The organism is Lacticaseibacillus nasuensis JCM 17158, assembly GCF_001434705.1.
Classification (GTDB): Bacteria; Bacillota; Bacilli; order Lactobacillales; family Lactobacillaceae; genus Lacticaseibacillus; species Lacticaseibacillus nasuensis.
In genome coordinates, this window is the sequence record NZ_AZDJ01000001.1 from 1 (window position 1) to 56,856 (window position 56,856).

The 56,856-nt window shown below is 57.5% G+C and carries 55 protein-coding genes and 1 other annotated feature (1 of these 56 only partly in view); of the genes, 42 read left to right on the forward strand and 13 right to left on the reverse strand.

Annotated features, from left to right (window positions below):
• The 3 genes from FD02_RS11230 to FD02_RS00015 all read left to right on the forward strand — a co-directional run.
• Positions 1-2,316 (forward strand): hypothetical protein (locus FD02_RS11230; RefSeq protein ID WP_162255558.1); only part of this gene is annotated, 2,316 nt, incomplete at its 5' end.
• A 197-nt stretch (positions 2,317-2,513) separates the two neighbouring features.
• Complete coding sequence (locus FD02_RS00010) at positions 2,514-3,314, forward strand: MerR family transcriptional regulator (protein ID WP_056949781.1); 801 nt, start codon at positions 2,514-2,516, stop codon at positions 3,312-3,314.
• Positions 3,315-3,351: 37 nt separating this feature from the next.
• Entirely contained in the window at positions 3,352-4,320 is a 969-nt protein-coding gene (locus tag FD02_RS00015; protein WP_056949782.1) for a zinc-binding dehydrogenase, read from the forward strand.
• A 63-nt stretch (positions 4,321-4,383) separates the two neighbouring features.
• Here the strand turns inward: FD02_RS00015 and FD02_RS00020 are convergent, their stop codons facing one another.
• The 3 genes from FD02_RS00020 to FD02_RS00030 form a co-directional block, all read right to left on the reverse strand.
• On the reverse strand, positions 4,384-5,778 hold the full coding sequence (locus FD02_RS00020) for an MFS transporter (protein WP_056949783.1): 1,395 nt from the start codon (positions 5,776-5,778) through the stop codon (positions 4,384-4,386).
• 145 nt (positions 5,779-5,923) lie between these two features.
• Positions 5,924-6,874 carry a zinc-binding dehydrogenase gene (locus FD02_RS00025; protein WP_056949784.1) on the reverse strand — a complete coding sequence of 317 codons (951 nt, stop codon included), beginning with the start codon at positions 6,872-6,874 and terminating at the stop codon, positions 5,924-5,926.
• A 520-nt stretch (positions 6,875-7,394) separates the two neighbouring features.
• Positions 7,395-8,072 (reverse strand): TetR/AcrR family transcriptional regulator, encoded by a 678-nt coding sequence (locus FD02_RS00030; protein ID WP_054723032.1) that lies wholly within the window; start codon positions 8,070-8,072, stop codon positions 7,395-7,397.
• 147 nt (positions 8,073-8,219) lie between these two features.
• Between FD02_RS00030 and FD02_RS00035 the strand changes: the two genes are divergently transcribed.
• From FD02_RS00035 to sufB, 21 genes are all read left to right on the forward strand, one after another.
• The gene (locus FD02_RS00035; RefSeq protein WP_054723051.1) at positions 8,220-8,852 is read left to right on the forward strand and encodes a sugar O-acetyltransferase; all 633 of its coding nucleotides are present in this window, start codon (positions 8,220-8,222) and stop codon (positions 8,850-8,852) included.
• A 129-nt stretch (positions 8,853-8,981) separates the two neighbouring features.
• Positions 8,982-9,521, forward strand: a complete 540-nt coding sequence (locus FD02_RS00040; protein ID WP_056949785.1) for a helix-turn-helix domain-containing protein — start codon at positions 8,982-8,984, stop codon at positions 9,519-9,521.
• 18 nt (positions 9,522-9,539) lie between these two features.
• Positions 9,540-10,628: an ABC transporter ATP-binding protein gene (locus FD02_RS00045; RefSeq protein ID WP_056949786.1), complete on the forward strand. Its 1,089-nt coding sequence runs from the start codon at positions 9,540-9,542 to the stop codon at positions 10,626-10,628.
• Positions 10,628-11,449, forward strand: a complete 822-nt coding sequence (locus FD02_RS00050) for an ABC transporter permease (RefSeq protein WP_056949787.1) — start codon at positions 10,628-10,630, stop codon at positions 11,447-11,449. The genes FD02_RS00045 and FD02_RS00050 overlap by 1 nt, the downstream gene beginning before the upstream one ends.
• Positions 11,446-12,276: an ABC transporter permease gene (locus FD02_RS00055; RefSeq protein ID WP_056949788.1), complete on the forward strand. Its 831-nt coding sequence runs from the start codon at positions 11,446-11,448 to the stop codon at positions 12,274-12,276. Before FD02_RS00050 ends, FD02_RS00055 begins: the two co-directional genes overlap by 4 nt.
• Entirely contained in the window at positions 12,260-13,333 is a 1,074-nt protein-coding gene (locus tag FD02_RS00060) for an ABC transporter substrate-binding protein (RefSeq protein WP_056949789.1), read from the forward strand. Before FD02_RS00055 ends, FD02_RS00060 begins: the two co-directional genes overlap by 17 nt.
• 342 nt (positions 13,334-13,675) lie before the next feature.
• On the forward strand, positions 13,676-15,244 hold the full coding sequence (locus tag FD02_RS00065; RefSeq protein ID WP_054723034.1) for a helix-turn-helix domain-containing protein: 1,569 nt from the start codon (positions 13,676-13,678) through the stop codon (positions 15,242-15,244).
• A gap of 1 nt (position 15,245) precedes the next feature.
• Positions 15,246-15,482, forward strand: a complete 237-nt coding sequence (locus FD02_RS00070; RefSeq protein WP_054723035.1) for a DUF1146 family protein — start codon at positions 15,246-15,248, stop codon at positions 15,480-15,482.
• Between the two features lie 155 nt (positions 15,483-15,637).
• Positions 15,638-16,627 carry a rod shape-determining protein gene (mreB, locus tag FD02_RS00075; protein ID WP_054723037.1) on the forward strand — a complete coding sequence of 330 codons (990 nt, stop codon included), beginning with the start codon at positions 15,638-15,640 and terminating at the stop codon, positions 16,625-16,627.
• 13 nt (positions 16,628-16,640) lie between these two features.
• Complete coding sequence (locus FD02_RS00080) at positions 16,641-16,811, forward strand: DNA-directed RNA polymerase subunit beta (protein ID WP_054723039.1); 171 nt, start codon at positions 16,641-16,643, stop codon at positions 16,809-16,811.
• Positions 16,812-16,821: 10 nt separating this feature from the next.
• Entirely contained in the window at positions 16,822-17,064 is a 243-nt protein-coding gene (gene yidD / locus FD02_RS00085; protein WP_054723041.1) for a membrane protein insertion efficiency factor YidD, read from the forward strand.
• 10 nt (positions 17,065-17,074) lie between these two features.
• Positions 17,075-17,293 (forward strand): DUF2969 domain-containing protein, encoded by a 219-nt coding sequence (locus tag FD02_RS00090; RefSeq protein ID WP_054723043.1) that lies wholly within the window; start codon positions 17,075-17,077, stop codon positions 17,291-17,293.
• A 77-nt stretch (positions 17,294-17,370) separates the two neighbouring features.
• Positions 17,371-18,516: an FtsW/RodA/SpoVE family cell cycle protein gene (locus tag FD02_RS00095; protein ID WP_082603258.1), complete on the forward strand. Its 1,146-nt coding sequence runs from the start codon at positions 17,371-17,373 to the stop codon at positions 18,514-18,516.
• Positions 18,517-18,887: 371 nt separating this feature from the next.
• Positions 18,888-19,715 (forward strand): MetQ/NlpA family ABC transporter substrate-binding protein, encoded by an 828-nt coding sequence (locus FD02_RS00100; protein ID WP_054723045.1) that lies wholly within the window; start codon positions 18,888-18,890, stop codon positions 19,713-19,715.
• 21 nt (positions 19,716-19,736) lie between these two features.
• Positions 19,737-20,798: a methionine ABC transporter ATP-binding protein gene (locus FD02_RS00105; protein ID WP_156408200.1), complete on the forward strand. Its 1,062-nt coding sequence runs from the start codon at positions 19,737-19,739 to the stop codon at positions 20,796-20,798.
• Positions 20,795-21,481: a methionine ABC transporter permease gene (locus tag FD02_RS00110; RefSeq protein ID WP_054723047.1), complete on the forward strand. Its 687-nt coding sequence runs from the start codon at positions 20,795-20,797 to the stop codon at positions 21,479-21,481. The genes FD02_RS00105 and FD02_RS00110 overlap by 4 nt, the downstream gene beginning before the upstream one ends.
• Positions 21,482-21,623: 142 nt before the next feature.
• Positions 21,624-22,391: a Fe-S cluster assembly ATPase SufC gene (sufC, locus tag FD02_RS00115; RefSeq protein ID WP_056949792.1), complete on the forward strand. Its 768-nt coding sequence runs from the start codon at positions 21,624-21,626 to the stop codon at positions 22,389-22,391.
• Positions 22,372-23,388, forward strand: a complete 1,017-nt coding sequence (locus FD02_RS00120) for a SufD family Fe-S cluster assembly protein (RefSeq protein WP_191980317.1) — start codon at positions 22,372-22,374, stop codon at positions 23,386-23,388. Before sufC ends, FD02_RS00120 begins: the two co-directional genes overlap by 20 nt.
• Positions 23,381-24,577 (forward strand): aminotransferase class V-fold PLP-dependent enzyme, encoded by a 1,197-nt coding sequence (locus tag FD02_RS00125; protein WP_056949794.1) that lies wholly within the window; start codon positions 23,381-23,383, stop codon positions 24,575-24,577. The genes FD02_RS00120 and FD02_RS00125 overlap by 8 nt, the downstream gene beginning before the upstream one ends.
• The gene (gene sufU, locus FD02_RS00130) at positions 24,564-25,004 is read left to right on the forward strand and encodes a Fe-S cluster assembly sulfur transfer protein SufU (RefSeq protein WP_056949795.1); all 441 of its coding nucleotides are present in this window, start codon (positions 24,564-24,566) and stop codon (positions 25,002-25,004) included. The genes FD02_RS00125 and sufU overlap by 14 nt, the downstream gene beginning before the upstream one ends.
• The gene (sufB, locus tag FD02_RS00135; RefSeq protein WP_056949796.1) at positions 24,997-26,433 is read left to right on the forward strand and encodes a Fe-S cluster assembly protein SufB; all 1,437 of its coding nucleotides are present in this window, start codon (positions 24,997-24,999) and stop codon (positions 26,431-26,433) included. Before sufU ends, sufB begins: the two co-directional genes overlap by 8 nt.
• A 177-nt stretch (positions 26,434-26,610) precedes the next feature.
• On the opposite strand, the gene FD02_RS00140 is transcribed toward sufB, so the two are convergent.
• From FD02_RS00140 to FD02_RS00150, 3 genes are all read right to left on the reverse strand, one after another.
• Positions 26,611-27,480, reverse strand: coding sequence for a hypothetical protein (locus FD02_RS00140; protein ID WP_054722579.1), 870 nt, complete (start codon positions 27,478-27,480; stop codon positions 26,611-26,613).
• A 96-nt stretch (positions 27,481-27,576) separates the two neighbouring features.
• Positions 27,577-27,960, reverse strand: a complete 384-nt coding sequence (locus FD02_RS00145) for an SHOCT domain-containing protein (RefSeq protein ID WP_420805077.1) — start codon at positions 27,958-27,960, stop codon at positions 27,577-27,579.
• A 426-nt stretch (positions 27,961-28,386) separates the two neighbouring features.
• Positions 28,387-29,481: a type I restriction endonuclease gene (locus FD02_RS00150; protein WP_056949798.1), complete on the reverse strand. Its 1,095-nt coding sequence runs from the start codon at positions 29,479-29,481 to the stop codon at positions 28,387-28,389.
• 358 nt (positions 29,482-29,839) lie between these two features.
• On the opposite strand from FD02_RS00150, the gene FD02_RS00155 reads away from it, so the two are divergent.
• The 3 genes from FD02_RS00155 to FD02_RS00165 all read left to right on the forward strand — a co-directional run bounded on the left by FD02_RS00155 (position 29,840) and on the right by FD02_RS00165 (position 32,316).
• The gene (locus FD02_RS00155) at positions 29,840-30,220 is read left to right on the forward strand and encodes a DUF1694 domain-containing protein (RefSeq protein WP_054722577.1); all 381 of its coding nucleotides are present in this window, start codon (positions 29,840-29,842) and stop codon (positions 30,218-30,220) included.
• A gap of 21 nt (positions 30,221-30,241) precedes the next feature.
• Entirely contained in the window at positions 30,242-31,213 is a 972-nt protein-coding gene (locus FD02_RS00160) for a DUF2785 domain-containing protein (RefSeq protein WP_056949799.1), read from the forward strand.
• 233 nt (positions 31,214-31,446) lie between these two features.
• Complete coding sequence (locus tag FD02_RS00165) at positions 31,447-32,316, forward strand: helix-turn-helix domain-containing protein (RefSeq protein ID WP_054722573.1); 870 nt, start codon at positions 31,447-31,449, stop codon at positions 32,314-32,316.
• 38 nt (positions 32,317-32,354) lie between these two features.
• On the opposite strand, the gene FD02_RS00170 is transcribed toward FD02_RS00165, so the two are convergent.
• Both FD02_RS00170 and rlmD read right to left on the reverse strand, forming a co-directional pair.
• Positions 32,355-32,834: a nucleoside 2-deoxyribosyltransferase gene (locus FD02_RS00170; RefSeq protein WP_054722571.1), complete on the reverse strand. Its 480-nt coding sequence runs from the start codon at positions 32,832-32,834 to the stop codon at positions 32,355-32,357.
• 9 nt (positions 32,835-32,843) lie between these two features.
• On the reverse strand, positions 32,844-34,211 hold the full coding sequence (gene rlmD / locus FD02_RS00175) for a 23S rRNA (uracil(1939)-C(5))-methyltransferase RlmD (RefSeq protein ID WP_056949800.1): 1,368 nt from the start codon (positions 34,209-34,211) through the stop codon (positions 32,844-32,846).
• Positions 34,212-34,305: 94 nt separating this feature from the next.
• On the opposite strand from rlmD, the gene FD02_RS00180 reads away from it, so the two are divergent.
• A complete protein-coding gene (locus FD02_RS00180; RefSeq protein ID WP_054722568.1) occupies positions 34,306-34,677 on the forward strand; it encodes a hypothetical protein in 372 nt (123 codons plus the stop codon).
• Between the two features lie 18 nt (positions 34,678-34,695).
• On the opposite strand, the gene FD02_RS00185 is transcribed toward FD02_RS00180, so the two are convergent.
• Positions 34,696-36,186 (reverse strand): helix-turn-helix domain-containing protein, encoded by a 1,491-nt coding sequence (locus FD02_RS00185; protein WP_056949801.1) that lies wholly within the window; start codon positions 36,184-36,186, stop codon positions 34,696-34,698.
• 75 nt (positions 36,187-36,261) lie between these two features.
• Here FD02_RS00185 and recX point away from each other — a divergent pair, with 75 nt between their 5' ends.
• The 5 genes from recX (at position 36,262) to FD02_RS00210 (ending at position 40,172) form a co-directional block, all read left to right on the forward strand.
• A complete protein-coding gene (gene recX / locus FD02_RS00190) occupies positions 36,262-37,056 on the forward strand; it encodes a recombination regulator RecX (RefSeq protein ID WP_082603248.1) in 795 nt (264 codons plus the stop codon).
• A 70-nt stretch (positions 37,057-37,126) separates the two neighbouring features.
• The gene (gene ntdP / locus FD02_RS00195) at positions 37,127-37,663 is read left to right on the forward strand and encodes a nucleoside tri-diphosphate phosphatase (protein WP_054722558.1); all 537 of its coding nucleotides are present in this window, start codon (positions 37,127-37,129) and stop codon (positions 37,661-37,663) included.
• 48 nt (positions 37,664-37,711) lie between these two features.
• The gene (locus FD02_RS00200) at positions 37,712-38,218 is read left to right on the forward strand and encodes a hypothetical protein (RefSeq protein ID WP_054722556.1); all 507 of its coding nucleotides are present in this window, start codon (positions 37,712-37,714) and stop codon (positions 38,216-38,218) included.
• On the forward strand, positions 38,211-38,828 hold the full coding sequence (locus FD02_RS00205; protein WP_056949802.1) for a sugar O-acetyltransferase: 618 nt from the start codon (positions 38,211-38,213) through the stop codon (positions 38,826-38,828). Before FD02_RS00200 ends, FD02_RS00205 begins: the two co-directional genes overlap by 8 nt.
• Positions 38,829-38,987: 159 nt before the next feature.
• A complete protein-coding gene (locus FD02_RS00210) occupies positions 38,988-40,172 on the forward strand; it encodes a hypothetical protein (protein WP_056949803.1) in 1,185 nt (394 codons plus the stop codon).
• Between the two features lie 53 nt (positions 40,173-40,225).
• Here FD02_RS00210 and FD02_RS00215 read toward each other — a convergent pair whose 3' ends face one another.
• Positions 40,226-40,729 (reverse strand): hypothetical protein, encoded by a 504-nt coding sequence (locus FD02_RS00215; protein WP_054722551.1) that lies wholly within the window; start codon positions 40,727-40,729, stop codon positions 40,226-40,228.
• 159 nt (positions 40,730-40,888) lie between these two features.
• Here FD02_RS00215 and sdaAB point away from each other — a divergent pair, with 159 nt between their 5' ends.
• The 3 genes from sdaAB (at position 40,889) to FD02_RS00230 (ending at position 44,132) form a co-directional block, all read left to right on the forward strand.
• Entirely contained in the window at positions 40,889-41,557 is a 669-nt protein-coding gene (sdaAB, locus tag FD02_RS00220; RefSeq protein ID WP_056949804.1) for an L-serine ammonia-lyase, iron-sulfur-dependent subunit beta, read from the forward strand.
• Between the two features lie 4 nt (positions 41,558-41,561).
• Positions 41,562-42,437 carry an L-serine ammonia-lyase, iron-sulfur-dependent, subunit alpha gene (gene sdaAA / locus FD02_RS00225; RefSeq protein ID WP_056949805.1) on the forward strand — a complete coding sequence of 292 codons (876 nt, stop codon included), beginning with the start codon at positions 41,562-41,564 and terminating at the stop codon, positions 42,435-42,437.
• A 189-nt stretch (positions 42,438-42,626) separates the two neighbouring features.
• A complete protein-coding gene (locus FD02_RS00230; protein WP_056949806.1) occupies positions 42,627-44,132 on the forward strand; it encodes an oligopeptide:H+ symporter in 1,506 nt (501 codons plus the stop codon).
• Between the two features lie 894 nt (positions 44,133-45,026).
• Here the strand turns inward: FD02_RS00230 and FD02_RS00235 are convergent.
• A complete protein-coding gene (locus FD02_RS00235) occupies positions 45,027-46,007 on the reverse strand; it encodes a dihydroorotate oxidase (RefSeq protein ID WP_054722545.1) in 981 nt (326 codons plus the stop codon).
• Positions 46,008-46,203: 196 nt separating this feature from the next.
• Here FD02_RS00235 and FD02_RS00240 point away from each other — a divergent pair, with 196 nt between their 5' ends.
• The 6 genes from FD02_RS00240 (at position 46,204) to FD02_RS00265 (ending at position 55,708) form a co-directional block, all read left to right on the forward strand.
• Positions 46,204-47,361, forward strand: coding sequence for a cysteine desulfurase family protein (locus FD02_RS00240; protein ID WP_054722581.1), 1,158 nt, complete (start codon positions 46,204-46,206; stop codon positions 47,359-47,361).
• A gap of 12 nt (positions 47,362-47,373) precedes the next feature.
• A complete protein-coding gene (gene thiI / locus FD02_RS00245) occupies positions 47,374-48,591 on the forward strand; it encodes a tRNA uracil 4-sulfurtransferase ThiI (protein ID WP_056949807.1) in 1,218 nt (405 codons plus the stop codon).
• A gap of 94 nt (positions 48,592-48,685) precedes the next feature.
• A complete protein-coding gene (locus FD02_RS00250) occupies positions 48,686-49,339 on the forward strand; it encodes a redox-sensing transcriptional repressor Rex (protein WP_054722543.1) in 654 nt (217 codons plus the stop codon).
• Between the two features lie 35 nt (positions 49,340-49,374).
• Positions 49,375-49,577 (forward strand) — a binding site (T-box leader).
• 73 nt (positions 49,578-49,650) lie between these two features.
• Positions 49,651-52,293: a valine--tRNA ligase gene (locus FD02_RS00255; protein WP_156408190.1), complete on the forward strand. Its 2,643-nt coding sequence runs from the start codon at positions 49,651-49,653 to the stop codon at positions 52,291-52,293.
• Positions 52,294-52,510: 217 nt separating this feature from the next.
• On the forward strand, positions 52,511-53,893 hold the full coding sequence (locus FD02_RS00260) for a L,D-transpeptidase family protein (RefSeq protein ID WP_056949809.1): 1,383 nt from the start codon (positions 52,511-52,513) through the stop codon (positions 53,891-53,893).
• A 111-nt stretch (positions 53,894-54,004) separates the two neighbouring features.
• On the forward strand, positions 54,005-55,708 hold the full coding sequence (locus FD02_RS00265; RefSeq protein ID WP_056949810.1) for a M3 family oligoendopeptidase: 1,704 nt from the start codon (positions 54,005-54,007) through the stop codon (positions 55,706-55,708).
• A gap of 50 nt (positions 55,709-55,758) precedes the next feature.
• Here FD02_RS00265 and FD02_RS00270 read toward each other — a convergent pair whose 3' ends face one another.
• On the reverse strand, positions 55,759-56,664 hold the full coding sequence (locus tag FD02_RS00270) for an alcohol dehydrogenase catalytic domain-containing protein (RefSeq protein ID WP_056949811.1): 906 nt from the start codon (positions 56,662-56,664) through the stop codon (positions 55,759-55,761).
• A gap of 4 nt (positions 56,665-56,668) precedes the next feature.
• Positions 56,669-56,856 carry the end of an alpha/beta hydrolase gene (locus FD02_RS00275; protein ID WP_056949812.1) on the reverse strand. 412 nt of this gene lie beyond the right edge of the window, so 188 of the gene's 600 nt are visible here — the last part of the coding sequence; the start codon falls outside the window, past its right edge; its stop codon occupies positions 56,669-56,671.

Genomic DNA, 56,856 nt, shown 5'->3' on the forward strand with positions numbered 1-56,856 from the left:
GATCTCCAAACAGCACTCGATAATGCTGAACAAGACAAAGGGACCACTGCGGCAATCACCGCGGCGACGAACGCGTTGACTCAAGCGGTCACAGCTGCCAACACGGTGGATGATGCAATCAAGAACGCCGCCACCACTGCCAGCCCATACAGCAAAGAACCAGATGTCGCAACGGCCTTAACCGTCATCGCGGCGTTAAAGCCAACCACCGCGACCGCGGACAAACAAGCGGCCATTGATGCGTTGACGCAGGCAATCAACACTGCGGCACCGCTACGTAAGACTGCTGACGATGACGCTACGACGACGTTGGCGAAAGTCACGCCTGAGCTGGCGCAAAACCCAGCCGTGCTTCAGGCCCAAAACGACCTGACCACAGCCCAAGCATCGGCGGTTGCGAACAACGGCACGACCGCGGCTATCACCGCGGCCACCCATGCCCTAGAAACAGCAATCGCTGCTGCCAACCAGGCTAAAGCTGCAGCCTCGACCGCATTGAACCAAGCGGCCGACCCGGTTAGCAACGAAGCACCGGTCAGCGCAGCGAAGACCAGTTTGGCCACAGCTTTAGCCGATCCGACGACGCCAAATGACCAGTTAAGCACTTTGGCAACGGCTTACACCAATGCCATTTCCACCGCTAAAGCGGCGCGGACCAGCGCCACCGATAACGGCGCGGCCACTGTCGCCAAGGCAACAACCGCTGGCGTCGCCGCCAACACCGATGTTGCCGCGGCTATCGCCAACTACACGACGGTGGTTGGCAAGGCGGACAACGCCGCAGCGACGACTGCCGAAGTTAATGCGGCTGCGCAAGCCGTGCAAGCCGCAATCGATGCCGCGACGCAAGCTAACACCGCGGCGAAGACGGCCCTGGCACAAGATGCTCAGCCCGTTGCCAACGAGGCGCCGGTAACGACCGCCAAGGCTGCACTGCAAGACCTGCTGGCCGATCCAGCCAGTGCCACGACTGCGATTAACGACGCCGTCACCAAGTACAACAACGCCATCAGCGCCGCCAAGACGGCCCGCGATACTGCCAAGACCACGGGAGATTCGACGGTCAGCCAGGCCACAACTGATGGGGTCAACCAGAATACCGACGTCGCCAAGACTATTGCTGCGTACAATGATGTGGTCAAGGCGGCCGATGCTGGCACGGCCACGACGGCGGCAGTCGCCACCGCGGCTCAAGCCGTGCAACAGGCCATCGCTGATGCGAACCAGGCGAATACCGCTGCGAAAACGGCGTTGGCCCAACCGGCCAGCCCGGTAGGTAATGAGCCCGCGCTCGCGGCAGTGAAGGCCAAGCTCCAAACCATTTTGGCCGAGCCGACGAGTTCAACCGATGAGATTACCACTGCCACGCAGGCCTACAACGCCGCCATCACCAAGGCAAAGGCTGACCGTGACGCCGCCGAAACGGCAGGCGATAATACGGTCGCCGGCGCGACAACTGCCGGGGTGGCCCAAGACGGTGACGTTGCCACCGCAATCAAGGCTTACCACGACACAGTCGCCGGCGCCGACGCCGAAACGAAGACGTCTGCCGAAGTGGCGGCCGCGGCCAAGGCGGTGCAAACCGCCATCGACGCAGCGACGGCGGCTCGGGCCGTGACCGTGCCAACCGCGCCGTATGCGCTGGATGATGCGGTGGCCAAGGCTCAAGCCGCGCGTGACGCGCTGCTTGCCGAGCCAACGAGCAGCACCACCGCGATTCAGCAGGCAACTGCCGCGTTGCAAGCCGCAGTGACCGCCGCGGCGAAAGCGCGCGCAACGGCGACCGCCACTGGCGCCGCTGCTGCCAAGCAGGCGACGACCAAGGGCGTGGCGCAAGAACCAACCGTAGCAAAAGCGTTGGCTCACTTCAAGGCTGTGCAAACTGCAGCCGCCAACAACGAAGCCAGCACCGCGGCGCTCCAAGCCGCAGCCGACGCGTTGCAAAATGCGGTGACCAACGCTGCCACGGCGCGCCAAGCTGCCATCAAGTCCGGCGATCAGCTGGCTGATGCGGCAAAGCGGGCCGGTAACGCCGCTGTGGCCGCGGCCATGGCGAAATACGAGCAGGTGAAGCGCGCTGCGGCCGCTGGCCAGGCGACCACCGCGCAGCTGCAAAGTGCCATCGCCGCGCTTAAGGCGGCGATGGCCAAGGCGGCAACGCCGGCGCCAACCAGCCAGCCAACGGCTCCGCAGAGTCAGGCCAACCTGCCAGCCGCCGGCGATGCCACGAGTCCTGCCGGGATGATCGGCGTCGCGGTCCTCAGCCTGTTTAGGCTGCTGGGTTACGCCAAGAAGCGGCGTGACGATACTGACTAGCCGCACCGAATGAACCAGTCAGTAAAAATCGATCCGGGTCACCCACGCGTTAGCGCCGGGCGGCCCGGATTTATTTTTGCCTCGAGTAGGCTTGACTGTCACGTCACGTGATAGTTTATACTCAGCATGTTGGTGAGGTGATTCGGCAGCCGAGCTTAGCTGTCACGTCACGGCACAATCATGGAAGGGGTAGGGACATGCTGAAAATCAGTGAAATGGCGAAGTTAGCCAACACGACGCGGCGCACGTTGATTTTCTACGATGAACAAGGCGTTTTTCAACCCGTGAAGAAAAGCGCCTCGGGTTATCGCTATTATGATTATAACCAGGTCTACGCGTTGCTGACCATCCTGGGGCTGCGCGACGTCGGGTTGTCGCTGGCGCAGATTAAGGCGATTCAAGCCGGCAGTCAGCAATCCCAGCCGGAGTTGCAACAAGCGCTAAGCAAAATCACCGGGCAACTCACGCAGCTTCAGCACATTCAGGCGATCTTGGCGCAACGCTTGGCGGCGCAAACCGCCGCGGCCCCGCCGCAGCCGTACCAACCGGTGGTCACGGCGTTACCGGCCGCCACGTATTGGTGTTCGCGCAAGGCGGTGGATTGCACAGAAGCAGAAATCGCCACGCTGTTCGCCGAGTTTTACCGGGAGCTCGGCGCCGCGGCGCTGTTAGACACCGAGACGTCCGGATTCATCACGGATTTGCCGGTGACCAATCCCGGCGGCTACATGGCCGCGTCGTTTCGCATTCTCAAGGCCACGACTCACCACGCAGACGAGCCGTATATTCCGCAGCTGGAACGGCCGGCGGGGCGGTACGTTCGTGTGTGGGTGGAAAATACGCAAGCCGGTATCGACCGCGGCCTGCGCGCGTTGCAGGCGTATTGCCAAGCGCAAGCGCTGCAGCCGCAACCGGTGCTGTGGCAGCTCAACGCCGGGGACGCCTTGGTCACGCATGGCGCCACGAAATTCGGCTGGTTGGCGTACGCGTTGGCGTAAGGCCAGCCTAGGGTTATCAATGAGGAGAAATTCACAGATGCAAGCAATTCAAATTAGTGAACCAGTGCCGGCCAGTGCCTTGAAGTCGGTGACGCTACCGACGCCGCAGCCGGTGGCCGGCCACGATGTCGTCCAGGTCAAAGCGTTTGGCGTCAACGAATCGGAGGTCACTAGCCGCAAGGGCGAATCGGATGGCGATTTTCACTATCCGCGGGTGCTTGGCATCGAAGGCGTCGGCGTGATCAGCGCCACGGCGCCGGACTCGCCGTACCAAGTTGGCCAGCAAGTGGCGATGATGATGGGCGGCCTCGGTCGCGCCATCGACGGCACCTATGCCGAGTATTGCCTGGTGCCGCACACCGCGATGATTCCGCTCAAGACTAACCTCGATTGGTCGCTGGTCGGCGCCTTGCCGGAAATGCTGCAAACCGCGTATGGCTCGCTGCACGTCGGCTTGAATCTGCAAGCCGGCGAAAGCGTGCTGGTGCGCGGCGGCTCGTCGACAGTTGGGTTGATGAGCATCGCGTTAGGCAAAATGCTTGGCGCCACAGTGTTTGCCACGACGCGCAAGCCGGCAAAAGTCGCTAAGCTCAAAGCGCTCGGCGCCGCGCGGGTCTTGATCGATGACGGTAAGCTCGCCGCCCAGCTGCCGGCGGGCGTCGACAAGGCGCTTGAGCTGGTGGGCACCACGACGCTGTTTGACACGTTTGCCACGGTGCGGGCAGGCGGGCGCGTTTGCTTCACCGGCGGCCTCGCCGGTGGCTGGGAAATTGATCACTTCTCGCCGTTCATGATTCCCTCAGGCAAAACGCTGACCAGTTACGCCGGGGAGGCCCGTGACCTGCCGGCCGAGCTATTCGACCGGGTGCTGAAGGCAGTCGCGGCGCACGAACTTGAGGTGCCGGTTGCCAAGGTGTACCACGGCCTCGAGCAGGTCGGCGAAGCGCAGACGAACCTCGAGTCCGGCCACTTTGTCGGCAAGCACGTGGTGGTGCTAGCCAATTAATAGAAGAATCGGCAAAGGCCCGCGCCAATAATTTATCGGCGCGGGCCTTTGCGTTGGCCATATTTACTGATTGTTGGCTGCTTGCCGCTTGGCTATCACCACGGCACTCAGCAGGATCACGACGGCCAGCCCCAGCAAACCGAGAAAATCGGCGCGGCTGCCGCTGATGGTGGCGGCCATGGGCTTGCTGTGCAAGGCACGCGCGGCAATCACCGCGGCCATCAGGCTAGTGCCCAGCGACCCGGCGAATTGCTGCATCATGCTAAACATCGCGTTTTGATCGGCTTTTTGCGGGCCGGTCACCTGCAGGCTGGCGTCGGATACCGCGGTGCCAAAGCCGGTGTTAAACCCGATGCGCAACAGGGTGTACAACAAGGCAATCAGGCCGACGGTGAGGTGGCCGGTGAAGCCGGCAAATAGCGCCATGGCGGCCCCGGCGAGGCTGGCGCTGAGAATCAACAGCGGCGCGGCGCCGATGCGGTCATAACTCCGCCCGGCCAATGGCGCGACGATGGCCCCGATCAGCGCCCCGGGCAGCATCATCAGCCCCGCGCTCATCGGGCTGGCGCCGAGCACGTCTTGCACGTATAGCGGCAAGACGAAGGACAGGCCAATGTTGATGAATTGCAGGCCAAAATATTGCAACAGCCGCTGGCGGACGACGGCGTTGCCGAGAATTCGGTAGTCGAACAGGCGCCGCCGGCCGTGCCGGGCATACCAGGCCATCACCAAGATCAAGACCACGGCGCCGGCGAGCAGCGCGCCAAACTGGCCGCTGAGCCAACCATGCGTGCCGGCCATGTTGGCGGTGAGCACGAGGCTGCCGAAAGTTACGGCCAACAACGCTAGTCCTAAGCCGTCGAAGGCCTGGCCGCGGGTACCCAAGGCCGGCCCGTGAATCGCATACGCGCCGATCAGCGTGGCAATCAGCAACAGCGGCAACACGCCGACGAAAATCGCGCGCCACGACCACAGGCTGGTGACGATGCCGCCATACGTGGGTCCTAGCGCCGGCGCCAGCGAAATGATGATGCTGGCAAACCCGGTATACAACCCGAGTTTATTCAGCGGCGCGCGGGTGAACACCAATTGAAACATTAACGGCGTCGAAAGTCCGGTGGCGACGGCTTGCAGCAGCCGCCCAAGCAGCAGCAGCGCAAAATTCGGCGCCAACATTGCCACCAGCGTGCCCAGCAGGCTCATGCTGGCGGCAAAGAAAAACAGCGCGCGAAAGCTGAAGCGTTTGAGCACGAAGGCCGTGGCGCTCATGACGATGGTGACTAACAAAAGGTAGGCCGTCGTCAGCCACTGCACGGTGGCGAGGCTGACGTGTAGCGTGGCAATCAAGGTGGGAAACGTGACGTTCATCGACGTTTCCACCAAGATGCCGATAAACGATAGAAGGCCGGCCGCTAAAATGGCCAGCTGGCTTTGGCGAGACAGTGTTGGTTCTGGCATAACAGAAACCACCTTTAGTGAGATTGTGGGGTTGCACTGAGTGATGCCATCTAGGTGCGACGATCACAATCCTCAGGCGAACACGTTCAGTTTACCGCAGAATCTCCCGCCGGCAAAAATTCGCCCGGGGCATGATGGGTGGCGGTCATACCAGTACAACCACCTTGCCAAAACTGTCTGGCGCGTCCAGCGCCGCTTGGGCCGCGGCGGTGTCCGCCAAGGTGAAGGTTTTGCGGGGCGCGACAGCCAGGTGATGCGCGTCGATGAGCGCCAGCAAGTCCTGCACCTTGGCCTCACTCACGCCTTCGGAGCGAAAGGCGGTGAGGTAGCCGCCAGTGGGCAAGGCGCTAATCGGATAAAAATCCGCCGACCACACGCCGCCAAGCTCGCCGGTGACGCAACAAATCCCGCCTGGCCGCAGGACCCGTAGCGAATCTGTCAGGGTCGCCGGGCCCACCAGCTCGAGGATTTTGTCGGCGATTGGCGCCTGGGCCTGCAGCTTTCCGGCGACATCGGCGACCACACTGGCGACGCCTACGGTCTGCAGTGAAGCGGTTTTGGCCAGGTTGCGGGTGCTGCCGATGACCTCGTGGACGCCGAGGGCATTAGCCAGTTTGGCCGCCGCCACGCCGACGCCGCTGGTGGCGCCGCGAATGAGGAGATCGTCTTGCGCGGTGAGGCGCAGGTTGACCAACGAGCCGTACGCCGTGAACCAGGTTTCCGGCACCGCGGCCAGCTCCGCCCAACTTAATTTGGTCGTCACGGGATAGAGTTGCGCGTTTGGAATCAGCGCGTATTCGGCGTAGCTGCCGTCGAACTCGCGGCCCAGCCCGCCCATCAGCGAAATGGCGCGCCGGCCCACCGGCAAGCGCGCGGGATCGGTGGTGTCGGCGATGACGCCGACGCCTTCGATGCCGAGAATTCGCGGCAGGTGCACGCTGGGCGACCAGCCGTTGCGCGTAAAGATCTCGGAGCGGTTGATGCCAAAGCCCTTAATCTTTAGCAGCGACCAGCCGGGTTTAACGGTTGGGGTGGGGACGTCTTCATAGGACAACGCGGACGCGTCGCCGGGGTGGTGCAACACAATTGCTTTCATCATGACCTCCTGCAGGTGCTGAATAAAGTCTAGTGCTAACGATTGTGCGCTGCAACCTCCTCGCGCCAAACCCGAATGGGCCATTTTGCTCTGGCCCAACGGATGACGGCCAACAAAAGTGAGCCGTCAGAACTGTTCATCAATGGCGGACACTGGGACGTAAATCGTGAACAAAAACCGGTTATGCCCAGGGTGTTCTTTAACGCTTAAACCGCGAATAAATGCCGGTCCATCAAGACTTAGCGGCGTTCCTAGCAAAAAAGTTGGCGCGCTGAGTGCGCGCCAAGTGGACAGTTACCGGTCAAGCGGGTGTATTCAACTTTTAACAGCGCGTCAAACAGCTAAAAAGCGACCTTGCGCCCATGTCCCCCAAGCGCCAGCGGCCGAAAAGAACACCCTGGGCATAAATCGCAAATATGCAAGATTTCGCCGAAGGTTAAATGATTATGCAAGCTCCCGACAATTACCCCTGATTAGCCCGTTACCGAACGCGCACAGCCTGTGCGCGCCAGATTTTTCGTCACGGCGTCGCGCTGCCCCATTTGCTTAATCGGTGCTTGGCTGCGGCAGTTTTGCGCCGCGGGGCTTGGCTCTGCAAACCAGCCAAGGCGGCGAGCACAAAGCGCGTCACCCATTCTAGATGCACGTCGGGTGGTGGGTCGCCCACATTGATAAACGTGATGCGCGTTTGCTCGGCGGCTAACGCGCCTTCGATTACCGCCACCAACCCGATGCCGTCGCCAGGCACCAGCCACGTGACGCCGGCATCGAGTTCCGCGCCGGTTTTAGCGCTGAGCTGATCGAATCTGGCCTGCCAATCGGTGCGCAGGCGCGCCGATAACGCCGGCAAAATGACCGGGTACAACGCGGCGCGCAGGTGGTGGAAGGCCGGCTCGTCGCGAATGTAGCGAATCAGCAGCTGGCGAATTTTGTCTTCATTGTATGGCACCATCGCCTTGACCAGCGCGCTGCACCATCTTTCATATTCCGTCCACCACACCGCGATTAACAATTCGGCCTTGCTGTGGACGACACGCAACAAGGCGCGGCGGTTGAGGCCGGTGAGCTGCTCCAGCGCCTTGAAGGTCAACGCGGCGGCGGGCTGTTCCTTCAAAAACGCCAGCGTGGCGGCGTCGATCATGGTGCGGCGCTGGCTGCGCAAGGCAGAGGTGAGGGCGATGCTTCCGGGTGTGCGCATTACGCCACCTCCTTTTTTCGCCAGCATACGCAGAAGCGCAAAAATTTGCAACGAATAAGGTGCGTTGACCAGGCCCGGCGCGGGGCGTATCGTGGCGGTAGAAGAATTGGAGGCAAAATTGTGAGCAAGGACCCAGAATATGACCGGATGCTCGCCGGCGAGTTGTACATTACCGACCGCATTCAACAGGCCAACCGCGAGTGGCCGGGCAAGCGCCTGGTGCAGCGCATCAACCAACTGCCGGCAGACGATTTGGCCGGCATCATCGCCTTGGAGCAGAAGCTGTTCGCCGGCACCCACCCGGATTTATACGTGCAGCCGCCGTTTGAGGTGGATTACGGCAAGCACATCAAGATTGGCAACCATTTTTACTGCAACGCCAACGCCATGTTTCTCGACACGAATTGGATCACCATCGGCGACAATGTGAAAATCGGGCCGCGCGTCAATCTCCTAACGGCGGGGCACCCAATCGACGCGGCAACGCGGGTGAGCCTGCTGGAATTCGCCAAGCCCATCGTCATCGGCAACAACACCTGGCTCGGCGGCAACGTCACCGTGCTGCCCGGCGTGACTATCGGCAACAACGTCGTCATCGGCGCCGGCGCGGTGGTCACCCACGACATTCCCGATAACGTCGTGGCGGTGGGCAATCCCGCCCGCGTGCTGCGCGAAATCGGCGAAGCGGACCGGGCGCGCTGGCAACAGGAAGCTGAGGAGTATTGGGCGTGGCGGGAAGACTCGGCAACCCCCGCTACCACTGACAATCCGCACCAGTAACCAGGGTGACTTGACAATTCATTGTTGAGTCACCTTTTTGCTTGCAATTTTCTAATCACCCGTTATAATTGGCGAGGATACTAAACTTAATGTTTAGTTTAACGTAACCGACTAAAGGGGGGTGGCGCCGTGGATATTGGCAGTAAGCTACGCGACTTACGCATTCGCAAGAACTTGACGCAAGAGGAGCTCGGGGAGCGCGTCGACTTGACCAAGGGCTACATTTCGCAGCTCGAGCACAACCAAAGTTCGCCGTCGATGGAGACGTTTTTCGACTTGTTGAACGTGTTGGGTCAAAGCCCGGCGGAGTTCTTCACCGAAGAGCGCAGGCCGCAGCTAGTGTATCCGGTGGCGGATCAAACCGAGTTCACCGACGCCGAGCGCGGCTACACCCTGCGCTGGCTGGTGCCGGAAAGCAACGAGAACGAAATGGAGCCGGTGTGTATCGACTTCGCGCCAGGCGGCAGCTTCAAGACTTTTGAGCCCAGTCCCGCCGAGACCTTCATCTTCGTGGTGAAAGGGGCGGTGGCGCTGGTGCTCGGCACCACGCGCCACGAGGCCAAGGCCGGGGAAACGATTTATTTTCACGCCAATCAACAACACCAGATCGTCAACGCGGCCAAGGGCGCCAGTCGGGTCATTCTGGTGGCGACGGCATCATACTTATAATCGGGGGAAAATGGACACATGACTGAACCGATCATTGAATTGCAACACGTCAGCAAGCGCTACGGCGACACCGTGGTGCTCAAGGATATTAATATCGAGCTGGAGCGCGGCAAGTTTTACACGCTGCTCGGGCCGTCGGGGAGCGGCAAAACCACCATCTTGCGCGCCATCGCCGGTTTTTTAGACGTCTCCGAAGGCACCATCATGTTCGACGGCAAGAAAATCAACGACGTGCCGGCCAACATGCGCAAGGTCAACACGGTATTCCAAGACTACGCGCTGTTTCCGCACATGAATGTCTTCGACAACGTGGCGTATGGCCTGCAGATTCAAAAGCTCAAGAAGGCCGAAGTGCAAACTCGCGTCGAAGCGGCGCTGAAAATGGTGCGGCTGGCGGGCTACGCGGACCGCGAAATCTCCGAGTTGTCCGGCGGCCAGCAGCAGCGCGTCGCCATCGCCCGGGCCATCGTGCTCGAGCCGGCGGTGTTGCTGCTAGACGAGCCGCTGTCTGCGCTAGACGCCAAGCTGCGCAAGGACATGCAATACGAACTGCGCGAATTGCAGGAGCGGCTGGGCATCACCTTTTTATTCGTGACCCACGACCAGGAGGAAGCCTTGGCCTTGTCCGACGAAATCTTCGTCATGAACGACGGCGAGGTTCAGCAATCCGGCACGCCGGTGGATATTTATGATGAGCCGATCAACCATTTTGTGGCCGACTTCATCGGGGAAAGCAACATCGTGGCCGGCCACATGCTCAAGGACTTCTTAGTGGAATTCAACGGCCAGGCCTTCGAGTGTGCCGACGCGGGGATGCGGCCCAACGAACCAGTCGAAGTCGTGCTGCGGCCGGAGGATCTGGACATCACCACCATCGGCAATGGCAAGGTCAGCGTCAAGGTGGACACCCAGCTGTTCCGCGGGGATTATTACGAAATCGTCGCCTATGATTCGGCGCAAAACGAGTGGCTGATTCACTCGACGAACCCGGCCAAGGACGGCGACACGGTGGGCCTGACCTTTGACGCCGAGGATATTCACGTCATGCGGCTGAACGAATCCGAGGAGGACTTCGACGCGCGGTTGGAAAGCTACGAGGACGACTAATGGCGAAGAAATCATCTGGGACCAACGCGCTGTTTTACACCCCGTATGTGTTGTGGCTGGGGTTGTTTGTCATTGCGCCGCTGGCATTAATTGTTTACCAATCGTTTTTTGACATCAGCGGGCACCTGACGCTGGCCAATTATCAAACGTATTTTAGCTCCGGGACCTACATCCTGATGACGGTGAATTCCGTGTGGTATGCCTTCATTATCACCGTCGTCACGTTGTTGATTTCCTATCCCGCCGCGTATGTGCTGCACTACGCCAAGCACAAGCAGCTGTGGCTATTGCTGATTATTCTGCCGACCTGGATCAACCTGCTGCTGAAGGCCTACGCCTTCATCGGCATCTTCAGCCAAGACGGCGGGGTGAACACCTTCTTGGGGTTCTTTGGCATCGCGCCACAACAATTCCTGTTCACCGATTTTAGTTTTATCTTTGTGGCGGCGTATATCGAAATTCCGTTCATGATCCTGCCGATTTTTAATGGCATCGAGGAGCTGGACGAAAGCTTCGTCAACGCGTCGCGTGACCTCGGCGCCACGGGCTGGCAAACCTTCACGAAAGTCATCCTGCCGCTGACCATGAGCGGCGTGAAGGCCGGGGTGCAGGCGGTGTTCATTCCTAGCCTGAGCCTCTTCATGCTGACCCGCCTGATCGGAGGCAATCGCGTTATCACGCTGGGCACGGCCATCGAGGAACACTTCCTGGTGACGATGAACTGGGGGATGGGGTCGACCATCGGCGTCGTGTTGATCGTCGCGATGGTGATCATCATGTTCCTCACGGGTGAACGGAAGAAACGGGGGAGCTTACGATGAAAACGCGCAAATGGGGCAGCCTGTACCTGGTCCTGGTCTTCATTATCTTGTACGTGCCCATCATTTATTTAATTGCCTATTCCTTCTCGGCCGGTGACACCATGGCCAACTTCCACGGCTTCACCTGGCGGCATTACGCCGACTTATTCGCCGACACGCGGATGATTCAAATCGTCATCGATACGCTGTTATTGGCGCTGTTATCGAGCCTCATCGCCACGATGATCGGCACGCTTGGCGCCTTGGGCATCCACCGCACCAGCCGGCCGGTGGTGAAAAACACGATTCTCAGCCTGAACAACATCTTAATGGTCAGCCCCGACGTCATCATCGGCGCCAGCTTCCTGATTTTCTACACGGCGCTGAAGATTCCCCTCGGGTTCGGCTCCGTGTTGCTCAGCCACATCGCGTTTTCCATTCCGATTGTCGTGTTGATGGTGTTGCCCAAGCTGCAGGAAATGCGGCAGACGATGCTCGACGCGGCGCGCGACCTCGGCAGCAGCAACGCCCAGGTGCTCAGCCGGGTGATCATGCCCTTCATCGCGCCGGGGATTCTCAGCGGCTTCTTCATGGCCTTCACCTATTCGCTGGACGATTTTGCCGTGACCTTTTTCGTCACTGGCAATGGCTTCCAGACGCTGGCCGTGGAAATCTACGCCCGCGCCCGGCAAGGGATTAATCTGGAAATCAACGCGTTGTCTGGCGTGATGTTTGTCTTCGCGCTGCTGCTGGTGGTGGGGTATTATTTCATCCAGCAAGGCAGCGCGCGGCGCAAGGCCAGTCACAAGGCGGAAAGCGAGGCGAAGTTGAATGAAGCGGCTCATTAGCATGGCCATCGCAATTCTCGCCGTGGTGTTGGGGCTAGCGGCATGGTCCAACCACCTGCAGCAAACCCAAGGCGCCACCGGCGATAACACGCTAAACCTGTACAACTGGGGCGACTACATCGACCCGGCCTTAATCACTAAGTTTGAAAAGCAAACCGGCTATCACGTCAACGTCGAGACCTTCGATTCCAACGAAGCCATGTACACCAAGATTCAGCAAGGCGGCACCAGCTACGACCTGGCCGTGCCCAGCGAGTACATGATCGAGAAGATGAAAAAGGCCAACATGCTGATTCCGCTGGACAAGTCTAAGCTCACCGGGATGAACAACTTCGGTAAGAGCTTCTTGAACCAGCCCTTTGATCCCGGCAACAAGTACAGCATCCCGTATTTCTGGGGGACGCTGGGGATCATTTATAACGACAAGTTCGTCAAGCCCGGCGCCATTCAGCACTGGGACGACTTGTGGTCGCCGAAGTACCGCAACGACATCATGCTGGTAGATTCCGCCCGCGACATCCTCGGGTTTTCCCTGGTCAGCCTCGGCAAGTCGATGAACACCACTGACGCGCCGACGCTGCAGGCGGCCAAGGCCAAGCTCGATCAGCTGTCGCCGAATGTCAAAGCCGTCGTCGCCGATGAAATCAAGATGTACATGGCCGACAACGAAGCCGCCATCGCCGTCGATTGGTCCGGCGAAGCCAGCGAAATGATGAGCAACAACTCGCACTTGCATTATGTCGTGCCGAGCGAAGGCAGTAACTTGTGGTTCGATAACCTCGTCATTCCCAAGACCGCCAAGCACTTCAAGGCCATCTACGCCTTTTTGAACTTCATGAATAATCCGAAAAACGCGGCGCAAAACACCGATTACGTCGGCTACGCCACGCCAAACGACAAGGCCAAGGCCTTGTTGCCAAAGTCCGTGCGCAACGACAAGCAGTTCTACCCGCTGCAAAGCGTCGTCGACAAGTCCGAAGTCTATAAGGACCTCGCGCCGAAAACGGTTGGGCTCTACAATGATTTGTTTTTGGAATTTAAGATGTTTAGAAACTGAGCGTGTTGACGCGTGACCAGGAGCACCGAACTGCCGGAAATGGCGGGTTGGTGCTCTTTTTGTGACCAAAGATTTCGCCAAATATTCCCCACATTCCCTCGCTTTGCGCTCTCACCAGCCTAAAATTCTACTAAATATCACACTTTGATTGAAAAATGGGTGGAACTAGTCACTTCTGACAGCACGTTTTTCGCTAAGGCATGCTACAATGTTTGAGTACCGGTTGGTTGGGTGGAGTGGCCCGGCTGCCGGCAAATTCAATCATGCGATTGATCCGTGGCAGCTGGCACGGCGTTGGGGGATGCCGCGCCAGCAGGTGGCCGTGGTGCAAAAGGAGTAGACATGAGCAACCGGGTTCGAGACGATATTTTTCTTTCCGCATCTTCGTATGACCGCTATGATCTCTACCAGCGGATCCAAGCGGCCAGTACGGTGCAATTATCCACGGCGCAGTGGTTGGCGGGTTACCGTAACCATAGCTTAGCCGTGTCCGAGATTAATCTGCGGCAACTGGCGGCCAACGCCGGGCGGAATTACGGCAGTATTTATAATATGTACAACGACCTTGTGGCGTTGTTGAAAACGCTGGTGCCAGACGAAGAGGGTCCGGCGGCGCAACTGTTTAACGTGCCGGCGGGGCGGGTGCGGTTTGCGCTGGTCGAGCAGGGGAATCCTTACGCGTTTTTGCAGGCCGTCTTGGCGCAAACCTACGATAGCTCGGATGATTTCTTGGCCGCGCAGGCGACGTCGAAGGTGACGATGCTGCGCCACCTCAAGCCGCTGCGCGCGCTGTCCAGCGCCGTGGGGGTGCGGCTACATTACGAGGGGATGAGCATCACCGGCGACGAGCGCCGCGTGCGGATTTTATTGACGCTGGCGTTTTGGCTGGCGACGGATGGTGCGGTGTGGCCGTTCACGCTGGATCGCGACACGGTGGTGCGGGCAGCGGACATGATTTTTGATACGTTTGATGTCTCTGCCGTTAATCCGGTGAGCCGCGAAGTGGCCGCGTATTACTTGGCCGTGGCGGTGCAACGGATTCGCCAGGGGCATTGCGTCGATTACCAAGCCGAAGAGCAGGTGCTGAATTATCCGGTGCCGAATCTGTACGCGGAGTTATCGCGCCAGTTTGGCGGCGACTTGCCGCTGCCGAAGCTGACGGAGGAAACCCAGCTGGGCGAATCGGCCTACGCGTATTTCCTGACCAACTTTGCGCCGATGTTTGTGACCCCGGAGTCGACGGCGGCCGCGGATGTCTTGGCCCGTTTTGGCCGCTACAACCCGGAGCTGTCGCAGCTGGTCACCGACTTTTTGGACAAGCTGCCATCGCCGATGTTTGACGCGCAACACCTGCCGGCCAGCGCCCGGGCGATTTTATTGGCCAACCTGTTGGCCATCACCGTGAGCACCTTGACCTTTGGTGTCGACCTAGGTGCCTTGTTGGCCGGGGCGTTTAGTCAAACCGTGGCGGCCGCACCGGAGGATCCGGACCTGCGGCGCAAGGTGCAACAGACGCTGGAAAACGTCGTCGCCACCAGCCCGCTGACCCACCAATTTGCCCCGCTGATTCCGGTGCTGACGCAAAGCTTCTATGATAACTTGCGCCAGCTCACCTTGCGCTACCAGCCGAAGCAAACGGTTAAAGTCTTGCCGCTGATGGAGCAAACGGCGCTGGGGTACGTCGACTTGTACACGTTTTTGCTGATGCAGCCGTTTGTCACGGTGTTGCCGCCGGATTCACCAATCGAATCCGCCGACGTCGTGATTCAAGCCGCGTCGGTGCCGGTGTCACCCGAGCAGCTTGGTAACGCGGTTTTCTTCCAGTGGCACCTGAACGCCAGCAGCGATTTGTTCGGCCGGCTGTTTGCCTTGTTGCGCCAGCTGTGGTTAGACCAAATCGAGGAGGCGTAAGATGACGCAAGGATTAGGCCTGTCCGGGGCGGTGACGTTGATTTCGCACTTTGTCTTCATCATGATCAGCTTCCGCCTGTTGACCGCGGTGCGGTTCGACAAGTTCCTGCGGCCGAATCACGTGCGGGAAAGTCAGTTGTTGATGGTGTTCATCGCCATCGCGCTGGGATATTTGGTCAGCGAGTTCTTCTTGTCGCTGATCAGCTCGGCGCGGGCCTTGCCGCTGTTGTTGCGCTAGTACCGCAAAGTTTGCGATTGCGTTAAACTATTTTTCTGAAAATCATTTTGTTGGCCGAGCCGCGCGACTCGGCCTTTTTGCGGCCCCGGCGCGGTTCGCGAAGGCGTAGGCTCTATGCTATAATTCATTCTTGAGTACAAATAAGGGAGACTATCATGGCGAAAGATATCGGAATCGACTTGGGCACGGCGAATGTCCTCATTAACGTCAAAGGCAAGGGCATCGTGCTCAACGAGCCATCCGTGGTGGCGGTGGACACGCATAGCGGCAAGGTGCTGGCGGTGGGCACGGAAGCTTACAAAATGGTCGGCCGCACGCCGGGTAACATCAAATCGATTCGGCCGCTGAAAGATGGCGTCATCGCCGATTTCGACATCACCGAGGCGATGCTGGAATACTTCATCAACAAGCTGAACGTGAAGGGTGCCTTTTCCAAGCCGAACATCTTGATCTGCGCGCCGACCAACGTCACCAGCATCGAGCAAAAGGCGATCATCCAAGCCGCGGAGAAATCCGGGGGCAAGCGCGTCTACCTCGAATTTGAGCCGAAGGTCGCCGCAGTTGGCGCCGGTCTGGATATTTTTCAACCGCAAGGCAACATGGTCATCGATATCGGCGGCGGCACGTCGGATGTTGCGGTGCTGTCGATGGGCGAAATCGTCACCAGCCGCTCGCTGCGCCTGGCCGGCGACAAGATGGACGCGGCGATTGCCAGCTACGTCAAGAATAAGCACAAGTTGTTGATTGGTGAGCACACCGCCGAGCAGATCAAGATCCAAATCGGCGCGGTGTACGAAGCCGACCCGGAGAAAACCATCGAGGTCCGCGGCCGAGACATCGCCACCGGCTTGCCGCGCGAGGTCACCGTTAGCGCCAGCGAAGTCGCCGAGGCCTTGCACGACCCGATGATGCAAATCGTCGCCGCCGCCAAGGACGTCTTGGAACAAACGCCGCCGGAACTCTCCGCGGACATTATCGACCGCGGCATCATGCTGACCGGTGGCGGCGCGCTCTTGCGCGGCATCAGCAAGTTGTTTGCCCACGAGTTGAAGGTGCCGGTGCTGTTGGCCGACGATCCGCTGGACGCCGTGGCGCTGGGCACCGGCGTGTTGCTGGATAATATCGCCCACCACAAGCAGTATTAATCGGAGGTGCGCCGTGAGTTCACAATATGCCTGGCGCGTGGTGCGCAAAGTCCTGCTGTGGCTGGTCATCGCCCTGATTGCCGTGATGATCGGCGCGATGATCGGCTACGGCATCGGCGGCGGCGACCCGCTGAAGGTGTTCCTGCCGAGCACCTGGGGTCACATCGCCGACTTTTTGAAATAGAGGTTCGGTCATGAAAACCGTATTGATTTGGCTCGTGCGCGGGTATCAGCGGTTTATTTCGCCGCTCTTGCCGCCGAGCTGTCGCTATTACCCGACGTGTTCGAGTTACATGCTGACGGCGCTGCAGAAGTTTGGTTTTGTGCGCGGCTTCTTGATGGGGAGCGCGCGGATTTTGCGGTGCAACCCGTTTGTCCGCGGCGGCATCGACAAGGTGCCGGATCACTTCTCGCTGCGGCGCAATCCGGAATCATAAAGGAGTAACTATGGCAAAAGACCAGAAAATCACCGTGAACCAAAACGACGTGACCAGAAACGGCCACACCGTGTCCGTGCTCACGGTGGGCAAATACGAAATTGGCTACATCGAGGAAGTGGACGCGAAGTTCATCGCGTATCTGAATGGCAGCAGTCAGCCGAACCACTTCAAGACCATGGATGACGCCGTCGATTTCTTGATCAGCGATTATCACCTGCACCACTAAGCAGGTGGATTGGAGGGTGCATTTTGCATTCAGAAAAATCAGGTGACCGCGTCGACTACGGGATTATTTTATCGGTGATGCTGCTGGCGTTGATCGGCATGGTCGCCATTTACCTGGCGGTGCAACACGACACGTCGAGCACCGTCGGCACGCCGGGGCACGCAATGATGATGCAGGCGGTGTGGTATGTCATCGGCGGCATCGGGATTTTCTTCGTCATGCGCTTTGACGGCGAGCAGCTGTGGCGCATCGCCCCGGCGTTGTATAGTCTCGGCTTGGTGCTATTGTTTGTCGTGTTGTTCGGGTATGACCGCACCGTCGCGTATAAAACCGGCGCGAAAAGCTGGTTCAGCCTCGGCAGCTTCACCTTTCAGCCTTCCGAGGTGATGAAGCCCGCCTACATCTTGATGCTCGGCCGCGTCGTCACCAACCACAACGCCGAGTGTCCGCACACTACCGGCAACGACTGGCGGCTGATCGGCACGATGTTGCTGTGGACGGCGCCAGTGATTCTGTTGCTGCAGGCGCAAAACGACTTCGGGACCAGCCTGGTGTTCCTGGCAATTTTCGCCGGGGTCTTGTTGGTGTCCGGCGTGACCTGGAAGATTATCGCGCCGATTGCCGTCGCCGCGGCGGGAGTCGGCACCACCGCCATCATGTTGGTGACGCAAACCTGGGGTCGCCACCTGCTGGAACACATCGGCTTTAAGGCTTATCAGTTTTCCCGCATCGACGCGTGGTTGAATCCGTCGGCATCGACTTCCGACACCAGTTTTCAGCTGTGGCAATCGATGAAGGCCATCGGGTCCGGCCAGCTGTCCGGGCGCGGGTTTGGCGGCATCAAGGTGACCGTGCCCGTGCGCGAGTCCGACATGATCTTCTCGGTTATCGGTGAGGCGTTTGGCTTCATCGGCTGCGCCGTGGTGATCTTGTTGTACTTCTTGCTGATTTACCAGATGATTCGCGTTGTGTTCGACACGAAAAACGAATTCTACGCCTATGTCGCCACCGGTGTCATCATGATGATCCTGTTTCACGTCTTTGAAAACATCGGCATGAACATCGGGCTGTTGCCACTGACCGGGATTCCGTTGCCGTTTATTTCTCAAGGCGGGTCGTTCCTGTTGGCCAACATGTTATCGGTGGGGATGGTGCTGTCGATGCGGTACCACTACACGACCTACATGTTCAGCCGCGAGGACGAAGGCTTTGCGTCGCGTTAAGCGAAAAATGGCAAGAATCTCATTTTTCCGCTTGACAATGGGCGGCGTTGTCGGTAATCTTAGGTCAATTCATTGAACAAACGAACGATGTGAGAGAGTAAATCGCGTGCGCCTGAACAGAAAACCTGGTGGGCTGAGAGCAGGGCAGGCAGCGCGGTCGAAGATGGCTCACGGATCGGTGCACCGAACCTGCGGGTAAGGCTGCAATGGCTGCCAACCATTATCTTGGACACGGGTTGATGGACCCGTTACTGAGGGCGCCTTGTGCGCCGAATTAGAATGGTACCGCGGGCAACCGCTTCTAACGTTGTTAGAAGCGGTTTTTTGTTTGCTCACGCCGTCAGTATCGAAGTTGAAGGAGGAGACACAATATGAAATTTTGGCAAAAATTGGCAACGGTCGCGTTGGTGGCCGTGCCCGTATTGACCCTCGCTGCGTGCGGCAACAAAACTAGCGACAGCAAGGACAAGGTCGTCAAGGTCGGCATCATGAGCAACGACAAGGAAATCTGGCAAGACATTCAGACTCGCCTGAAGAAACAAAATGTCCAAATCAAGCTGGTGGAATTCACCGATTACAACCGGCCCAACCAGGCGCTGGAAGACGGCGACATCCAGCTGAACTCGTTTCAACACCACGCCTTTTTGAACGAATGGAACAAGGCGCATGGCGATCACATCGTCAGCATCGGCAACACCTACATCGGCCCGATGCGCGCGTACTCCGATTCGATCAAGTCGCTGAAGGAATTGAAGAAAGGCGACACGGTGTCCGTGCCGAATGACGCCTCTAACGAAGGGCGCGCCTTGCTGTTGCTCCAGCAAAACGGCTTGATTACGATCAAGGCCGGCGTCGCCAACCCAACGATTCGCGACATCAAGACGAACAAGTTGAACCTGAAGTTTACCGAGCTCGACGCGGCGCAAACCGCCCGCAGCCTGAAGGACGTTGATGCCGCCATCGTCAACAACGACATCGCCGCGGCCGCCAAGCTGGTGCCAAAAGACGCCATCGCCACCGAGAAAATCACCAAGGCCTCCAAGCCGTGGATCAACTTCATCGCCGCCAAGTCCAAGGCCGACGCCAAGAACAAGACCTACCAGAAAATCGTCAAGGCCTACCAAACCAAGCGCACCGCCACGCTGTTGAACAAGTACTACAAGGGCTCCACGGTACCGGCTTGGGACTACAAGTTTTAATCAATCAGAGAAGTGAGGCAAATCATGGCAGAATCCGTCATTACATTGAAGCAAGTCGACGTGAATTTCGTCGAGAAAAAACGGAGCGTGCACGCCGTCGATCACGTCGACCTGACCGTTAACCGCGGCGACATTTATGGGATCGTCGGCTACTCCGGCGCCGGCAAGTCCACCTTGGTGCGCACCATCAACTTGTTGCAGCGCCCAACTAGCGGCGCCGTCACGGTGTTGGGCCAAGACATGCTGGCGTTAACGCCCAAGCAATTGCGCCTGGAGCGCCGCCGGATCGGCATGATTTTTCAGCACTTCAACTTGATGAACAGCCGCACCATCGCCGACAACATCGCCTTTCCGTTGCGCGGCCGCAAAAGCAAGGCCGAGATTGCCAAAAAGGTGGCCGACTTGCTCGACCTCGTCGGCTTGGCCGACCGCGCCGGCGCCTATCCCGCCGAATTGTCCGGCGGGCAAAAACAGCGCGTCGGCATCGCCCGCGCCTTGGCCTCGGATCCCGAGATCCTGATTTCCGATGAGGCGACCAGCGCCTTGGATCCGAAAACCACCAGCGCAATTCTCGACTTGCTGCAGTCGTTGAACGAGAAACTCGGGTTGACCATCGTGTTGATCACCCACGAAATGGAAGCCGTCAAGCAGATTTGTAACCGCGTGGCGGTGATGGACGAAGGGCGCATCATCGAGCGCGGCGACTTGCTACAGATTTTCGCCCAGCCGCAACAGCAGCTGACCAAGGACTTCATCGATACCACCATCCAACTCGACGCCGCGCTGAAAAGCGTCGTCGCCCAGCCGGCGGTGCAAAACCTCAAGCCCACCGATCGCCTGGTGCGCCTGACCTATGTCGGCGACAGCACCGACCAGCCGCTGGTGGCCACTTTGTACAAGGAATATAACGTCGTGGCCAACATCTTGTTCGGCGACATTCAGATTCTGCAAGGCACGCCGTTTGGTAACTTGATCATCGTGTTGTCCGGCGCGCCGGCGGATCTCGATCGCACCTTCGCCTACCTGAAGGCCAACGATGTCACCGTGCAACCCATTGACCCAAAGGAGGTGGCCAACTCATGAGTTGGATCGAAAAGTTTTTCCCTAACGTCGTGCCGATTTGGACCGGCGATAACGGGGTGGTGCAAGCCATCCAACAAACACTGTACATGACCCTAGTCACCGCCGTGTGCGCCGGCATCTTGGGCCTGATCATCGGCATCTTGTTGGTGCTCACCGACCAACACGGCCTGTTGCAAAACGACCCGGTGTACTTTATCCTCGATAAACTCGTGAATATTTTCCGGGCCGTGCCGTTTATTATTTTGCTCGCCGTGATGACGCCGTTCACCCGCGCGATTGTCGGCACCGGTATCGGCCCGACCGCCGCGTTGGTGCCGCTGGTCGCCGGCGTCACGCCGTTTTATGCCCGGCAGGTGCAAAATGCGTTGCTCACCGTGGACCCCGGCGTGATTGAAGCGGCCGAATCGATGGGGATTTCGCCGCTGGGCATCACCTTCCGCGTGTACCTGCGCGAAGGCTTGTCCGAATTGATCCGCGTGTCCGTGCTCACCATCATCTCCGCCATCGGCCTCACCGCCATGGCCGGGGCGGTTGGCGGCGGCGGCCTGGGGAACCTGGCCATCGCGGTCGGCTACCAGCGCTACCAAAACGACGTGGTGTGGGTCGCCTTGATCTTCATCCTCGTGCTGGTTTTCCTCGTGCAGTTTATCGGGGACCTGCTGGCGCGCAAGACGCATCATTAACTTCACGCAAAACGGCTGGTTGCTTCGGCAGCCAGCCGTTTTCATTATGGTATGCTAAACAAGCGAGTGAGCGGTTACAATTCCTGTTTGCCGCACACAATTGCTTGCCGTACAATGAATGTAACGAAACGGAGGAATGGCTGTGACAACATTAGAAATCACCGACCTGCACGTCAAGGTCAAAGCTGAACCAACCCACCCGGAGATTCTGCGCGGGGTCAACCTCGTGGTGCACACCGGCGAGATTCACGCGCTGATGGGCCCCAACGGTAACGGCAAGTCGACGCTGGCGGAAACCATCATGGGCAATCCCGCCTACGAAGTGACCCAAGGTGACATTCGCATCGACGGCCAAAGCCTGCTCGACATGCCCGTCGACGCCCGCGCGCGCCTGGGGTTGTTTCTCGGCATGCAGTACCCGGCGGAAATTGCCGGCGTCACCAACGCCGAGTTTATTCGCGCGGCAATCAATGCCCGCCGCGCCGACGACGACCAGGTGCCAATCATGCAGTTTCTGAAGGAACTCGACGCTACCATGGCCACCTTGGAGATGCCTGAGGACATGGCCGACCGCTATTTGAACCAAGGCTTTTCCGGCGGGGAGAAAAAGCGCAACGAAATCCTGCAGCTGATGATGATCAAGCCGCATTTTGCCTTGCTGGACGAAATCGACTCCGGGCTGGATATCGACGCCTTGCGCATCGTGTCTAAAGGGGTCAACTCGCTGCGCGGCCCCGAATTTGGCAGCCTGATTATCACGCATTACCAGCGCCTGCTCGATTACATCGTGCCCGACTTCGTTCACGTGATGAAAGACGGCGAGATTATTGAAACCGGTGGGGCGGACCTGGCCAAGGAGCTGGAGAAAACCGGCTACGAGCACCTTAAGGGTGGTGTTGGCAATGCCTAACCCAATGCCCAACACGCCAAAAATTGCGCTGCGGCGCTATTTGGCGAATGCTAAAGACGTGGCGAGGACCCCGGTGACGGTGACGGCCGACCCGGCCGTCACCGTCAGCACGAACGTGGCGGCACCACAACCGACGGATGCGCTGGAGGATTGGCTAGTGGGCGGCGATTCGGCCGTGACCACGGTGACGATTCCGGCGCACTACACCGGCCAGGCCGTCGTGTTGACTGGCGCGGCTTATGCTGGCGGGATTGTGCACGTGATTGTCGAAGCCGGCGCGACGGTGGCATTAGAAGAACGCTGGCGCACCAGCGGCGAGCACCTCGGCATCTGGGTGGTGCTCGACGTTGCTGCCGATGCCACGGTCAACTGGCTGACCTATGACGCGATGACCAGCACCACGGCGCTGGTGAAGCGCACGGCGAACCTTGCGGCACACGCGACGCTGAATTGGACTACTGCCGGCTTCACCCAGGCCAGCGGCGCCACGTTGATTGCGGCGAATTTAATCGGCACCGGCGCCAAGGCGACGGTGAACGTCGGGGTGTTGGCTGCCGGCAAGCAACACGTCGGCTACGTCACGGCAATGACCAATGATGGCCGGCAAACCGTCGGCCACATTAACCAGCGCGGCGTGATCACCGGCCACGCCCACCTGATTTTTAACGGCATCGGCCACATCATTCACGGCGCTCGCGGCAGCGACAACCAGCAAGAAAACCGCGTCTTGATGTTGTCGCCCCACGCCCGCGGCGATGCCAACCCGATTCTGCTCATCGACGAAAACGACGTCACCGCCGGGCACGCGGCGTCGGTGACGCGCGTCGACGAACGCCAGCTGTATTATTTGATGAGCCGCGGGCTACGCGAGGACACCGCCAAGCGGCTGGTGATTCGCGGTTTTCTCGAGGCGGGGCTGGCGGAGATTACCGACCCGGCGCTGAAGGCCGAGTTGTTCCAGACAATTGATGAAACGCTGGTGAATGCAGATGCGTGAAGAATTTCCATTTTTTGCCGCCCATCCCGAGTTAATTTATCTCGATTCCGCGGCCACCAGTCAAAAACCGCAGGCCGTGCTCACCGCCTTGACGGCTTATTATCGGGATAGCAACGCCAACGTCCACCGCGGGTTGTACACGCTGGCCTATAACACGACCGAGCGCTACGAGGCCATTCGTGCGCAAGTCGCGGCGTTTATGCACGCGCCGGAAGCCGCCAACATCGTCTTCACCCGCGGCACCACCGATGGGTTAAACCTGGTGGCGCAAAGCTTCGGGCCACAGGTCGTGGGGCCCGGCAGTGAGATTTTGGTTTCAGGCGCCGAGCACCACAGCAATTTTATTCCCTGGCAGCAGCTGGCCAAGCGCACCGGCGCGACCTTTCGCGTCGCCCCGGTGACCCCAAGCGGCGACCTCGATGAATCCGCGCTGTTGCGGTCGATCACGCCGCAAACCAAGTTGGTGGCTGTGGCGGCGGTGACCAACGTCGCCGGCACCCGCGTCGACGTGGCGAAAATCGCCCAGGCCGTTCATGCCGTTGGCGGTTATCTCGTCGTTGACGGCGCCCAGGAAGTGCCGCACCTGCCGGTTGACGTCAGCGCCACGGATGCCGATTTTTACGCCTGGTCGGGCCACAAGGTCTTCGGGCCCACCGGCATCGGCGTGTTGTATGGCAAGTCGACGTTGCTGTCAGCAATGCCGCCGGTGCAATTCGGCGGCGAAATGATCGATGAGGTGCAAGACGCTGAGTCGACATGGGCGCCGGTGCCGTTAAAGTTTGAAGCCGGCACGCCGAACATCGCCGGCATCTACGGGTTAGGCGCGGCTTTGACCTGGCTAGGCCAGCAGGACCGCGGCGCCATGGCGGCTCACGAGGCCGAATTGGTGACGGCGTTGCGCACCGGGTTAAGCGAAATTCCTGGTATCACGTTGTATGGGTCGGCTGCCAGCGTGGCCATCGTCAGCTTCAACCTGGCCGGCGTGCATCCGCACGACTTGGCGACGTTTCTCGACGAGCAACACATCGCCGTGCGCGCCGGGCACCACTGCGCGCAGCCGCTCATGGCCCGCCTCGGCGTGCCGGCGACCGTGCGCGCCAGCTTTGGCCCGTATAATACGGCAGCCGACGTGACGGCATTGACCACGGCGGTGGCAACAGCAGGGAGGTTTTTCCATGGCACTCACTAAACTCGATCAATTGTACCGCCAGGTGATTTTGGACGAAGCCTACCACCCGCGGCATCACGGTAAGCTATCCGCCCCGGATCGTAGCGTGACCTTGCGCAACCCGAGCTGCGGTGACGTGTTGACCTTGCAGCTGCAGGTAGCGGCTGATCGCGTCACCGACGCGAAGTTTTCCGGGTCCGGTTGCACGATTTCGCAAGCCAGCGGCAGTTTGATGACCGATTTAATCATCGGCCGCCAGCTCAGTGAGATTCCGGAGCTGGTGGGGATTTTTTCCGACTTGGTGATCAATGGCAGCGACCCGCGCGAGGACCAGCTTGGCGACGCGGCGATTCTCAAAGGGGTGCACCAGTTTCCGGCGCGGGTGAAGTGCGCCACGTTGGCCTGGAAGGCGGCCGCGCAGGCGGTGGAAGGAGCAACAGATGACTGAAACCAAGAATACGAAGAATAACGAAACCGTCGCGGCGGCCGTCGATTTTCTCCCGACGGACAATCCCGCCGACTTCAAGGACGACATCACCCCGGTGTTCTCCACTGGCCGTGGCCTCACCGAAGCCACCGTGCGCACCATTAGCCAGGAAAAAGGCGAGCCCGACTGGATGTTGGATTTTCGCCTGGCCAGTTTTCACACCTACCAAAAACTTGCGATGCCGAACTTCGGCCCAGACCTTTCCGCCTTGGACCTCGAGCACATGTTGTACTTCCAAAAGGCGACGGATAAAACTTACCGCGATTGGGCCGACGTGCCACCGGAGATCAAGCAGACCTTCGATCGCCTCGGCGTCCCGCAAGCCGAGCGCAAGTACCTCGCCGGTGCCAGCGCCCAATACGAATCCGAAGTCGTCTATCACAACATGAAAAAAGACTTCGACGACCTCGGCATCATCTTCATGGACATGGACTCGGCACTGCGCGAGCACCCGGATTTGGTCCGCCAATACTTCGGGACCCTTGTGCACCCTAGCGACAACAAGTTTGCCGCACTAAACGGCGCCGTATGGTCCGGCGGCAGCTTCATTTACGTACCCGCCGGCGTGCAAACCGACGTGCCGATTCAGTCCTACTTCCGCATCAACGCGGAAAACACCGGTCAGTTCGAGCGCACGTTGATCATCGTCGAGCCCGGCGCCCACATCAACTATGTCGAGGGTTGCACCGCGCCGAATTATTCCAGCGACTCGCTGCACGCGGCGGTGGTCGAAGTCTTCGTCAAAGACGACGCCTATTGTCGCTACACCACCATTCAAAACTGGTCTAAAAACGTCTACAGCTTGGAAACCAAGCGCGCGCAGGCCATGAAGAATGCCACGATGGAGTGGGTCGATGGCAACCTCGGCTCCAAAACCACGATGAAATATCCTAGCGTCTACCTCGACGGCGAAGGCGCCCACGGCACAATGCTGTCGATTGCCGTGGCCGGCGCCGGCGTCGATCAGGACAACGGCGCGCGCATGATCCATAATGCGCCGAACACCAGCAGCAGCATTGTTTCCAAGTCGATTGCCAAAGACGGCGGGGCGGTGGACTACCGCGGCACCGTGCGCTTCACCAAGAAGGCGGACAACGCGTTTTGCCACGTTGAATGCGACACGATTCTGATGGACGAGCAAAGCACCTCGGATACCATCCCGTATAACGAAATCCAAAACGCCACCGCGGCGATGGAACACGAAGCCAAGGTCTCCAAGGTCAGCGAGGCGCAGCTGTATTACCTCGAAAGTCGCGGCATTCCGGAGGCCAAGGCCACCGAAATGATCATCATGGGCTTCGTCGAGCCGTTCACCAAGGAGTTGCCGATGGAATACGCCGTCGAGCTCAACCGCCTGATTGGGATGGAAATGGAAGGTAGCGTCGGCTAGTCGTATAACACTGGGCCTAATAGACTATGGATAAGGCCTGGGAAACGGGCTTACCACGGATCTGCCTCAAATTTTTTCAAAGTATATAGAAATAGCCACCCACATCTTGAAGATGCAGGTGGCTATTATTATGGATAATACTATTTTTCCTCCAATAATTATGGACTGGACATTGCTTTAGTTTACGGTTGCCTCAAATGTTATTGGGCTATCCAATCCGTCTGGCTGATACTCAAGGGTGACTTTATCCCCCTTACCGACTGCAGAAGTAAAGTTTACCCAGAACGTCGTATTACCATTATGACCAATTGATACTTCATTTTGCCCATCCTGCTGGTCTACAATTTCTCCCGCTGTGCCAGACTGGTCATAAACTGTGAAGTCCCAGATTGTTGGTAAGTAAGATTCACTGTCACCGTAGTTTGTATAGTTGAAAGAAAATTGAACGGATTTTTCATTCGTAATGGCAATGGTATCAATGTCACTGTTCACCAAGTTTTGACCACTAGAGTTGAAGTTCTTAGTAGCACTTGTAAGTTTTAACCCCCACATTTGGTTACCACTGCCGTCTGACAGTTTGGCTTCCTGGCCAATCTCGTAAGGCGTGGATGAAGTAGTATCTTCAGAACTGTCATCACTAGAATCAGATTCGTCGTCGTTGGTAGTGCCTTCGCCTTCAGAATCATCGAACTTTCCAGATTTATACTTGAGTTTGTGCAACACGTCCTTACTAAGAATTGCGCCATTCTCAATTTGCTTCTTTGCAGTACCCACAATTTCTACAGGCACATCACTGCTATCGAACTGAGCAGGAATTGCGAATTTTCCGTCGGATACCTTGACACATTTCAGCACAGCGTCACTCTCAGTAATTGATACATACTTAACTTCACTCGGAGCGGTGCCTTTAATCGAAAAATTACCCGCCTCATCAACTTTAACGACTCCGGATTTAACTCCAGACGTAACTGCAAACTTGGTCTGAGCGCAACCGGCCATCACAACGACAGCAAATAGCGTAACCAGTCCAACCCATAACTTCTTCATCTCAGTCCTCCTCAAATCCAGCTTGTATAGAAGTCGACAATCGTTGCGTCTACCCGATCATACTGGGACGAGTGTGATCGGGTAGGTGTCCTCTGTTTATAGGCCGAGAATTTGTTTTTTCTTAGCGTCGAATTCTTCTTGAGTAACTGCGCCAGCGTCTAGGAGGTCCTTGAGCTTCTTTAATTCGTCCAAGTCACTGGTCTGCTTAACTACTCCATAGGGTTGATGTGCTTCTTTGATTTTTTCTTCCACAATTTGTTGCAGTTCAATCATGTCATCGAGCGTTTTCTTGCCGGCAAACATTACCGTGTTTTCGTCTTGAGTTGCGGAAAAAACACCGCCTCGTGATTCATTTCCGCCCATTACCGAAAATTGAATATAGCCGTTAGTAAGACCGGGCTTCTTAAGCTGTACGGCGGTAATGCTACTATATGGGATGGTTTTATCGCCCTTTAATCCCTGATTTAGCGCGTTAAGCATACCTTTCCGGTGAATTGTGACTCCGAAATCGTCTATTTTAATCTCATTTCGGCCGCCATGGTTGCTTACAAAAGTTCTCTCCATTTTTCCCCTCCAAGATCTACTTTTTGTACAATGCCCAAGGCCCGACTTATCCAGACCTGTTGCTTGAGTGGGCGAATATGGTTGATTATATAAATCACTGATAACAGTTTGACCGACATCATGAAGTAGGCGCGTAATGGTCAGCTAGTTCATGGATTTTACGGGTTTGATTAACGAGCTCTACTTCATTTTAGATTGTCACAACGATGCCACAATAATCGATTACTAGAGACTTCGAAAAGTGTAACGTAACATTGAACTCTGCATCTACTCGTTTTGATGTTGCTAATTCACTCGAGTTAGGTGCGGGAACGGAGGATAGCCGCTGTATTGGTCCGCGAGTCACTGATCAAGATCGTCGACAATAGCGGTGATCTTATCTGAAAACTGCACCAAGTCAATTGGGTGGACAAAGTCGATAGTTTCCTTTTCAGCATTATTGAGTTGAATCCAGTTGCGGCTCTTGCTGAAGTATACTCGAACGATCCATTTTCTGATGTTGTCGTCTAGGAGTACGTTGAAGTAACTTTTGTTGTCGCGATAAAATACGCGCTCTTCATCGAGTTTGTCCCGTAAGATGATTTTCACCGTTGTGTATGCTTCGATTTCAGCAGGGGTGGTCACAATTGTGGAAGTACTTGAATCATTTTCTTCGTTGTCTTCTTCTGATTGGGTTGTCTCATTAGAGGTTGGGGTGGTCGATGAGTTCGTTGAGACGGACGTGTTAAGCGCAGAACTCAATTTGTCACTAACTTCTTCCTGAATTGCCTGATTAAAGCCGGATTGAATAATCGGAGTGAACAGCTCGAGATTTGCTTGAGTTGCACGCTCATGAAAGACGTTAGACAAAATGAAGCGAACGAAATCTTCATTTACAGACTTGATTTGATGCGTGAGGTAGTCACGGAATTGATTGCTGTACTTCAACTGAGAGGCAGACGAGGAGATACTTTCCTCATCAAAATTATCTTTGGTGAAGCGGAACAGCTCGTTGATTTGGCTATCTCTCAAAGTGCTCAGGTGAACGGTGAGAAAAGGCTCAGAATCCATCTTATTCTGGTTATCCAAATCGGTAAAGAACCGATACTCGTCACCGTTTGAGAGGATACCAAACTTTGCGTCTGTAGTCCCGAAGTATCTAAACAATTGAGAGTCGTGGTTATTGAGATCTTCGTTGATTGCTTTACACTCAACCAGTAACTGGAGTTTGCCAGCGATTACGATGGCATAATCAACTTTTTCACCTTTCTTAATACCCACATCCGCCGTGTACTCTGGAATAAACTCGAGTGGATTAAACACATCGTAGCCAAATGCCTGAAAAAATGGTTGGATCAATGAACTCTTTGTCGCTTCCTCAGTTTTCAGGCTATCTCGAAATTGATCGACGCGTTTTGCCACAGCTTTAATTTTCTGGGTAAACTCTTCTTTTTCCATGTTATCCTCCAAATAATTGCTTTTAACTAAAAAAGATTCTCAGCTTTTTTCGTCAATCAGGGTTGGACGTAAATAGAGTTTAATGCACTTCATTCGACACAAACTAAGCAGAGAAACATATACATGTTAGCGTTCGCATTATCTCTAGCTTACTTTAAATAGTTTGGTTCGACAATGGCTCATAGTACTTTTTTGTAGATTTTTACTTGGCCATAATGATATTGGAAGAAAATAACAAAGGGATAAAGCTTTCGAGATATCGTCCTCATGAATATCGTCGTTAGCGTCGGCTAGAAAAAGGGCTGCGGCCCTTTTTTTCGTGCGCGCCATAACGGTATACTAGTGGCGGAGGTTAGCCATGAGTGAAGACTTAACCGATTTTATCAAGAGTCACGCATTCGGGGTGCCGCAGCTGCGCCCCGACGAAAAGCGCGCGTTTCTCGGCAACTTTCGGGAGCGCGTGGCGATGGCCGTGACGGTGCGCCAACTGCATAGTGAGCAAATCTATGACCTGCTGGCATCCGTGTTGACGCGTTACCCGCAGTACCGCATCTACCTGAACGGCCGGATGCCCCAGGAGCTGGTGACGACATATATGCAACAGGCGTTGGCGCACGACTATCCGTTTACCATCATGGCCCAATCCGGGCTGCGGGTCGCGCGGCCGATTACCGCCGATGATTTTGGCTGGGTGTTGGCCAGCCCAACGGAGAAAATCTCCCGGCCAATTTTACTGTGAACAATAAAGGAGACATGCACAATGGCAAATGAAGTGGCGCAGATTCAAGCGCAAGTCGCAGATATTCAGCAGCGGCTCTTGGCGGGCAAGCTGTTCCGCACCTTGCCGGCCGAACTCGGCCAGCTGATGGCCAACGCGCCGGAATTGCCGGCCACCCCGATTGAAGAACCGCACGACGACTTGGCCGCGTTGGCGCGCATCCACGCCATCGGCAAGCGCGTCAAGGCGGCCAAGAATCCCACCGTTACCGACGTCGAGCTCGAGTTTATGCTGGCACACTTGGCCAGCACCAGCCCGGCGGTGCGGGACAAAGGGGTATTTTTCCTGCTGAACGATTTGCTGCAAGTGGGGGCGTTATCCGATGACCAGTTGCTGATGGTATTCACTCGCCTGCAGGCTCCCGACATTTTATACGCCCACATCCTCGAGCCGGAAAACGACGCGGTGTTTCTGCGCAGTTTTGCCGTGATGATTCTGTCTGTGTTGACCTATGCCGATAGCCATCAGTACCACCTGTTCAGCGAAGCCGAGTATCACACCTTGGTGTTGCGCCTGACCGCCTACATCGTGATGGAAAAAGACGGGCGCGGTTACGTGGCCAAGAAGGGTTGGGCGCACACCTACGTCCACATCGGCAACGCCTTAGACGAGCTGACTAACGTCGAGTTCCTGCAACGCGGCGAGAAAATCTTGTTGATGGCCGCCGCAATCGAAGGCTGGCAGCGCATCGACACGCCGCTGGTGTACGGTGAGGATCAACGCATCGCGCTGTACCTGACCAACCTGGCCGCCAAGCACGAGTTTTACGCGAACTCCTTGGTGATGTGCCTGACGCACTGGCAACAAAAGGTGCAAAAAATGCGGCCTCGAGAATCGATTCGCTTCTGGAACCGGTGGTATAACCGCGATCGGCTCCTCAGCGGCTTGTTGATGCGCGGCGACCTGCCGCAAGTCGTCGTCGATTACCTGCAGAAAATTCTCGATTTCTATTGAAGGACGGCCACCGCTGCGGTGGCCGTTTTTTATTGCCAAATTAGATCCAAACTATTGTTCGCGACATAATTTAGATAATATATCATTATCTGAATATATTTATTTATGAACAGGTGGTGTTTTTCTGGTGGTTCGCGTATAATTTAGTACCGGGATAAATATAAGGAGTTTTGCTTCCCGGTAATTGATGGGTGATTATCGGGCCAACACCCTCACTAAAGGAGTGGTATGTGATGCGTAAGAAATCAACATTGCGGATTCTCGGGGGACGAGTCCGCTACTATCGCCAGTTGCGCGGGCTGTCGCAAGCCGCACTGGCCAAGGATATCTGCACCCAGGCGACCATTAGTCTGATTGAAAAGCGCAACAAGGTGCCGAGCATGGAAATCTTGTTGCAGCTGGTGAATCGGCTGGGGATTCAACTGGCGGACATCGTCGTTGAGCAGGCGGACCGGAACCAACGGACGCTGAATCAAGTCGAGTCGCTGGTGCGCCACGGCGATTACCAAGCCGCCGAGGCGAAGTTGCACACGCTGGTGCCGGAGAAATTTAAGGAGCCGAGTGCCACGCGGCGATTTTATTATTTTCAAGGGATGGTCGAATTATATGCGCACGAACAGCCGGAAGAGGCGATTTATTATTTTGGTCGCGTGCTGAATCCGACGCTGAGTAACGACCACGACTTGCTGGGCATCATGGCGACGTTGGGGTTCGCCTTGGCCTACGCCAACCAAGGCGCCAACGAACGTGCCCGCGTCTATGTCGACTCCGCCTTAGCGCTGATGGCCACGGCGGCGCAGCCGGATCAAGAAGCCTTGACGGTGGCGTTGACGTTAAACTGGCACCTGGCCCAAGTGTATTACGCCTTACAGGATTATGCCGCGGTATTAACTTACGTGCGGCGCGGCATCAAGCGCGCCATCGCCGAGGAAAGTCTGTTTCTGCTGGCGGAACTGTATGCGTTAGAGGCGCTGGCGTTACGGGCCACCGGCGACGCCGAGGCGCCGGCGAGTTACGAAATTGCTCAGGCCTTAGCGCAGTTGCAAGAAGCCGACGCCGCCAGCGATCGGTTAGCGGCGCAATGGGCCGAATTATCGGCATAACAAATAACGCCTCGCGCAGGTTGCGCGAGGCGTTATTGTTAGTTTTGGACGAAATCGTGCACCGCGGCGACCAGTGCTTCGGGGGTCGAATACACCTCGCCGTTGAGTTTGATCAAGCCGACGGTGTAGAGATTCAGGTAGTGGAATTGGTTTTCCGCCACCGTTTGTAAGGCGGCAATTTTCTTCGCGTTGGTGGCGCCTTGCTGCCGTGAATCGGTGTACAAGCCGAAGAGGTGCATGCCCTTGGCGTACGCGATGCCGATTTCGCTGGCCACGCCGGCGTCGATCACCGGGCCGTCCAACACGGCGATCATGGCGTCTGCGCTGAGCACTTCCTTGGTGTCGGCTTCGGCAATCATCTTGCTGTCTGCGTAAGCCTGCTTGTCGTTAATCGCCGTATTTTCCTGCGGCAGATAAATGGTCAACCCGGGATTGGCGGCGCGCAGTTGCGCCACGAGCTTGGCGTTAAAATCAAAGTCGGCCTGCGAAAATAGGCCGTTAGCAAAGTAAAGTTTCATGATAGCCTCCTACAGCCGAGTCAGTTTGACCACCGCTTCGCAGCGCGCGGTGTACGGGAACATGTCGATAGATTGAATGTAGTCGACGCGATAGTCGCGGCTGAGTGCCACTAAGTCGCGGGCCAAGGTCGACGGATTGCACGAAATGTAACACAGCTTAGCCGGGCGCGCCTGGTGCAAGGCGCGAATTAAACCGCCGTCCAAACCGGCCCGCGGTGGATCGACCACCACGGCGGTGGGGGCGAAGCCAGCCTTTAGCCAGCGCGGAAAAACGGTTTCGGCGGTGCCCACTTCATAGCGCGCATTGGTCACGCCGTTGCGAGCGGCGTTGGCATTGGCGTCGGCGACGGCAGCGGGAATAATTTCCATGCCGCGCACTTCCTGCACGCGATCGGCCAGCGTGATGCCGATGGTGCCGACGCCGGCATACGCGTCAACTAGCCGGTCCTGCGGCGTTAACGCCAAGGCCTTGGCCGCCGTTTCGTACAGCGTGGCGGTTTGTGCCGGATTCAGTTGCAAGAACGCTTGCGGTGAAAGCTGGAATTGTTTGCCTAAAATGGTTTCGGTAATTGTCGGCTGGCCGGCCAAGATTTTGGTGGTGGGGCCCCATAATAAACTGGTACGGCCGGGGTTGACGTTTTGCGCCACCGACACCACCGTCGGGAGCTCGCGGGCAATCGCCGCCAGCAGCGGCCCTTGTTGTGGCAATTCCGGACTGTTGGTCACCAAGGTCACCTGGCTTTCGCCGGTGGCCGCGGCTTCGCGGACAATTAATGTTTTCACCGCGCCGGCATTCTGATGCTCGTCGTACACGGGCACGTCAAGTGATTCCAGCAGGTGGCACAGCGTGGTGACGATGTGCATTGTACTTTCGCGTTGCGTGGCAAAATGCGTTAGCGGCACGAGCCGGTGGGAACCCGGCGCGTACAGGCCCGCCGCCACGTGGCCGTTCACGCGGCGCACCGGGAATGAGGCCTTGTTGCGATAATGTAACGGCTGCGCCATACCGATGGTGGGGCGCAAATCATAATGTTGCCAGCCGGCTGGTTTATATTTGGCCAAGGACTGGGCCACCACGTCGCGCTTAAACGCCAGCTGTGCAGGGTAAGCGAGGTGGGCCAACTCGATGCCGCCAACCTGACCGTAAAGCGGATCGATTGGCGGCACGCGGTCGGGGCTGGGTTGCTTGACGCGGTGCACCCTGGCTTCCAAGAAGCGCTCATGCACGGCCGTGACCTCAGCGACGACGACCTCCTGCGGCAGCGCGCCGGTGACGAAGGTGATTTTCCGTTTGTAATAGCCGATGCCGGCCCCGTTGATGTCTAACCGTTTGATGGTGAGCGGAAAGCGCGTCCCAATTTTTACTTGATTATCCATGTCTCCCCCTTATCGTGTCGTGATGATTATACCGTGTGACGGTGCGCGCGGCCACCCGGTCAGGTATAATAGAAGCACAACGAGGAGGAACAGCATGAAGATTAGTTATGAAAGCAGTGGCCGCGGGCGGTTGACTACCACGGTGTGGCACAACCAAGAGGCTCACGAACTTCACGCCGGCGAATCCGTCACGCTCAAGGTGCACCGCGGGGATGTGATCACTTGGCGCGTGGGCAAACACACCCGGCGCCACACGTTGAGCTACCAAAGTCCAGAAGCCGAGTTTGTCATTCGCGATAACCGTCAGCTGGGGTGGTACCTCGCCGCCTTTGCGGTGCTCGCCGTGGCCGTGGGGTACCTCAAGTGGCTCGACAATACGGGCTTAACGATTTTCGTGCTGTTGGCATTGATTGGGTACGAAGTGGTGAACTACTTCATCGGGTGGGTCGCCATCCCGCAACATTAAAAAATCGCCGCTAGTAGACTAGCGGCGATTGTGCCGTTCACAGGCAGTTTGGAGCGCGGTGTACAACCGGAAATAATCGTTGTCGGTGGCCGTGGTTTGCCAATGAATCACCGGGGTGTCCGGCCGCAATTCGGTTCCTGCGTCTGCGGGGTCGACCAGCGTGGTGATGATGAGGTCAGCTTCGCGGTAATCCGCCGGCGCCACCAGCTTGACGAATTGAATGCCAGCTAAAAACTGCAACAAATCGCGAATAGCGAAGGTCCCCGGGTCGACGAGCGTGGCGACTTTCAGGCAATGATCGGTGTTCAGCTGCGGATAGCAGCGCGCCGTGGTCAAAAACAAGCCGGTGGTCATCAACGGGGCCAAATCGTGGAACTCCCCAAGCACGCCCGTGGTTGGTAGCTGCGCAGCATAGGCATTGATGCAGCTGGCCAGTGCGCCGTGATCGCTGCCCAACTCGTCGCTGGAGTAAAAATCGACCCGGCGGGAAAAATTGGTGCCGACCACCGCAAAACTATAGGCGATCCGGTAGAGGTTGGCGAGCATCCGGTCATTGTTGGCGGGCTCACCGCCAAGGGCTTGTTCGTGCTGATCGAGCCAGGCAACCAAACCCTTGGCATACGCCACCGGGGCCACCTCAAGCGCGCCGAAGCGGGAGAGTAGCCAGCTGGTGGCCGGGGTAGGCTGTAGGTCAAAGCTCAGGCTATGCAGCTGCATGAAACAATAAAACAGCGTTTCGGTTTGCCGGTGCACGTCGCTGAGCTCGTCAGCGGTGAATAACGGTGGCAGCGGGCGCTTCTCGGCCTGTTCCAGATAGCTCAGCGCTGGAAGCTCCGGCAACAGGTGGCCTTGACGTTGCCGCAGCAATTGACACGCCAAGCGCATGCGATCTTGCATGGCGCTGGCCAAGGGGATGAACCACTGTTGCCGCACCGCCGGCGTGAGCCGGGCCAGGTGGTCACGCACCGTGGCGTCAAGCGCCGCGGTGAACGGCCAACCATTGCCGCGATAGCCAAGCAGGAAAAACGTCTCCATGGCGAGGCGAATCTGCACCTCTGCGCCTTCTAAGGCCCAGGTGCTGGTGTTTAACGTGATATGGCAGCTGGCCAAGTACCGCTTGTAGGCCGCCGCACGTCGGCGCAACGTCGTGATATTATAGTGATGGTCGGCGCAGAACTCATGGACATTCGGCACCGGTGCCGTGAACAGGTAGCGAAAGAGATTAAAACTAGGACTTTGGTCGAGCAGGTGTAGGCGGTATTGATCCACGGTGATCGCTTTGGCGATATGCTGAAAGGTGACTTCATTGACCGCCGTTTCCGGCACGATGCCGAGACTTTGGAGATCCTTCATGATGGCTTGAAAGGCGGCATAGGTTTGGGCATAGCTCAAGCCCACCACTTCGGCCAACCGCGTCACGGTAAAACTTGAGGTGGAGAGGGCTTTCATCACGCGAAAAACCCGATAATTCGTTAGCATATGCTTGTCGAAGAAATAGGATTCGAACATGAGGCACCTCCCCCAAAAGTCATTAGTAGTATAACACAGCATCAATTATTGCTTGTCGAAAGGGGTCAGGATAACATGCCAAAAATTACGGCAATCACCACACAAAAACGACGCGGGCGCTATAACATTTTTATTGATGGTCATTACGCGTTTCCGGTGAGCGAGCAAAGCCTGATTCAGTTTCGCCTGAGCAAGGGGCAGGAGCTGACCCCGGCGCTGGAGCAAGCCATCAAGGCCGCCGAGGTCACCGCCAGCGCCAACACCTTGGCGCTGGATTACCTGAGCCACCAGTCGCGCACGGTGCACGAACTGCGCCAACACCTCGCCGAAGCCGAGCTGCCGCCGGACGCCATCGATGCGGCGGTGACGCGACTGACCGAGCTGCACTACCTCGACGATGCCGCCTATGCCCGCGCGTATGTGAACGACAACTTGCTGATGGGGGAGCGCGGCCCCAAGGCGGTGATGCAGGTCCTGACGAAAAAAGGCGTGGCCAAGGACATTCAAGCCGACGTCTTAGCTGCGGTCACCACCGCGCAGTGGGCAGCAGTCGCATTGCGCGTGGCAGCTAAGGCCGCCAAGCACAACCAGCGCCGCGCGTATCACGACGCCGTGGCCCGCATCAAGCTGGCCGTTTTGCAAAAAGGCTTTAACGCCGATGCCGCAGCCGCCGCGCTGGCCGATTTGGACTTTCAACCTGATCCGGCGGGCGAGGCCGATCGATTGGCCACCGAGGCGGCCAAGCAGTGGCGCTTGAAGCGTAAATATACCGGTTACGATCGGCGGCAACGCGTGAAGCAGGCGTTGTATCGCAAGGGTTACGACTTGACGGCCATCGACGCCGCCTTAGCCGAATTGACCGATGACTAAAACAGGCCCCCGCTGGGCCTGTTTTTTGGTATACTGAAACAGAATACGATTTTGTGAAAGCAGGTTAGAGATGCGGATACCCAAAGAAGGCGATTCGGTCGCCATTCAAAGCTACAAGCATGACGGTAGCCTGCACCGCACCTGGCGAGACACCATGGTGCTGAAAACCAGCGAAGATGCATTAATCGGTTGTAACGATCACACGTTAGTGACGGAGTCAGATGGCCGGCGGTGGTTGACCCGCGAGCCGGCGATTATTTATTTTCATCAACATTATTGGTTCAACATCATCGCCATGATTCGAGAAGGCGGCGTGTCGTATTACTGCAACTTGGCGACGCCGTATGTTCTCGATCACGAGGCGGTGAAGTACATCGACTATGACCTCGACGTCAAGGTGTTCCCGGATGGGGAAAAGCGCCTGTTAGACGTCGATGAATACGAGGCCCACCGGCGGCTGTGGCAATATCCCGCGGCGACCGATCGGATTCTCAAGGCGAATGTGCGCGTGTTGGTGGATTGGATCAACCACGGCAAGGGACCATTTTCCCAGGCCTACATCGACTTATGGTACAACCGGTACTTGCAACTCGCTCACCGAGTGTAGGCAACAGGCTGCGGCGTGCCGCAGCCTGTTTTGATTGGAGGAGGAACCATGACAGAATTAATTCAAACACCGGCGGCTAGTTTTGCCGGCAAGGTCTTTACCACCGAGGACCTCGACGAACTGAATACCTTTGCCCAGTGTTGGCGAGATTTTGAAGCCGCGGGGTATTGGCCACAGCTCGATGCCCTCACCGATACGCCGAACCGCAGCTACCTGTTGGTGTTTTCGCCTTACGGTGCGTTTCAGTACTGGGTGGGGGCGTTGCTGCCGGCCATGGCGCAGGTGCCGGCGGGTTTGACCAATTTCAAGTTACCGGCTGCCACGGTGGCCAGCACCAGCGAAAAGACCAACCGCTTGTTGGCGGATATGCCGGTGGAAGTCAGTTACATGAAGGGCATGGCGGAACTGGAAAGTGCCGGCTTCCCGTTGCCGGAGCATATCGGGCAAACGGATTGGCCGTATTACGTCGAGTCGTTTGCGGTGAATTCGGCGACGATTACGCACCGGCTGTATGTCAATCCGGATCAGTTGGAAGGGTATGACGAGTATGACTAATGAAGAACGCATGAAATCTGGGGAGCTGTACATTGCCAGCAAGGGCGACTTGCCCGCCAAGCAACGGCGCGCCAGACTGTTGATGGAAAAATATAACCGCACCAGCATCACCGATTTGACCGGGCGGCGGGAACTCTTGCAGCAGCTCTTCGGTGCGGTGGGTGAGCATGTGTATATCGAGCCTCGCTTGGCGGTGGACTACGGCGAAAACATTCGCGTCGGCGACCGGTTCTATGCCAATTACGACCCGATCATGTTAGATGTCGCCCCGATTACCATCGGCGCAGACGTCATGTTTGGCCCGCGGGTCAGTTTGCTGACGCCGGGGCACCCGCTTGATGCGGCAGTGCGCGTGGCGGGCTACGAATACGCCAAGCCAATCACCATCGGCGACCGAGTGTGGATTGGTGGCGAGGTCACGGTGCTTGGCGGCGTCACCATTGGCGATAACACTGTTGTCGGCGCCGGCGCCGTGGTGACCAAGGATCTGCCGGCGAACGTCGTGGCAGTCGGTAATCCGGCCCGCGTCTTACGGCCATTGGGGCCTGAGGATGCCGCTACCTGGCAAGCGCAACGTGCCGCGTATGACGCCGAATTTGCGCAACAATAACCAACTGATCCGCGTCGATTCCTGTAAGGAGTCGGCGCTTTTTTGATCGTGCGGTTAACTTGATATTAATGAACAATATTAGAATATTTGTATCACGGCTTGGGAGGTTGCTATACTCAAATTAGCAACTGCTTGATGCAGGCGAAGGGAGTGAGCGTCATGAAAGAGCCGTGTTCGACCACGCCGACCGTTGACCAAGTCATCCTCGGCATCGAGGTGGAAAAACTGCGCGTCGATCGCCAAGGCGCCGTTAGCCAGCAGCCGTATCCCACGGATCTGACCCCGGCGGTGCGCGACTATGTCGACCGCGAATACTTCGAGGCGCAGGTGGAGTTCACCTTGCCGCCGACCGCTGATGTGGTCGCCAATCTGGCCACCGGGACTCAGATTATCGGCGAAGTGGCACGTCAGCTGGCACCGGCGGAGTGGTTGTGGCCGTATAGTTGCCCACCGCCGTTGGCTGCGCCGCCGACGCTGGCCCAGATTTCACGCGTGCCCGAGGCGACCTATCCCTACCGGCGCACCTTGAGTGGCTGGTACGACATGCGCCGCTTGATGAATAACGGCGTGCACATCAACGTGAGTTTTGCCGCCTCGGCGGTGGCCAAGCTAGTTGCGCAGTCGCCACTGAGTGATGCCAACGCGCTGTACATGCACGTGGCGCAACAATTCATGCGCTACCAGTGGGTGTTCGTGTATTTGTTTGGGGCCACGCCAGCGAGTTTTGCCGGTTACGCGCCAGGCGCCGACCTGCCGGTACCGGTGCGCAGTGTGCGCAGTGGACAAGCGGGGTTCCCAACGAGCATTACTGGAGACTATCGCAGTCTTGAACATTACGTGAGCCGGCTTGAATCGGCGCTGGCCTCTGGGGAACTCCTGCGGGCGAGCCAATACTACGAACCGGTGCGGCTGAAGGGCCTGCGCGGCAAGGCACCGCAACAACTGCGGGCGGGAATCTCTCACCTGGAGTTGCGGGCGTTTGATCTAAATCCCACCACCAGCACAGGCGTGACGGCGGATCAGCTACGCCTGATTCAGGTGATGGCAATGTATTTTGCTCAGCAGCCACCGTTAGCAGCCGACCAGGTTGCTACAGTGCTAGCGCAAAGCCGCCGGCAAAGCGAGCAGGTGGCCCATGAGGATCCGCGCACGCCGTCTTGTTGTGCTGCGGCTGGGCGTCGCTTGTTGACTCACCTTGAAGCATACGCCGAGCGGCAAGGCTTACCCTTGGCCTATCAGAAAAGTCTCCAGAGCTTTTTGCAGGAGTTTCAAGACCCGCGGCGAACGTTGGTGTATCGGGTGTGGACCCAACAGTTGCAGCCGGCGCTTACGGTACAGGCCTAACTAAAAAAATCGGCGCCGTAGCTCACCTTGAGGGGTGAGCCGCGGCGCCGTTTTTACTTGCCTTGACGTAATTCTGGGTTGACCAATTTTGGATTCACAATGGACATGGTTTCAAAATCGAGATACGCACCAATCATGATGGAGATAAACATCACGGCTAGGCACCAGCCAAACGGGGTACCGATCAACATTCGGTAGCCGAAGTAATCCGGCCAAATGAAGCGCACCAGGTTCGTGCTGCCTACCGCAACGCCAAAGTCGAGCAGCAGGTTCAGCGTGATTTTCAGCGGCCGGGCCGAGGCCAACATGAAGAAGCGCACGGCGAGGTGAATCAGCGGTACGTAAGTGTACTTGCCCAAGATCCGCAGCGGGCGCTCCACGGGGATCTTGGCGAAATACAAAATCACCGCGCCGACGCCGGCACCAATCAACGTTCGCCACACGCTACTAGCGTGAAGCACCAAGGCGTTATACGCGATACCAATCATGAATTGCGCGGCAAGGTAGGGAATAACAAAGAAGAAAAAGAAAATGACGCTGGCTTTGCGGTCACTCATAGGGCGCCTCCTGACGTTCTTTATCCATTATACCTGCGTGCCGTGGAAAATGGTGAGATTTCGTGGCGAAAATTGACGACGTGAGGCAACCTGACAGGATGACTTGACCTCGTTGGCCTCCCGTGCTTTGATGGAAGAAAGAACAATGCGGAGGCTGAAATGGCAGAAGAAGTTCGCTTTCATAGCGTGTTTGATATCATCGGGCCGGTGATGGTGGGGCCCAGTAGCTCGCACACCGCCGGCGCCGCGCGCATCGGCAAGGTCGTACGCAGCATTTTCGGCGAGGAGCCGGAGACGGTCACGATTCACCTGTATGAGTCCTTTGCCAAAACCTACCGCGGGCACGGCACCGATGTCGCGTTGGTGGCAGGCCTGCTGGGCATGTCGCCGGCCGACCCGCAACTGCCGGATTCGTTGAAGATTGCCTATGACCGTGGCATTAAGGTGGCCTTCGTGCCGGAAAGCACGCAAGTCGACCACCCCAACACGGCGAAAATCGTGCTGACCAAAGGCGACCGCACGCTGACGGTGACGGGCGTGTCGATTGGCGGCGGCAACATCCAAATCTCTGAAATCAACGGCCTGAAGATTTCGCTGCAAATGGGGACGCCGACATTTATCACGGTGCACCGCGACGTGCCGGGGATGATTGCCAAGGCCACGGACATCATGGCCGCGGCTCACGTCAATATCGGCACCATGACCGTGACCCGCACCGCCAAGGGTGAAAAGGCGATTATGATTCTTGAAGTTGACGAGCGGCACCCGGAGCTCAAGGCGCAGTTGCAGGCGATTCCCGATGTAGAAAGCGTGACTTATTTTGACTGAACCCATGTTTCACACTGTTGCCGAATTGGTGACGCAAGCCGCGGCTTACCCCAACGTAGCCGAGCTGATGGTGGCGCAAGAAATGGCTAACACCGGCCGGACTCGCGAGCAGATTCGCGACTTGATGGGCCGCAACCTCGACGTCATGGTGGCGGCCGTTCACCAAGGGATTCAAGGCGTGACCTCGGTGACCGGCTTAACTGGCGGTGACGCCAAGCGCCTGGATGCGTATTTGGCCGCTGGCGATACGCTATGTGATCCTACCGTGCTCGAAGCCGTGCGCAACGCCGTGGCGGTCAACGAGGTCAACGCCAAAATGGGCCTGATTTGTGCGACCCCAACTGCGGGGAGTGCGGGGGTGCTCGCCGGCACGTTAGTCGCGGTGCGCGAACGCCTCGGGTTGACCCGCGAGCAGCAAGTCGATTATCTGTTTACGGCGGGCGCATTCGGCTTGGTGATTGCTAATCACGCCGGCATTGCCGGGGCGGAAGGCGGCTGCCAAGCCGAGGTCGGTTCGGCCAGTGCGATGGCCGCGGCGGCCTTAGTGGCGGCAAAAGGCGGCACGCCGGACCAATCCGCGCAAGCCGTTGCCATCACCATTGCCAACATGCTGGGCTTGATTTGCGACCCGGTGGCCGGCCTCGTCGAGATTCCGTGCATCAAGCGCAATGCCCTCGGTGCCTCTCAGGCGCTGGTGTCCGCGGACATGGCCTTGGCTGGTGTGCGTAGCGTGATTCCGCCTGACGAGGTCATCGACACCATGGGCCGTGTCGGCCGCCAGTTGCCAGCCATGTTTCGGGAAACCGCGGAAGGCGGATTAGCGCAGTCGCCCACCGGCCGCAAGCTGATGGCGCAAGTCTTCGGCGAGCCAACTGAATAAACGATTTTCGCCTTGGTGGTCACGCCAAGGCGTTTTGTTTGCGTAAAAATTGTGCACCAATTCTTCAATGTGTTGACTGTCAGATGCTGGCCCCGCGCTTAAGATGACCTAGAAAGCGTTTTCCCATTAGCAATTCATTATCGGCTCGACCCAGCGCAGGTCGCAGCCCGGTGCAGGAGGAAAGGAATCTTGGCAGAAACAACAGCAACTGAATCCGTCGATCCAAAAATGGCGGCCGTTTATCAAGACCGGCAATTCTTCGGCCACCCTAAGGGCCTCGGGGTCTTAGGCAGCGGCAATTTATTTAATTCCATCGCGTGGGCCGCCTTCAACGCGATTTTTATCTATTACTTGTACACCCCGTTTTCTAAAGGGCTTGGGTTCTCGCAAGGCCAGGCCAGCTCGATTATCGCGGCGATGGGCGTGGCCAATTCGGTGTTTGGCATCGTCGGCAGCTGGCTGGCCGACCGCGTGCTGGGCATGCAAAAGGCGCTAGTGTGGGGCAACGTCACGAAGGCGCTGGGCTTTGCGATGATGGCTATTCCCGCCATCACCATGAACCAAGGCCGAATTTTCATGTTTATCGGCCTGATCTTGCTGTGCGTGCCCTTGATGGGTTCGAGCAACGCCTCTTTGACGGCGCAACTCTATCGCAAATCCGATGACGCGCGGCGCGATGCGGCGTTTAACGTGCACAATATTTTTAATAGCATCGGCGGCTTGCTGGCCCCGGTGATTGTCGGCAACATTTCGACGAAGAACTATCATATTGGCTTTGCCATTGCGGCGGTGGCCGCGCTGGGGTATGCCGGCATCATTTTGATTTTTGGCCACAAGTTCTTCGGTGACCTCGGGCTGAAGCCGGTGAAGCCCCTGACCAAACGAGAAGGGACCACGGTGTTGAAGTGGAGCGGCCTCGTTGCCGCCGTCTTGCTTGTCGCTTTTGGGGTCGCCTTGGGCACCCACAGCCTGACCTTTGATCGCCTGTTGAATCTGATCACGACGATGGCCTTCCTGATTCCGCTGGCATTTTTCACGAAAATGTTTACCAACAAGGCGATTAGCAAACACGAGCGACGCGTGTTCAAGCCGATGGGCAAACTCCTGGCCATTCAGGTGTTCCAAGCGGTCATCTGGGCGCTGACCGGGCCGGCCACGTTGATGTACATGGACCAAAAACTAAACCGCACCGTTGGCGGCTTCACTTTTGCCCCGGCGACCTTCGTCTCGATTGGCGCGGCGTTTGCGCTGATTTTCAATCCGGTCGCAACTTACCTGTGGACTGCGACGAAATTCGGCAGCCGCATCCATAGCCTGAGCAAGATGGCGTTGAGCTACATTCTCGGCTCGGTGACCTTGTTTGTCATTCCGTTGACGATTTTCCTGGCGACGGGCAAGGTCAATCCGCTGTGGTACATCCTGACCATGCTGGTCGATAACTTCACCGGTGCGGTGGGCGGACCATCCGGGATTTCTTTGATGGCCAAGATGGCGCCAAAGTCGTATGACACCCAGATTCAAACGGCGTGGAGCCAGTGCACCACGATTGGCAATGGCATCGGGATGTTGGTGTTCATGGTGTTCAACACCGTGGATAAGCAACTGACCTTGTTCCCGTTCCTTGGCGTCGGTTCCGTGCTGGTGGGTATCTATCTGTATGCCACCCGCAGTAAGTTGGAAGCGGCCATGGCGTGATCGCCAAAACAGTCGAAGCGGGCTGGGTCAAAAATAAAAATGAGAATATTCTCATCAAACCGGTCGCTGTAGCCCTTGATATGACTGACTTTTCAATATTCGCCAAATTGAAATTAACCAAAATCGATTCTCAATGGCTATTACTAGTGTAAGGGTCATCGCCGGCCGGCAACAACGCTTGCACAGACTCGGGCAGTCAGCACCAGTTCGCCTAGGCAGGAGCGCCAGCACCAATCGCTCAGGTGAGAATCGCCAGCTTCACGGATTCAGGCGTGAGCCCGCCAGCAATGTTGGGTTCAGACTCGGACCGTCAGCATGAATCGTCCAGGCTTTGGGCCGCCAGCCACACTCGCCCAAAGGCTTGCCCGTCACCCGACTGCGCATTATCGGCGAAAGCCCGCGCGGCCCGTGATTGGCAGGCGGGTGAGTTGAGTTTCACCTTGGTAACCACCACGCATCTCGCCACGCGGACATGAGTGTGAACATTGCGCTTCACCTCACCATTCGCTCAGGGCTTGCCGTGCCTCGCGGTTTTCTCGAAACTCAACTCACCACCCGTGCGAGCCTTTGCCGGCCGGCGAACCCGCACAGACCTCGGGCCGTCAGCAACAGTCGCCCATGGTTCAGGCTGTCCGGTGCGTTGTGGCTCACTTGCAAGGCAACGCACTCACCGCCAACGTAGACGTACGTGAGCGGCGGTGCCGGCGCATTCATGAGTGCGCCGGCATGATCGCAGTAGTCAGCGTCATGACCTGACGATAGCGCTTGCCTGAAACCACCAATTCACCCGTGTCTGCCGTCATGGCGGGGACGGGTGTTTTGGCGTGTTGCCAAGCAAAAAAATCCTCGCATTCGCCTGACCAATGACGATCAAGCTGACGCGAGGACTTTTTTTTAATCTTTGACTGATGCCCCACTGACGGCATCGGTGACTGGCGTGGTGATGGTGTGCAGCTGGCCCTGAAAATCGGTGAGGCTGGTGTGGCCATTTTCCGCCATGGCCACTTGCAGTTCGGCCAGTAGGCGAGGAAAGACGCCAAGGCCTTCTTCTTGCAGAGTCGTGGCGACTTGCACCATGCTAGCGCCGCACAGAATCAGTTCGTAGACGTCGCGCCCGTTGCGCACGCCGCCGGTGCCGACGATGCTGATCTCTGGCCGCAGGCGTTCGCGGAAGGCGCGGACATTGGCTAACGCAATCGGCTTGGCGTAGGCGCCGCCGATGCCACCGAACCCGCCTTTCGGGCGTACCAGCGTCGTGTCCGTGGCCGGGTCGATCATCAAGCCGTTGCCCAGGCTGTTGATCGAATTGATGTAGGTGATGGGGAAGCGATTCAACACGGCAGCCATTGCGTCGAATTGGGCGAGGTCAAAATACGGTGGCAGCTTAATGCCGGCCGGTTTGTTGAAGACCTTGAACAATTCGGTGAGGATCTGCTCAGTCGCCTCAACATCGTAAGCGACCTGAGGCTTGCCGGGTACGTTCGGGCAGCTGAGGTTGAATTCGGTCAGGCCGGTGAAGCTGCTGGCTTGAATTTGCTTGGCCATCGTCACATAGTCGCTGGGGGCCATGCCGGCTACTGATAAGAAGAAGGGCTGGTCGGGGTGGGCGGCTTGGAATTTCTCCGCGTATTGAATATAGTAATCGAGGCCTTTATTCGGCAGGCCCATGGAATTGATGCTGCCGTAGGGCAACGTGGCGTATCGCGGCGCCGGGTTGCCGACGCGCGCTTCCAGGGTCCCGCTTTTGGTGATGAAACTGCCCGCCGCGCTGGCGGCCAATTCATCGAGGTCTTGTGCGGACAAGCAATGCACCCCACTGGCATTCATAATGGGGTTGGCGAATTCAAACGAACCGATATGCGTCGTTAACGTCATGATTTCCTCCTAAGCAAGTTGTGAGCAGTGGCGGGTTGCACGACACTGTGAACCCGGTTTCAGCCAGAGCCATTAAACCACAGATTGGCCGAAATGAAAATGTTCGGGAATTGCCGGCAGCGGCGCGATTCTGCTAGCTGTTTGGCCAGAGGTTTGCTATACTAGACGGAGCTTACTTAATGAAAGGGTCATGCTCATGATTTATTTTGATAATAGTGCGACCACCAAGGCGTTGCCCGCGGTACTCGACACGTATCGCAAGGTCTCAGAGGACTTTTTTGGCAACCCGTCAAGCCTGCATGCACTCGGCGATCACGCCTATCAGTTGCTAGAAGGCGCACGTAGCCAAATTGCCGAATTGATCCACGCGCAACCAAGCGAAATTTATTTCACCAGCGGCGGTTCCGAAGGTGACAACTGGATCATCAAAGGCACAGCCATCGAGAAGCGGCCGTTTGGCAAGCACCTGATTACCACCGCCGTCGAACATCCCGCCGTGATCAATACGATGAAGCAGCTGGAAGGCCTCGGCTTTGAGGTCACCTACCTGCCGGTGGATCACCGCGGGTTCATCAACATCGCGGATTTGCAGGCGGCGATTCGTCCTGACACCATCCTCGTGTCGATCATGGCGGTGAATAATGAAATCGGCGCGATGCAGCCGATTCAAGCGGCGGCTCGAGTGTTGGATGATTATCCGACTATCCACTTCCATGTCGACGCGGTGCAGGCCATTGGCAAGGGCTTACTGCCGGCCTTGCGGGATCCGCGCATCGACTTCATCACCTTTTCTGGTCACAAGTTTCACGGCCCGCGCGGCACCGGATTTATTTACGCTAAAACCGGCCGCCATTTTGCCCCATTGATTACCGGTGGCGGGCAGGAAAGTAATTTACGCTCAGGTACGGAAAATGTGCCGGCCATCGCAGCAATGGCCAAGGCGCTACGCCTGCTTCTGGCCAACGAGCCCGCAGCAGTGGCCAATCAGCAAGCGATTCGCCGGCGGATTTATGACCACGTCAGTAAGCTGCCGAACGTCACGATGTTTAGCCAGCTCACGCCGGACTTTGCGCCGCACATCCTGTGCTTTGCCATTGCCGGTGTCCGCGGGGAAACCATCGTGCACGCGTTTGAAGTCGAGCAGATCTATATCTCGACGACCAGCGCCTGCAGCAGCAAGAAGGGCACGGAAAGCAGCACGTTAGCGGCGATGCACGTCGACAGTAATATCGCCACCAGCGCCATTCGCGTCAGCCTCGATGAGTACAATACGCTGGCTGAAGCCGACCAGTTCAACGCAGCATTCGACCGCATTTACGCAAAATTTCAGAAGCTGATGCCAACCGCCAGCTAGAAAGGACTCTTGATGCAATATTCTGAAATCATGGTGCGCTACGGCGAATTGTCCACTAAGGGCAAGAACCGCAACGCATTTATCGGCCGCCTCACCGGCAACGTCACCAAGGCGCTACACGAATTTCCGCAATTGACCATTCGCCCTAAGCGCGATCGCCTGCACATCGAGCTCAACGGCGAGGACTCTGATGCCGTGATGGCGCGCTTGCGCCTGGTATTTGGCATTCAAAACTTCTCCGCCAGCGTGGCGGTGCCAAAAGACATGGCGCAGGTGCACGACGTGGCGTTGCAGCTCATGAACGAAACGGCGCCTCAAGGCAGTAGCTACAAGGTCGCCACACACCGCTCCGATCACACCTTCGAGTTGGACACCAACGGCATGAACCTGAATCTTGGCGATTTTCTCACGGAGGCCCGCCCAGATTTGGTGGTTAAAATGAAGCACCCCGACGTGACCTTGCGCGTCGAGGTCCGGCGAGAAGCGATTTACCTCTCGACGCTGACCGAACTTGGTGCCGGTGGGTTGCCCGTCGGCACGGCCGGCAAAGGGGTGTTGATGCTCAGCGGCGGCATTGATTCGCCGGTGGCCGGGTATTATGCCTTGAAGCGCGGCGTCGACATCGAAATGGTGCACTTCTTCAGCCCGCCGTACACGAGTCAAAATGCGTTGGCCAAGGCTAAGCAGCTGACCGCCAAGCTCGCCCCTTATGTCGGGAGCATCCACTTCATCGAAGTGCCGTTCACGGAGATTCAAGAAACGGTGAAGGCCGGCGTGCCGGAAGGGTACCTGATGACCATTCAGCGCCGCTTCATGTTGCGGCTCACCGAAGCCATCGCCAAGCAGCGCGGGGCGTTAGCCATTTTCAACGGGGAATCCGTTGGCCAGGTGGCGTCGCAAACGCTTGAAAGTATGGTGGCCATCAACGATGTCACCACGATGCCGATTATTCGGCCGGTGGCGACGATGGACAAAAACGAAATCATCAAGGTGGCAGAAGACATCGATACCTTTGACTTGTCGATCATGCCGTTTGAAGACTGCTGCACGATTTTCGCGCCGCCTCGTCCGAAGACGAAGCCGAATCTCGACAAGACGCGTTATTATGAAAGCAAACTCGATGTGACCGGGTTGGTCGAGCGGGCGCTGGCTGGCATCAAGCAAAGCGACATTCGCGCCTCCGACGAGTTTATGAATCAAGAACAAGATTTAATTGCCGAATTACTTTAATCCCGACCAACGCTTGCAGAAGGCGTTGGTTTTTATTTTGGCCTGTGCTAAAATTAAATGTGAAATGGTTAACAAACTATTTGGAGGTGCCGGTATGAGCGAGCAAAATAGGCGAATCCCGCGCGCGACGATTCGGCGAATTCCGTTATACTATCGGGCAATTGAGCAACTGCAGCGGCAAGGGGTCCAGCGCGTGCGGTCCGACCGGTTAAGCGAAATCATCCATATTCCTTCCGCCACGATTCGCAGAGACTTTTCCCATTTCGGCGAGCTGGGCAAAAGCGGCTATGGCTATTCCGTGAGTCGCCTGGCCGCTGCGTTTGGCGCGTTACTCGAGGTGGAGTCCGCCGAGCACATCGCCATCATCGGCGTTGGTGGACTCGGGCGGGCCTTGATCGTGAATAATTTTCGTCGCAATCCTGACTTAACGATTGTGGTCGCCTTCGATATCGATCCGGCCAAGGTGGGGCAGTCGATTGCCGGCGTGCCGGTGTATGCCTTCACCGAATTGGCCCAACGCCTGCCACCCGGTGTGCACACGGCCATCATGGCGGTGCCTTCTGCCGCTCAAGCAGCGGTGGTGCCGGTATTGGAAAACGCGGGGGTCACGGCGATTATGACCTTCGCGCCGCTGCCGGTGCAGTGCCGCCCGACGACGACGATTCGCTACATCGACTTGACCTCGGAATTACAAAGTCTGTTATTTACCGCCCGGCAACGCGAAGCGCAGGTGGCCAAAGTCGATTGACCGTTGCTCCCAACGGCGCGGTGGGCTATAATGCCCTTAACGCATTGACCAAGAGGGTGACGTCGAGGTGGTTCAGCGACGAGGCGGCTGGTGAAAGCCTCGCATCGCGACGTCATTGTAGCTTGTGAGCTGTCGACCCGAACTTTGAGTAAGGCCGACCGGGACCACCCGTTAGCAGGACTTGAGTGGGGGCTGTGGCCCCAAGTTAGGTGGTACCGCGAGCATGCTCGTCCTATGTGAATAGGGCGAGTTTTTTTGTCGACAATTTCTGCTCACAATCTTGGTCACTCAATATGAAGGAGGAAGTTAATATGAGTGAAGAACTTGCACCAAAGTTTGATCCCCAGGCGGTCGAAGCCGGGCGGTACCAAACTTGGTTGGATCAAGGCGTCTTCAAGCCGTCTGGGGATCCCAAGGCGAAGCCATACAGCATCGTGATTCCGCCACCAAATGTCACGGGCAAGTTGCACCTCGGCCACGCCTGGGACACGACGCTACAAGACATGATCATTCGCCAAAAGCGCATGCAAGGCTACGACACACTGTGGCTGCCTGGCATGGATCATGCCGGCATCGCCACGCAGGCGAAGGTGGAAACCAAGTTGCGCAAGGAAGGCATCTCTCGCTACGACCTCGGGCGCGACAAGTTTGTCGAGAAGGTTTGGGAGTGGAAGGACGAATTTGCCGCCACGATCAAGACGCAGTGGGGCAAAATGGGCCTGTCGCTGGATTATTCTCGCGAGCGCTTTACCCTCGACGACGGGTTAAGTCAAGCCGTGCGCAAGGTCTTCGTCGACCTCTACAACAAGGGGCTGATTTATCGTGGGGAATACATCGTCAACTGGGATCCCCAGGCGCGCACCGCGCTGTCCGACATCGAAGTGATTCACGAAGACGACCAGGGTGCATTTTACCATTTGATTTATAAATTTGCCGATGGGACGCCGGGCGGCATCGAAATAGCCACCACGCGGCCGGAGACGATGTTTGGCGATACCGCCGTGGCCGTGAATGCCCACGACGAACGCTATACCGCGGTGGTCGGGAAAAAGGTCATCGTGCCAGGCGTCGGCCGAGAGATTCCCATCATCACCGACGAACATGCCGATCCCGAGTTTGGCACCGGGGCGGTGAAGATCACGCCGGCGCATGACCCGAACGACTTTCAAGTCGGCAACCGCCACCACTTGGCCCGCATTAACTGTATGAACGACGACGGCACGATGAACGAAAACGCTGGCCAGTATCAGGGCCAAGACCGCTTCGAGTGCCGCGAAAACTTGGTCAAGGCGCTGCAGGCCAGCGGCGACTTGATCAAAATTGAGCCAATCGTCCACAGCGTTGGCCATTCCGAACGCACCGGGGTGCAGGTCGAAGCCCGGCTGTCGACGCAGTGGTTCGTCAAGATGAAGCCACTGGCTGAGGCCTCGATCAAGAATCAGGAAGGGCCGAACAAGGTCAACTTTGTCCCGGAACGCTTCGAGCACACCTTCTTGAACTGGATGAACAACATTCACGACTGGGTCATTTCCCGCCAGCTGTGGTGGGGCCATCGGATTCCGGCGTGGTACAACAAGCAAACCGGTGAAACGTATGTCGGCATGGAAGCCCCAGCAGACGCCGAAAACTGGGAGCAAGATCCCGATGTTTTGGACACCTGGTTTAGCTCCGCGCTGTGGCCATTTTCCACGCTGGGGTGGCCAAACACCGATGCCGCCGACTACAAGCGCTACTACCCGACGGACACGCTGGTCACCGGCTACGACATCATTCCGTTTTGGGTTGCCCGGATGATTTTCCAAGGCCTCGAGTTCACCGGTCAGCGGCCGTTTAAAAACACGCTGATTCACGGTTTGATTCGCGACGAACAAGGCCGCAAGATGAGCAAGTCCTTGGGTAACGGCATCGACCCGATGGATGTCATCGACAAGTACGGTGCCGACGCCTTGCGCTGGTTCTTGGTCAACGGCTCGACGCCTGGCCAGGATACCCGTTTTTCCTGGAAGGCGATTGGGGCCAGCTGGAACTTTATCAATAAAATCTGGAACATGTCGCGGTTCGTCTTGATGAATCTCGGCGACACCAAAGCGACCGATCAGCCAGATCCGGCTAGCTTCGACTTGTCGGATCAGTGGGTGTTCGCCCGGCTGAACGACACGATTGCCAGCGTTACGGCGAAGTTCGATAAGTTCGAGTTCGGGGAAGCCGAGCGCGACTTGTACAACTTTATCTGGAACGAGCTAGCCGACTGGTACATCGAAATGGCCAAGGAAGTCCTGTACGGGGATGACGAAGCGGCCAAGACGGCCAAGCGCGTCAACCTGCGCTACGTCCTCGACCAAGTGCTGCGGCTCTTGCACCCAATCATGCCATTCGTCACGGAAAAGATTTGGCTGACGATGCCGCATGTCGGCGAGTCCATCGTGGTGGCCAGCTATCCGGTCACGCATGCCGAGTTTGAAAATGACGCGGCAGTGGCGCAGATGAATGCGATCATCGAATTGATCCGGGCCGTCCGCGGCATTCGCACGGAGGTCAACGCCCCGTTAAGCAAACCGCTGGACATTCAAATCAAGCTCCAGGATGCGGCGCTAGCGCCGGTGTTCCAGGACAATTTTGCGTTCATCGATTACTTCATTCACAGCAAAGCCTTTGAAGTCGGGGTCGACCTCGAGGCGCCGGCGTTGAGTGCCAGCGCCGTGATCAACGGCGCGACGATTTACGTCCCGTTGGCTGAATTGATTGATTTAGATGATGAAATTGCCAAGCTGCAAAAAGAAAGCAAGCGGTTGGCCGGCGACATCACCAAGTTTGAGAAAAAGTTGGGCAATGCTGGGTTCCTCGCCCAAGCCCCTGCCGATGTGGTCACGGCCCAGCAACAAAAGCTGGCCGATGCTCAGGCCAAACAGGCGGCGACGCAGGCGCGAATTGCCGAGTTACAAGCGGCCAAATAATCAGTGACACGCGCCTCACCGGCTTCACGGTGAGGCGTTTTTTTGTTGCCGAAAGTGGGGGGTCACCAAGCATTATTGCGGGGAGAGGCGTATACTGAAAGAACGCTTCTTTTTAGTCAATACGGCTGGTGCGCCCAGACAGCGCGACAGCCGTGTGGTATAATTACCGCAATAATATGGATTGGGTTTCGCACAACCGAACAAGGAGTCTAGTAAAATGACGAAAAAACGCGCTTGGATTATTGAGGTAGTGGCCGCGGTGGCTGTGGTCATCGGCGGGAGCTATACCGCCCGCGGCTTACATTATCAGCACCGGTTTCTGCCGCATACCCAATTGCTTGGGGTGAACATTGGGGGCAAAACCGTCGCGGCGGCCGAACAAGCGGTGACGCGCGGCGTGCAACAAGAGCGCTTTGCGTTCAAGGAAAACGGGGCGACTAAGCTCACCGCTACTGGCGCGAAGCTGGGGTTAACCGTCAAGTATACGGCGCAGCTGCAAAAGTTAATGAAGGCGCAAAATCCGTGGGGCTTTAGCGCCGCCACGGTGGTCGCCGGCACCAAGGATACCGATATCAAGGCCTTGACGACAGGCGCCACCTTCACCGCGTTCATGCAGGAAACCGCCAAGCAGTTGAATACCAACCGCCGCGCGCCGCAAAACGCCAAGGTCGTCGCGTCTGGCGACAAGTTCGTCGTCCAAAAAGAAAAAGCCGGTAACACCATCGATCCTCAGTTACTCGGTGCCGCGGTGGCCAAAAGCGTTTTGGCTGGCAAGCATACGGTCGCGTTGGCGAGTGCCTATGCGGAGCCTCAGGTGCGGTCGACGAGCAAGAAGTTGATCGCCGAGGCCAAGACGTTAACCAAGACCCAAAACTTCACGGGGACCTTGACCATCGAGAAGCAACAGGTCACGCTGTCGGCCAAGGAAATTCATTCCTGGATTTCTGCGACTAACGGCAAGATTACCGTTGACCAAACCAAGGCCGCCGCGTATGTGGCTAAGCTCGCTAAGCAGTACAACACTTACGGCAAGTCGCAAACGTTCAAGTCGACCAAGCGCGGCACGGTCACTGTGCCGGCCGGCACGTATGGTTGGAGTATCGATCAAGCCACGACCACGGCTAAACTGGTGGCGAATATTCAAGCCGGCAAGCCGTTCACCCAGGCCGTGGCCACGCAAGGCGCCGGCTACAACAAGGATGGCGACGGGTCGCTGATCGGCAAGACCTACGTCGAAGTCGACAAGGTCAACCAGCACGAATGGTACTACCAAGACGGCAAGCTGGTGTTGGATTCCCCGATTGTGACCGGGAAGCCGAACCAGGCGACGCCAAGCGGTGTGTTCTTCGTTTGGGCGAAGAAGCGCAACGCGACGCTCCGCGGGAAAAACGACGACGGTTCCAAGTACGCGAGTCCCGTCAGTTACTGGATGCCAATCGATTACACCGGGGTTGGCTTGCATGATTCGCCTTGGCAGCCGACGTATGGTGGGGATTGGTACAAGCTCCACGGCTCGCACGGCTGTGTGAATAATCCGCCAACATTTATGGCCAAGTTGTATGCGGCCGTTGCGCTGGGGACGCCGGTTGTAGTTTATTAAGCTTCATCACGCCACCGCATTCGCGGTGGCGTTTTTGATTGCTGCGGGTTAACCTTGCGTTCGGCTAATAAAATGAGATAATGATGACAAATATGTGAGGAGTTGATTCTTTTGGATTTTAATGAAGTTGCGTATACGCGACCAGATCCAGACGCCGTTATCGCTACCGCCAAGGCGGGCGCCGCAGACATGGCGCAAGCCACTAGCCCGGAAGCGGCGTTGGCCGTCGCCAAGCGCATGACCGCGTACTTTAATGACGTGGACTCGGCTGCCATCATCGCCAACACGCGGCACACCATCGACACGCGCGACGCCTTTTACAAGCAGGAAAGCGATTTTTGGGATAATTTTGAGCCGCAACTGGATAGCGCCACGACCGATTATCTGAAGGCCGTCTTGGCCAGCCCATACCAAGAGGCACTCAGCGAGATTTACCCGAAGCCGTTCATGTTGCAGGCCAAGAATCAACTGCGCACGGAAAGCCCAGACGTGATTGGCTTGAAGCAGCAGGCCAATGCCTTGAGCAGCGAGTACACGAACCTGATTGCTAGCGCGCAAATCGATTTTCAAGGCCAGACCTACACCTTGGCGCAACTCGGCCCGTTTCGCGACGACAAGAATCGCGCCGTGCGCAAGGCGGCCAATGAAGCTTACTGGGGCTTTTTTGCCCAGCACGAGGCGACCTTTGACCGCATCTACGATGACATGGTGAAGACCCGCACCGAAATCGCGCACAAGCTGGGCTTTGCTGATTACTCGGCGATGAGCTACGCCTTCATGAACCGGTTTGACTACGACGAAGCCATGGTCAGCACCTACCGCCATGAGGTGTTAACCAAAGTGGTCCCGCTGGTGCAAAAACAACGCGCCAAGCAGGCCGCGCGACTCGGGTTGGACCACCTCGCGTATTACGATCTCGGCGTGCAGTTCACCACCGGGAACCCGAAGCCAACCGGGACCAGCGCAGAGCTCGTGGCGACGGCCCAACAAATGTATCACGACATGTCACCTGAAGCTGGAGAATTTTTCGATAAGATGGTCACTGACCACCTGTTGGACCTGTTGGCCAAGCCTGGCAAGGCCAGCGGCGGTTATTGTGAATTCATTCCGTCGCTGCAGGCGCCGTTTATTTTTTCCAACTTCAACGGCACCAGCGATGACGTCGACGTGTTGACCCACGAAGCCGGCCACGCCTTTCAGACCTATCTGGCGCGCTGGATTCAGCCGTCCGGGTTGCAGTTCCCGACGTTTGAAGCGGCCGAAATTTTCTCCATGAGCATGGAGTTTATCGCCTACCCGTGGATGCCAAAGTTCTTCGGCGACCAAACCGACAAGCGGCTATATAGCCACCTGCAGTCCGCCTTGGAGTTTTTGCCTTATGGCATCTTAGTCGACCATTTTCAACATGAGGTCTACACGCATCCCGACTGGACGCCGGCGCAGCGCAAGGCTTGCTGGCGGGAGTTGGAGCAGCAGTACTGTCCGGACAAGGATTACAGCGAGAATCCGGACTTGGCTCGCGGCATTTACTGGATGCGCCAGGGGCACATCTTTGAATCCCCGTTTTATTACATCGACTACACCATCGCGCAAGTCATCGCCTACCAGTTCTGGAAGCGATTCAACGTCGATCACGACGAGACCGCATGGACGGATTACGTGACGATGGCGAAGGCCGGTGGGAGTAAAACGCTGTTGGAGCTGATTAAACTCGGCCACCTCCGCTCACCGTTTGAACCAGGGGCCTTAGATTCGACGTTGACCGCCATCAGCGAAGCTTTAGACGCCGTTGACGACCAAGCCATCGACCGGTAAAAAAACATCGCGCCGCCTCTTTCAACTGAAAGGGGCGGCGCGATGTTGCGTTATTCGGCCACCAAGACAATTTTGCCTGGGGCGTGGTGGGTCTCTAGCAATTCGTGCCCGGCAATCACGCCGGCCGTGGAAAACGGCAGGCGGGCGATGATGGGTAGCGTCACATGCGCGGCCAACGCGGTGGTCATCGCCGGTGCAAAGGCGTCGAGGTGCGTGAGGGCCGTGCTTTGAATATCGGCGCGGGGCGCAGGATCGGCTGTACCGCCGGTGGTGATGAGCAGCCCACCAGGTTTCAAAGTCGTGGCGGCGGCACCGTGATCGGCCCCGCCGGCCACGGCGTTGACGGCCGCATCCGCTTGGCCGGCAAAAGCTGCGGCATGGGCGTAATCCGCCACGGCAGTCGCCCCAAGTGTGTGTAAATAGTCGAGATTGTTGGGACTGGCCAGCGCCAGCACCCGGAGCTTTGCGGCCAGTGCCAGTTGCACCAGCACGGCACCCACGCCGCCGCTGGCGCCAGCGACGGCCACCGTGGCGCCGGCTGGCAGGGCCAATTGATCTAAAATCGTGACGGCGGCGATGCTCACTTGCGGCAGCCCCGCCGCCGTGGCGACAGCCAGATTCGCCGGATTGGCGACAAGCTTGCCTACCGAGGCGGTGACAAATTCACTGTAACCGCCAATCGGCCGGTAGTTCAGCACCACGTCGCCCAGCGCGAAGCCGGTCACGTCGGCCCCTAACGCCGTGATGGTGCCGACGACATCGGTGCCAGGCACGATGGGAAACTTTAACGGCCGCACTGCGGCTTGTTCACCGCGGCGCAGGCTGGCATCATAAGGGTTCAAGCCCACCGCCAACACGCGCAGCTGCACTTGGCCAGCTTTTGGGGTCGGCGGGTCGGCGGGCAGCCGGTGGAAGACATTGGGGTCGCCAAAAGTCGTGAAGCCAAATCGCGCCATCGAATCATCCTTTCTGCTGGCGCAACCAAGATTGCGCCGCTTGCAGTTCAGCTGCATTAATGCCGTGGCCAAAGTCATGCGCATAGGTGGTCACCGTTGCCCCACTTAAGCGCAAGGCCGTCATCAGCGCCTGAAACCCGGTTTCACTCAGGTGGGGATCTTGGCGGCCATACGACGCCCACACCGCCAGCG

Bases quoted from the DNA above. Each gene is read 5' to 3' on its own strand.
- FD02_RS00030 (WP_054723032.1), bottom strand. From the start codon at position 8,072: ATGCGCACACCCGGAAGCATCGCCCTCACCTCTGCCTTGCGCAGCCAG.
- FD02_RS00020 (WP_056949783.1), bottom strand. From the start codon at position 5,778: ATGCCAGAACCAACACTGTCTCGCCAAAGCCAGCTGGCCATTTTAGCG.
- FD02_RS00150 (WP_056949798.1), bottom strand. From the start codon at position 29,481: ATGGAAAAAGAAGAGTTTACCCAGAAAATTAAAGCTGTGGCAAAACGC.
- FD02_RS00205 (WP_056949802.1), top strand. From the start codon at position 38,211: ATGACTAATGAAGAACGCATGAAATCTGGGGAGCTGTACATTGCCAGC.
- FD02_RS00125 (WP_056949794.1), top strand. From the start codon at position 23,381: ATGCGTGAAGAATTTCCATTTTTTGCCGCCCATCCCGAGTTAATTTAT.
- FD02_RS00045 (WP_056949786.1), top strand. From the start codon at position 9,540: ATGACTGAACCGATCATTGAATTGCAACACGTCAGCAAGCGCTACGGC.
- FD02_RS00010 (WP_056949781.1), top strand. From the start codon at position 2,514: ATGCTGAAAATCAGTGAAATGGCGAAGTTAGCCAACACGACGCGGCGC.
- FD02_RS00255 (WP_156408190.1), top strand. From the start codon at position 49,651: ATGAGTGAAGAACTTGCACCAAAGTTTGATCCCCAGGCGGTCGAAGCC.
- FD02_RS00210 (WP_056949803.1), top strand. From the start codon at position 38,988: ATGAAAGAGCCGTGTTCGACCACGCCGACCGTTGACCAAGTCATCCTC.
- FD02_RS00095 (WP_082603258.1), top strand. From the start codon at position 17,371: ATGCTGCTGGCGTTGATCGGCATGGTCGCCATTTACCTGGCGGTGCAA.
- FD02_RS00065 (WP_054723034.1), top strand. From the start codon at position 13,676: ATGAGCAACCGGGTTCGAGACGATATTTTTCTTTCCGCATCTTCGTAT.
- thiI (WP_056949807.1), top strand. From the start codon at position 47,374: ATGCAATATTCTGAAATCATGGTGCGCTACGGCGAATTGTCCACTAAG.
- FD02_RS00160 (WP_056949799.1), top strand. From the start codon at position 30,242: ATGGCAAATGAAGTGGCGCAGATTCAAGCGCAAGTCGCAGATATTCAG.
- sdaAB (WP_056949804.1), top strand. From the start codon at position 40,889: ATGGCAGAAGAAGTTCGCTTTCATAGCGTGTTTGATATCATCGGGCCG.
- FD02_RS00090 (WP_054723043.1), top strand. From the start codon at position 17,075: ATGGCAAAAGACCAGAAAATCACCGTGAACCAAAACGACGTGACCAGA.
- FD02_RS00035 (WP_054723051.1), top strand. From the start codon at position 8,220: ATGCTCGCCGGCGAGTTGTACATTACCGACCGCATTCAACAGGCCAAC.
- sufU (WP_056949795.1), top strand. From the start codon at position 24,564: ATGGCACTCACTAAACTCGATCAATTGTACCGCCAGGTGATTTTGGAC.
- FD02_RS00215 (WP_054722551.1), bottom strand. From the start codon at position 40,729: ATGAGTGACCGCAAAGCCAGCGTCATTTTCTTTTTCTTCTTTGTTATT.
- FD02_RS00235 (WP_054722545.1), bottom strand. From the start codon at position 46,007: ATGACGTTAACGACGCATATCGGTTCGTTTGAATTCGCCAACCCCATT.
- FD02_RS00155 (WP_054722577.1), top strand. From the start codon at position 29,840: ATGAGTGAAGACTTAACCGATTTTATCAAGAGTCACGCATTCGGGGTG.
- FD02_RS00140 (WP_054722579.1), bottom strand. From the start codon at position 27,480: ATGAAGAAGTTATGGGTTGGACTGGTTACGCTATTTGCTGTCGTTGTG.
- FD02_RS00110 (WP_054723047.1), top strand. From the start codon at position 20,795: ATGAGTTGGATCGAAAAGTTTTTCCCTAACGTCGTGCCGATTTGGACC.
- sdaAA (WP_056949805.1), top strand. From the start codon at position 41,562: ATGTTTCACACTGTTGCCGAATTGGTGACGCAAGCCGCGGCTTACCCC.
- FD02_RS00100 (WP_054723045.1), top strand. From the start codon at position 18,888: ATGAAATTTTGGCAAAAATTGGCAACGGTCGCGTTGGTGGCCGTGCCC.
- FD02_RS00270 (WP_056949811.1), bottom strand. From the start codon at position 56,664: ATGGCGCGATTTGGCTTCACGACTTTTGGCGACCCCAATGTCTTCCAC.
- ntdP (WP_054722558.1), top strand. From the start codon at position 37,127: ATGCGGATACCCAAAGAAGGCGATTCGGTCGCCATTCAAAGCTACAAG.
- FD02_RS00250 (WP_054722543.1), top strand. From the start codon at position 48,686: ATGAGCGAGCAAAATAGGCGAATCCCGCGCGCGACGATTCGGCGAATT.
- FD02_RS00185 (WP_056949801.1), bottom strand. From the start codon at position 36,186: ATGTTCGAATCCTATTTCTTCGACAAGCATATGCTAACGAATTATCGG.
- recX (WP_082603248.1), top strand. From the start codon at position 36,262: ATGCCAAAAATTACGGCAATCACCACACAAAAACGACGCGGGCGCTAT.
- FD02_RS00060 (WP_056949789.1), top strand. From the start codon at position 12,260: ATGAAGCGGCTCATTAGCATGGCCATCGCAATTCTCGCCGTGGTGTTG.
- FD02_RS00260 (WP_056949809.1), top strand. From the start codon at position 52,511: ATGACGAAAAAACGCGCTTGGATTATTGAGGTAGTGGCCGCGGTGGCT.
- FD02_RS00055 (WP_056949788.1), top strand. From the start codon at position 11,446: ATGAAAACGCGCAAATGGGGCAGCCTGTACCTGGTCCTGGTCTTCATT.
- FD02_RS00240 (WP_054722581.1), top strand. From the start codon at position 46,204: ATGATTTATTTTGATAATAGTGCGACCACCAAGGCGTTGCCCGCGGTA.
- mreB (WP_054723037.1), top strand. From the start codon at position 15,638: ATGGCGAAAGATATCGGAATCGACTTGGGCACGGCGAATGTCCTCATT.
- FD02_RS00015 (WP_056949782.1), top strand. From the start codon at position 3,352: ATGCAAGCAATTCAAATTAGTGAACCAGTGCCGGCCAGTGCCTTGAAG.
- FD02_RS00165 (WP_054722573.1), top strand. From the start codon at position 31,447: ATGCGTAAGAAATCAACATTGCGGATTCTCGGGGGACGAGTCCGCTAC.
- FD02_RS00200 (WP_054722556.1), top strand. From the start codon at position 37,712: ATGACAGAATTAATTCAAACACCGGCGGCTAGTTTTGCCGGCAAGGTC.
- FD02_RS00170 (WP_054722571.1), bottom strand. From the start codon at position 32,834: ATGAAACTTTACTTTGCTAACGGCCTATTTTCGCAGGCCGACTTTGAT.
- rlmD (WP_056949800.1), bottom strand. From the start codon at position 34,211: ATGGATAATCAAGTAAAAATTGGGACGCGCTTTCCGCTCACCATCAAA.
- FD02_RS00050 (WP_056949787.1), top strand. From the start codon at position 10,628: ATGGCGAAGAAATCATCTGGGACCAACGCGCTGTTTTACACCCCGTAT.
- FD02_RS00070 (WP_054723035.1), top strand. From the start codon at position 15,246: ATGACGCAAGGATTAGGCCTGTCCGGGGCGGTGACGTTGATTTCGCAC.
- FD02_RS00180 (WP_054722568.1), top strand. From the start codon at position 34,306: ATGAAGATTAGTTATGAAAGCAGTGGCCGCGGGCGGTTGACTACCACG.
- yidD (WP_054723041.1), top strand. From the start codon at position 16,822: ATGAAAACCGTATTGATTTGGCTCGTGCGCGGGTATCAGCGGTTTATT.
- FD02_RS00145 (WP_420805077.1), bottom strand. From the start codon at position 27,960: ATGCTTAACGCGCTAAATCAGGGATTAAAGGGCGATAAAACCATCCCA.
- sufB (WP_056949796.1), top strand. From the start codon at position 24,997: ATGACTGAAACCAAGAATACGAAGAATAACGAAACCGTCGCGGCGGCC.
- FD02_RS00025 (WP_056949784.1), bottom strand. From the start codon at position 6,874: ATGAAAGCAATTGTGTTGCACCACCCCGGCGACGCGTCCGCGTTGTCC.